This window comes from Salinibacillus aidingensis (assembly GCF_055393355.1).
Window position 1 is genome coordinate 3,272,826 of sequence record NZ_AP043759.1, and the last position, 57,671, is coordinate 3,330,496.

Consider the following 57,671-nt stretch of genomic DNA (forward strand, 5'->3'; position numbering starts at 1 on the left):
TGTGAACCATTCCGCACAACATTTCTGGCATTTGCAGATTCCACCGCAACATCCAGCAGTGCATGCACCCGTTTATTTTTATAGACCTTTTTAATATGCTTACAGCTGGTCAGCATCTCTTCTAAACTATTAGGGGTAACATCCGCGGAACAGCAGGATATTCGGGAAAAATACTTATTCACTTTATTCTTCCCATGTCGGTTTGCAATTTTCTTTACCTCATGACACCCTGCATCATAAGCATCAGGATCAAACTGGATAATGACCGGCAGTTTCTTTGATCGCTTGAGCCGGTTCTCAAAAGCCTGATGCAAAAAGCAAGGCGTATATTTAAAAGGTTTATATAGATGAATTAATTCTTCACGTAAAGGCCGTTCCATTTTATTGGCATACTGACGCACCATTTGAATCATCGAATAGCCAAACACTCTTATCCCTCCTCTTCTTGTTTCATTAATAAACTATGAGAGAATAAGAGATTTGGAGTGCATGATTGTCCCTTAATAGAGAAAGATAGGCAAGAACAAAGGCGGAAGTGCCCGTTTCTCCAACTGCGGCTCCCAGGTCCAAGCGGTTGTAAGCATGCCTTTTCAGACTATAGTGATTTCGCTTCTATTGATTAGTAAGTTGCAAAGATATAATGTAATACTTATAATTAATGTAATACTTATTTTGATTGTAAGAGGTGAGGTTCAATTGGAATTAATAAGTGGGAAAATGACAAGTAAAGGACAAATCACTATACCAAAAGAACTAAGAGACCAGTTGGGTGTAGATGAAGGGGATCAAGTTAAGTTTTTAATTGAAGACGATGAAGTACGAATCAAACCGGTTAAGAAAAAATTATTAAGTCAGGCCATAGGAAAAATAACTTCTGAAGAGGAAATTGATCTTGAAAAAATGAGAAAAGTTGCTCATAAGAAAGCATCTGAACACATTTTGTCAGAGGATATCGAACATGAGTAAATATTTAGTCGATACAAACGTCCTTATAAGATTGCTCGTGAAGGATGACCCGGTTAAATTTAGCACGATTGTAAAACTTGCTGAGAAGGTTGAAAAAAATGAATTAACTTTAGTCATTCCAACTGTGGTAATTGCTGAATGCTGCTGGCTGCTTAAGTCTTTTTATAAGCTGGAAAAACATAAAATAACCGAATATTTGTTAGATATTATTGAATCAGAAAATGTAGAACCAGAGGAAGACCACATTATCAATGCTTTGAAAATATACTCGGTTAAAAATGTTGATTTTGCTGACGCCTTAATTGCTAGTAAATCCACTAATAACCTCGCTATCTTAACCTGGAATCAAAAGGATTTTAAAAAACTTCAATGTGAATATTACACTCCAGATGAATTATTATAAATAGCTACGGTTTATATTTCTAAATAACAAAGCGAGGGTTAATCCCTCGCTTTTCTATTGTCCTGCTACGGCTCCTAGGTCAAGGCGGATATAAGCCAAAGCCATTCCGTGGCCAAAGTCATGCCGCTCCAGGTGTTCGTCTTATCCCGCATGACCTAAAACAGTCGCCTTCGTTTTTCTCTGTCCAGCTGCGGCTCCCAGGCCTAACCGGTCGCCTTCGCTTTTCCTACTCCATATACGGCTGTTTTCGAATGTTGAATAACACTCCTGCTCCATGAATGATAAGTGCGATTAGTGCTCCCGCCACACTTGGCAGAACCCAGCCTGCACCATATTCAAACAGAGGCAGATAGGATAAAAGATTTTTTATGCTTACCATCTTTAAGCCTGCTGCTGCCAGACCATCATAAAGACTGATGAGACCTGCTCCAATAATAGCACCTGAAAATACAATTCGAGGCATGGCTTTTATCGAGTTCATAATGGATAAAATGATTATCACAATAGCTATCGGGTAAATCATTGTCAACACAGGTAATGAAACCGCAATGAGCTGGGTTAATCCCAGATTTGCCATGGTAAAACTGAATAAACAAATAATCGCAATAACCACTTTGTATGGAATCTTTTCAAATCGTTCATTTATAAACTCCCCACAGGCCGAGACAAGCCCAATGGACGTGGTTAAACAAGCAAAGGTAATCACAAGTGCTAAAATGACCATCCCTGTGGGTCCGAAGAAAAGGGACGTAACATTTGTAAGGATCGAACCTCCATTATCCTGGACGCCTGTTGCACTTACACTTGTCGCTCCGATAAAGGCCAAAGAAAGATAAACAAAGGACAGTCCTACTCCTGCGATAAGCCCCGCCTTAACTGTGTAGGACCGTATGTTTGAAACATCAGTAATTCCTTTGTCTTTAATCCGATTAATAACGACCAAGCCAAATACCAGAGCGGCAATGGCATCCATCGTTAGATATCCCTCAAGAAAACCGCTTGAAAAAGCCTTATCTAAATATTTTCCGGTTGCCTCACCCACAGGTCCCGGCGGTGAAGCGAAACCTCGAATCGCAACCAGGACAATTAACAGCAATAATAATGGTGTAATCATTTTCCCGATTCGATCTACAAGCTTAGCCGGATTGAGAGCTAATAAATAGGTTAAGCTGAAAAACACAAAGGTCGATATAAATAAAATAAGCGAGCTGTTTTCAGATAAGAAAGGCAGGACTCCCACTTCATAGGCAACCGTAGCCGTACGCGGAATGCCGAAAAACGGCCCAATAGCCAAATAAATCACAAATGGAAATACAACCTGAAAAAACGGATGAACTCTTTGTGAGAGCCTGTCTAGGTTGCCGGCCATGGAAACGGTAATAATCGCAACAAGCGGAAGGCCAACACCAGTTACAAGAAAGCCTGATATCGCCGGCCACAGGGACTCACCTGCCTGCTGACCCAGTAAAGGAGGAAAAATGATATTTCCCGCACCTAAAAATAAAGCTAACATAAAAAATCCTAAGGCAAATACTTCTCTGGTTGCCAGGGTCTGTTTCATGATGATCCTCCCATGATGAAATTTTGTATGTCGAATACGAACGTTTCATGTCGATTCAAAAGATTACTAACCTAATATACAAAACTTTTAGAAAACTGTAAATGTATTTTTTATAAAATATAGTTATCCGTTGGTCGTTTCTATATCTATTCGATAAATCCCCTTACGATCCCGCAGGCGACAGCAGTTTTTCAGAAAAATCGTGATCATAGCCTCATTATGAATGTCCGTACTTCCCACATATTTTTTGGCACCAAACGTTCGGAGGATTTCTAAAGCACCTTTATGCAGTTCCTTACCAACTCCCTGAGACCTTTTATCAGGAACCACACCAAAATAAAACAGTCTTCCCTCATCCTTGGTTCCCATCTCAATGTGAGGAATCGCAATCCCTAAATAATCATGATCTTTCGTAAAATAATAGCAATGGTCCTTCCAATTTGGGCCTAATTCCTTTTTTACCGAATCCAGCACCTCATCCATATTTTCCTGGAGATCATTTTTATTAGCGGAGCCACTTCTGCACAAACCATATAATCGCTTGTATTCATCCTCACTGATTTTCCCATCAGAAAGACAGGCATACGATATCTCATTATGAATCCTCGGCAATCCTTCAAGGTCTCTTGTGTACTCCACAATTGTAGAAACCTTTTGAAAAGGGTTATTCAGCAGCCATTCCTCATAGGCTTCATCCATCAGCAACGATAGAAAGCCGGCCCGTTCCTCCTTCCACTGCTGTAAAATCTGTGACAATTGCTCTTTGTATTGCGCTTGATCAATATTACCCTTTTGAATTTGATCAACCAGCCAATATTTTTTCTCATTTTTAATCACGTTAAATAGACGCAATGGCTACGCTCCTTTACTTTTTCTCAAAAAGAGTATAACACGCAGGACATAAAGATTCAGAGTTTTTTAACCGTACTCCATGTACATCCCTATGAAATCTTTTTAATAATTTGGGAAACATAACAAGATGATGAAAATGCAGATAACCGTAATAAAGGAGGAACAGCCTCATGCATGGACTCGATTTACATCATATATTTGAGCTTGGTCTCATTCTCATCATGATTGCAGCCGGCATTACAGCGATTGCTAAAAAGTTTGAAAGGCCCTATCCAATTGCACTCGTGATTGTTGGGACCATCATCGGTCTTTTTCATATCCCGATTCTCGAGCCACTTATTGAATTAATTACTGAAGGAGAAATCTTTAATTTTGTCATTCTTACTCTCTTTTTACCTGCATTATTAGGGGAAGCCGCATTGAAGCTGCCTTTTTCCCATTTAGAAGAAAATAAAAATCCTATTTTGGCTTTAGCCTTTGGTGGAACGCTTTTATCCTTTATTGTGATTGGCTTTTTATCTTTATGGCTTATGGACATCTCCATTCCCGCTGCATTTGTGTTTGCAGCTGTTTTAAGTGCGACAGATCCGGTCAGTGTTTTATCTATTTTTAAAAGTGTGGGTGTTCATAAACGGCTGTCTACCGTCATTGAGGGAGAAAGCTTAATAAATGACGGTCTGGCTGTTGTGTTATTTAACATATCCGCCTTTTCCCTGTTAACCTATCTGGATCTTGGCTTTGAAGGGTTAGGTTTAGGTGTCTGGGAATTTGTAAAAGTGGTTTCACTCGGGTTGATTATTGGCGGAGCGCTCGGGTATGGATTTTCCAAAATAACGAAGTACTTCGATGATTATCCGTTAGAAATTATTTTCAGCATTATTCTTTTTTATGGAGCATATTTGCTCGCAGAAACCTTTCATGCATCAGGGGTCATTGCTGTTGTGGTTTCCGCCCTTGTTCTGGGGAATTATGGGACAAAAATTGGCATGAGCCCGACTACCAGATTAAATATTAATAACTTCTGGGACGTCGCGGCACTACTGGCCAACTCCCTTGTTTTTTTAATGGTCGGATTAGAAATCACAAGAATAAATGTAGCAGATAAATGGTGGATGATTTTCCTTGCTATTCTCATTGTCCTCATCGCCAGAAGTGTTGCCGTATATGGCAGTCTCTTGTTCATAAGTAATTTCCCCAACCCCTGGAAGCACATTCTCAATTGGGGCGGTTTACGAGGATCCATATCCATTGCGCTTGTTTTAAGTCTTCCAAGAGATTTTGCCGGCCGTGACGAAATTTTAATTATGGCCTTCAGCGTGGTTCTATTTTCATTAGTGATACAGGGACTAACCATTAAACCGCTCATATCTCTTCTGGGTGTAAAGGAAAAAGAAAAGGGCTATGAGGATTATCGAAAACTCATTGCAAGAGGCCACCGCTATGAAACCGCGATTGATGAAGTCGAGAAGGTAAAAAATAAACTGTTAATCAGTGAAACGGTCGCCAAAGAGCTCGTCGATTACTATGAGCAGAATCTCGAGGAATTACAGGATAAAATCAAGGAGCTTTTTGAAAAATACCCAAACCTGAAAGAACAGCAAAGAAATGTGTTACAGCGCCATTCCCTCTATGCACAGCACGAGGTGATTGACCACTTACTAAGTGAAGGGATCATCACCAGCGAAATTGCCGAGGAGGAGGAAGAGTTGATTACGAATAAACTGGTGGAACTTGAGGAGGAAAATGAATGATGGGTTTCGCGTGTACAAGATAAAAAATATACTCGTGAAGGCCATTTTACCCGCGTGCCTGGGGGTGGGTGGCCTTCATCCATTAAATAAACGAAATTTCCCCATTTGACTTAGCCCAAAAGTATTCTAAAACACACAAAAACCCCAACAGAATGGCCTTTTATAATTTTCCGAATTTTATACAATGAAATATTCTGCGCTATCCTTTAGAATATATATACATGAATTACATAAAAGGGGGAACAACATGCCAATTAATATACCAAAGCAGCTGCCAGCACGTGGTATCCTTGAAGAGGAAAACATTTTCGTCATGGATCTGGAACGAGCTCACACGCAGGACATTCGTCCGCTTAAAATTGTAATTATGAATCTCATGCCGGATAAGGAACGAACTGAAACTCAGCTTCTCCGTTTATTGGGGAACTCACCCTTGCAGGTATCCATCACCTTCCTTCATACAGCTACACATAAATCAAAAAACGTTGAGGCATCGCATCTAAATCAGTTTTATAACACCTTTGATAATATTAAGGACAAAAAATTTGATGGCATGATTATTACAGGCGCACCTATTGAACAACTGCCTTTTGAAGAGGTGGATTACTGGGAAGAGCTGACGGAAATTATGGAATGGTCGAAAACGCATGTTACCTCTGTCTTACACATTTGCTGGGGTGCACAGGCTGCTCTTTATTATCACTATGGAATCGGAAAATTTGAGCTGCCTAAGAAATGTACCGGCGTCTACCGGCATTACGTTCAAAATCCAACTGTAGAACTGGTGCGGGGCTTTGACGAGGAATTTCTGGCTCCTCATTCCAGATATACCAGTACGTCTTTAGAGGAAGTTGAAGCATCAGACGACTTACTCACACTGTCTGTTTCTGAACATAACGAACCTTTTCTCATCTTATCAAAGGATGAAAAGCATGTGATGATTACCGGTCACTTAGAATATGACGCACGCACACTCGGCGATGAATACAAACGGGATACGAAGCGGGGCTTAGAGGCCGATATTCCTGAAAACTACTATCCCGGAGATGACCCAAACCAAAAACCCCTCCATCGCTGGCGATCACACGCCCACCTGCTGTTTACAAACTGGCTCAATTATTATGTCTATCAGGAAACGCCTTTTGAATGGGATTGAAAGGGGTTAACTGGATTTTCCAGGGAGTTGGGTTATGAGGACTCCACGATTCATGGAGCATTGAATTGTTATACAATTTGATGCTCTTCTTTCTTTTATATCCGTTAATTAATTGTATTGAGGACAGATAGTTCAATATATGGACATTATGAACTTTTGTTCCTTAGTCCCACCAAAAAGAACTTAAAAATGTTATGGGTAACAAAGTTAGAGTAGTCGGTAGTCGATCTGGATTACACATTTTGTTAGAGGTAAAAACCAATATGAGTGAAGAGGAATTAATTGAAACTGCCATGACAAATGAAGTTAAAGTCTATCCAACATCAAAATATTGGATTGATGTACGTAATACTGAACACCCTATAATTTTACTTGGTTTTGGGGGATTGAGTGAAGAAGAAATTTATGATGGTATAATTAGACTAAATAAAGCTTAGTTCAATTAATACGAAAGATTTCTTGCTACCCCTTAAGGTACATCTTGAAGTGGCCAATTCATTTTTATACAAAATTAGACGCAAACCATTTTATTCAGGGTTTGTGCCCTGTTGCTGAGATGTTATTGATTTACTTGTAAAGGTAAAGTGATCGTTTACTTTTATTGTTTATCTTCACAATCTATAATGGTGGGTAATACACAGAGGTTTACCTTCACCTTTTATAAATATTTCAAATTCACCACGCTTTGTTTTGACAAGTTTTCTTTCCCATCACAGCTAAAGGTACCTCTTCCAAACCTTCCACTATGAAATCTGCTTTAACATTTTCCCATTGATGGTCTTTTTTCCAAACAGCTTTCATTCCTACATTTTGAGCGGCCTTTATATCTTTATCTGGATGGTCGCCAACATATATACTCTCGGCAGGAGAAACATTTAATTTTTCTAAGGCTTTAAAAAATATTTGTGGTTCAGGCTTTTTCATTCCTTCCCATCCGGATATAAGGATTGTGTGAAAGTATTTCTCAATGCCTAAAGCCTTAATATTATCCAGTTGGAATTGCCCTTTACCATTCGTAATCATTCCAAGAATAATATTACTATTCGTTAATTTATCTAGTGTACTAATGAGATTGGAGAAAGGAACACAACTTTTCTTAAATTGATTGATATAGTCTTGAAGTAAGTCTTCCCACGTCAGACCTGTGATGTCAAATTCATCCACTAATTGTTGGTAAACTTTATCCTTCCAAACTTGACCCCTGTCATCAAGTTCAGTAAATCTTGTTATGTAATTATCCTTTGGAATATGATTTAGCCATTTATTTAGTCGTTGGTATTGCTTTTCAATAAAAAATTTTACTGAGGCATCTCGGTTTAATAAAGTTCCATCTAAGTCAAACACAACAGCTTTTATAATATTTATCCACTCCCCCAAAAGTTCTCTATGATTACTTGTTTATTTAAGTAAATTTACAATGAAAATAAGATGGAATCCAGTAATTGCTTATTAAACTAAACTGCTTCTGTTGAAGAACATTGTCCAGCTTATTTTACCATAAAATTTCAAATCATCCTTTGATCAACATGATGAGGACCATTTTACCGGAATATAGCCTGTATTAGGGTCTTCATTCGTATTATGAAGGACACCCTCCAGCATTTCCTTCTTCATTTGGCCTTCATACCGAATATTCGACAAAATTCGGGTGGTGACAGGCACCAAAAAAGAAAGGGTTTACATTTCGTAATGCTCGTGCTAATATACTTGTATACAAGTTAAACAAGTATTGCACTTGAAAGAGGGTGGATTTATTTGAAAGCGTTCTATCCTGAGCAAAGACTTGGCTCTTCTTCAATGGGGGAGAGAGTTGCCGCTGATCTGAGAATGCGCATTATCTCCAATGATATTGAAAAAGAGACCCTATTATCTGAAAACCAATTATCCAAAGAATATCAGGTTAGCCGATCACCTATTAGGGATGCACTAAAGCTGCTTGAGAAAGAAGATTTAATTGAACTGAAAAAAATGGGTGCTGAAGTCATCGGGATAACCGAGAAGGACATCGAGGAAATCTATGATGTAAGACTGATGATTGAATCCTTTGTCTTTCGCAGAATCCTAAATAAAGACAATCAGCAGCTCATTCTTGAATTGCAGAAGATATTAGAGATGATGAAAATTGCGATTAAATATAAAGATGCCACTGAATTTACCTTTAAGGATATAGAGTTTCACGAAACCATTATCACATCGATTCAGCACAGGCATATCGGCATTCTCTGGGCAAATTTGAAACCGGTTGTAGAATGTCTGGTGTTACTGGATATGAGACATCGTATGCAGGAAAACTACGAGGATTTTGAACGGGTCATTGCCAATCACGAACTGTTCATTCAGGCCATCGAGAAAAAGGATGAACAATTGGTTGAAGAAGCCTTCTACAAGAACTTTAATGATGTTCAGAAGCAGTCAGAAGGGCTATGGCACAACCCGGAATACTTAAAGAGAGCGAGTGACTACCATGAATAAACCACAGTATATGCTTGGCGTAGATATTGGTACCACAAGTACGAAAGCGGTTTTATATCAAAAATCAGGTGAAATAATCGCTGAAGAAAACAATGGCTACGAACTATATACGCCTGATATCAATACGGCGGAACAGGACCCGGAAGAAATTTTTCAGGCCGTTCTGCTCTCCATTGGAAATGTAATGAAAAAGTCCAGGATAAATCCTGAATACCTTTCTTTTATTTCCTTTAGCAGCGCCATGCACAGTTTAATTGCCATTGATGAAAATGATCAGCCGTTAACACAGTGCATCACCTGGGCGGATAACAGAAGCTCCAAATGGGCTAAAAAAATTAAGGAAGACATGAACGGACACGACATTTACCGAAGAACCGGAACACCTATCCACCCCATGTCACCTTTAAGCAAGATTACCTGGATAGAACATGACAAACCAGAGCTCGCGAAAAAGACGAAAAAATATATCGGGATTAAGGAATATGTTTTTTATAAATTGTTCAACGATTACGCCGTTGACTACTCCCTCGCTTCCGCCATGGGGCTGTTTAACCTTAAGAGGCTTTCCTGGGACGAAGAGGCGTTAAAAGTGGCCGGGATTTCAGCGGACAAGCTTTCCCGCCTGGTATCCACAAAGGAAATCTTTACCGGCTGTAATGAATCCTATGCGGAACAGATGGGAATTTTACCAGAAACCCTGTTTATCATCGGTGCCAGTGATGGAGTCCTATCCAATATTGGAGTAAACGCCATTAAGGAAGGGGAAGTGGCGGTTACCATCGGGACAAGTGGTGCGATTCGAACCGTTATTCCAAAGCCTCACACGGATCCAAAAGGACGTACCTTCTGCTATGCACTGACCGAGGATCATTGGGTGATTGGCGGGCCAGTCAATAATGGCGGGATTGTCTTCCGATGGATACGGGATGAATTAGCCGACAGTGAAGTGGAGACAGCCAAACGCTTAGGCATTGATCCTTATGATGTCCTTACTGAAATTGCAGAAAGGGTAAAGCCTGGATCCAACGGGCTGGTTTTCCACCCCTTCCTGTCCGGAGAAAGGGCACCGCTATGGAATTCTAATGTGCGCGGATCCTTTATCGGACTTACCTTAAATCATAAAAAAGAGCACATGGTCCGTGCCGCTTTGGAAGGCGTCATTTACAACCTTTATACCGTGTTCCTGGCCTTAACCGAAGCAATGGACACACCTGTAACAGCCATCAAGGCAACAGGAGGCTTTGCCAAATCCGAATTATGGCGGCAAATGCTTGCGGATGTATTTGATCAGAATGTTGTCATTCCGGAAAGCTATGAATCATCCTGTCTGGGAGCCTGCTTATTAGGTCTCTACGCACTTAATGAAATTGATTCCTTTAATGTCGTTGAGGATTACATTGGTTCTACTCACCAGCACGAGCCAAATCCTGATCACGTTAAAGAATATCGAAAACTGATGCCTACGTTTATCAATATCTCCCGCTCTCTGACCAACGTGTATGAACAGATTGCGGACTATCAATCAGAACTGGATTAGAAACAGACATATAAACAACCAAGATGGGAGAGAGGAAACATGTTTGAAAATATTTTTCCACTAATTATCGTCGCATTAGGAGTAGGGGTTTTATTACTTCTTATCACCAAGCTGCAAATCAATACGTTTATTTCCTTAATTATCACGGCATTTCTTGTTGCTCTGGCTCTGGGAATGCCCCTTGATGAAATTGTGTCATCGATCGAATCGGGGATGGGCGCAACACTCGGCAGTATCGCTTTAATCTTTGGCTTTGGTGCAATCCTGGGCCGATTAGTCGCTGATGCAGGTGGTGCCCAGCGCATTGCGATTACCTTAATTGACAAGTTTGGAGAGAAACGAATTCAGTGGGCAGTTGTAATCGCTTCCTTTATTATTGGTATTGCGCTATTCTTTGAAGTTGGACTCGTTCTATTAATTCCTATTGTTTATCAAATTGCTAAAGAACTTAAAGTATCACCTTTATATCTAGGAATTCCAATGACAGCTGCATTATCGGTGACTCACGGATTTTTACCACCACACCCGGGCCCAACCGTTATTGCACAGCAGTATGAAGCAAATATTGGAATGGTATTAATTTATGGTATTATTATCGCGATTCCTACAGTAATTATCGCAGGACCTTTATTCACAAAACTGGCACAGAAAATTACACCAGACTCCTTTAATAAAACTGGAGACATGACAGCTATTGGAGAATCAAAATCCTTTAAAATTGAAAATACACCTGGCTTTGGTATCAGTGTCTTAACTTCCTTATTCCCAGTTATTTTAATGGCGCTTACAACCATTGTTGATTTAGTACAGGATCTTGGAAACGTTTCAGATAATCTATTGTTTGATATTATTCATCTCATTGGTCAGCCAACAGCAGCATTACTCATTTCCGTACTCTTAGCGATCTATACAATGGGAGTACAGCGAAACATTCCAATGAAGCAAGTCATGACTTCAGCCGAAGAATCCATCCGTGCCATCGGTATGATGCTCCTGATCATTGGTGGTGGCGGTGTACTGAAACAAGTACTCATTGATGGCGGAGTTGGCGATGCCGTAGCTAATCTATTTGCCGACACCCAAATGTCACCATTAGTTCTTGCCTGGCTGATTGCCGCTATCCTGAGAATTGCGCTTGGTTCGGCAACTGTCGCAGCGTTAACAACAGCCGGTCTGGTTATCCCGCTCATGCAGGGAAGCGCTGTGGATCCAGCCTTGATGGTTCTTGCAACTGGTGCCGGAAGCTTAATCGCCTCTCACGTAAACGACGCAGGCTTCTGGATGTTCAAGGAATTCTTCGGTTTAAGTGTAAAAGAAACCTTTGCCACCTGGACATTCTTAGAAACCATCATTTCCGTTGTCGGACTTGTCGGTGTGTTAGTCATTAATATGTTTGTATAAAGAAATTCACAAAGGAATTCACACTAAATTCACATTTAAAAGGGACTTAGGAATTTTTCTAAGTCCCTTTAGCATGGTTTTCCTTTTTCAACTAACACTCCCTTTACTTTAAGTACACAACTTCACAATCAACTAACAAATGTAATATCTTGTGAATCCCAAGTGCCGTGTGACAGACTGACCCCAAATATTTATAATTTAAATATCCATCAATATCGGAACAATCATTGGTTCTTTCTTCGTATGTTGTTTTACATATTTAGCAAGAGACCTTTTTACCCGTTTTTTTATGAGATTCCATGATCCTCTATCTGTATCACGCAGCTCGTTAATGGTTTCTTTTGTAATTCGATTCATTCCCTTTCTAAGCTCTGTGAAGTTTTGATCGACGAATCCACGGGAAATAAATTCGGGATCTGAGAGTAGTTTTTTATCGTGTTTATTTATTGGGATAATCGCCATGAGCATTCCTTCCTCTGAAATTTGTTTACGGTCTCTTAATACAAATTCCATATCTCCTACATCTACTCCATCCACATAAGTGTCACCGCTCGGGATGTTTCTCGTGCTGCGGGCAATGGAATGCTCAATATCGACAACATCCCCATTTTTCAAAATAAAGGTGTTGCCTTTTTCAATCCCTACCGATTCTGCGAGCATTCGGTGATGATGTAGCATTCGGTGTTCACCATGAATGGGTATGAAGTATTTTGGCTTCATCAAGGTTAGCATGAGTCGTAAATCTTCTTGATAGCCATGACCTGAAACGTGCATGCCTGAGCTGCTTCCTGAACCATAAATCACATGGGCTCCAAGTTTATAGAGGTTGTCGACAATACTGGTTACATTCTTTTCATTCCCTGGGATCGGACCGGCGGCAAGGATGACCGTATCCTCGGGTAAGATCTCTACATCGCGAAAGTTACCAGTGGACAGGCGACTAAGGGCTGCCAGGGCCTCTCCTTGGCTCCCAGTGCATAAAATAGTTACCCTTTCTGGAGGCAACTCATCAATATCACGAGCTTCAATTAACATCCATTTTGGAATAACTAAATAGCCGCGGTCCATCGCAACCTTTACAACATTCATCATCGACCGACCTAGTAAAGCTAGTTTTCGATTGGTTTTCTCAGCAGCATCGACAACCTGTTGGATCCGACTAATATTGGAAGCGAACGTGGATACAATGACTTTTCGTTTTGCTTGTGTAAATATCTGTTCTAAATTTTTCCCTACCATTTGTTCAGAAGGTGTATAGCCTGGTCGCTCAGCATTGGTGCTTTCGGACAATAGAAGCAGAACCCCTTTGTTGCCGATGTTAGCCATTTTGTGAATATCTGGTCGTTCATTGTTCGCAGGGGTCAAATCAAATTTGAAGTCCCCCGTATGTACGATCGTTCCTTCTGGCATGTTAAAGACAATCCCTAAACAATCCGGAATGCTATGGTTCACTTTGAAAAAGCTTATCTCCATGTCGCCAATTTGAACTTCTGAATCGGAATGGATTTCAATTAATTCACTTTCTCGTAAAAGCCGATGTTCCTTTAATTTGATTTCAACAAGCCCCAGTGTGAACCGTGTCGCATACACGGGCACATTTATGGTTTTCAAGAAAAAAGGGACTCCTCCAATGTGATCCTCATGCCCGTGTGTAAGTATTAGCGCACGCACTCGGCTCTGATTTTCTATAATGTAAGACATATCCGGTATAATTAAATCAATGCCTAATAACGTCTCATCAGGAAACTTATTCCCACAATCAATCAGTACAATATCGTTGCCATATTCGATGGCGTACATATTTTTCCCAATTTCATTTAATCCACCAAGAGCATAAACGGACAATGAATTCCGATTTGTTCCCATATTAATCCCTCCCAGTTCTAATATGGGTTAGTATGCCCTTGATTTATAGTATTTATCGGAGAATATAGCAAAAATAACTATCTTGAAGAAAGCAAAAAACAAGAGGCTGTCCCTTGTTTTTTGCTTTTAGTTGTATCGAATTTGAATTCTTCTCAAATCATTTACCGCGGGACGAAGACTAACTCCATTAATAGTACTCCCTATATTAGTATCAATCATTTTCGAAGTAGGAGAATGATTACTTACCTTGATATGCTTCTACTAATTTTTCTATATCAAATTTTTTCATTTGGAGAAAGGCTTTTGTTAATCGATCCATCTGTTCGTCCGTCGCATTTGCCATCATTTCTCCCATCACTACTGGCCAGACTTGCCAGGAGACTCCATACTTATCTTTTAACCAACCACATTGTTCAGCTTCTGGATCTGAGGATAGTTTTTCGAAGTAATAATCGATCTCCTCTTGATTTTCACATCGAACTAACAACGAAATAGCTTCATTAAAATTAAAGTCATGTTGATGCGCACTGTCCATTGCGGTGAACCATTGATTCTCAAGCATAAAGTCTGTGTACATCATTGTCCCTTCTTTGTCTGGTTCCATGCCAGCAGGATAACGAGCCATCTCCCCTCGTTTTGAATCGTTGAAAATAGACAGATAAAAGTCACTGGCTTCTTCTGCCTTTCCGCAAACATCTTGAACAAACAACATGGAAGGTACAATAAATGGTCGTTCCTCGCCATCTGGGTTCGTGAGGATTAACTGCCATGTCAACCCGTACTTATCCTGTATCCATCCATAGCGTTTACTAAATGGGTATTCTTGAAGTGGCATTAACGGTGTGCCGCCTTGAGAGAGTTTTTCCCAGAGCTGGTCTAAATTTTCCCTGGCATTCTCGTCTCTTGAAGGATCAAAATTAACAAAAAAAGAAATCGATGGGGTGAATTGAAAATGTGGGCCTCCATTGATGGCCATGAATGAATAACCTGCAATATCAAATGAAACGACATCGCTATTTCCAGATGGGGTGTTACGTACTGTTGTGTTATTGGTGATGTCTGAATTGGGAAATATGGATGTATAAAATTCCGCAGCTTCTTGTGCTTCCTGGTTAAACCATAGATGGGGAACGATTTTTTGATTTATCACGAAATTCCCTCCTTTCTAATTATGATTATACATTAATTAACCTAACACCGTAATCATGGAGGGATTAATCTAAAACTGCAGGAGCTCATACAAATAATTCATCCCATATAAGGGAACCAGTGTATACAGTGTTAACGTAATCGGCTTACACAGAAGAAAATAAAAGATGAATTTCTTCAGCGTCATTTTGGTGAGTCCGGCAATCAGACAGATAAAATCATCAGGAAAGCCGGGAAATACCATGGAAATGGCAAAGAACCGCTCAAACCGTTTTCCCTCATTGACCCATCCAATATATTTTTCATACGTCTCATCCTTAACAAAATAACGGGCAAAGGCTCGACCATATTTTCTGGCAAGCCAGAAGTTTGCCAGTGACCCCAAAAAGATCCCCACAACATTTAAAACAGACCCGAGGCCAATTCCAAATAACATCACACCGACAACCGTTGTCACATTGCCCGGCAGCACGGGAATAACCACCTGAATAAAGGTTAGTGCCAGAAAAAGAAGCGGTGCGACACTGCCAAATCCTGAGATCCAATCCCGCACCCTTTCCGGATTTCCAAAAAAGTCACTTTTAATCACGAAAATTCCAATCCCGATAATGATGGCAAACCCGATCACACTAAATATCTGAACGATAGGCTTCTGATACTTTTTCAAGAAAATCTTTAATCGATTCATATGTATCTCTTTCTAATGGATAGTTTTATCTAATATTTTATGGGACTTATCTATCTGCTGTCCACTCATTGCACAGGTCACCAGCTAAAATGGGTCCGCATACGTCCATAGAGACGATGGAGCATTCCTGCAAAAACAATGATCCATGCGCTAATGGCAATATACACAAAAAATCCGGGGATAACCGTTAAAAAGGAAACTTCAATAGCCTGCGATAATTGAAAGGTACTTGTTGTGTACATAGAAAGCGGGAACACCATCCCCCAGTATTGCGGATCATATTTTAACGGGTCCCGATGATAGAAATGCTTCCAGATCATGAGAATAAACAATAAGGGAATCCACCATGTGCCAGTAATCCAGAAGAACAAGGTAAATCCCTTTAAAAAGGGCGTAATCTCATCAAGCAGGGCCCATTCGTTCGCATGAAGAATAAGAGTTGATCCCGCCAGTGTTGTAATGGCAACTGCCCCCATATTGATCCAATAAGGAGGTGAAAGAGAATCATACCTGAAGTCCACAAACGTAAATCGGTAGAAAATCAGGGTAATAATATTTAAATATAGCATACACCCTAAAAAATACATGCATAACGTAAAAAACAGAAGGATGTCCCGTCCATCTTCAATACTTGGCGAAAGAAGGGTCCCTAAGATGGAAAGGGATTGGGTGGCCACCGTAGCAATCAGCCAGGCCCCATTAATGCCCTTGGCGATGGACGGCTTATTTTTTCGTATAGTTACGGCTGTAAAGAAGTTATACATAATGACGACCCATAAAACAATAGCAAAAATCCATAAGTAGATAGCCACCGAAGAAAGCCCGGCAACTACAACCAGCTGACTTCCAAAGACGTTGGTCCCTGCCACTAAAGTAAAAAACCCCGGACCAAGAGTATGGCTCATCATATCGGCTTTGAATTTTGGAAAATAATAAATCACTCTTAATAATGTAAGGATCCATAAAACCACATAGGCTCCGGTATTAATATAAAGCAAGGTTTTAGAAATCCAGACCATTTCGAGCAAAAAGGAACCGATGGATAGGGCTCCTGTTGCCATAATAAAGGCAAAATAACCGGGAAACAGATTTTCTGCAAGCTTTTTTAAAAACGAAAGCATATAGAAACCACCTAATACACAAATTTCATCATTTGGAATTATATCACATTGCATCACGGAACCCTATTTCTGCCTAAAACAGCATCCATGGAATTTATTTAAAAAACGTAAACGTACGTACTGCCCTTACCGCTCATTTTCCTCAACCCTACCCACCTTATTCGATTGTGGCAGCTCATAACAGGATGACTCCCACTCCTTTTAAAATCTATTAGATTTACTAGTTTTCTGCGCAATTCTATTTTTTCTCTTATACCTGACCCAAGCATGTCCCTTGTATTTTCATATAGTGATGACTAAAGGGGGTGAAACTGTGATCGATGTTCTTCTTTATACCTTAGTTGCAGGTTTGTTTATGTATGAGGTCTATGTCATAAGAATGGCCATGCATCGTCAAAATCAAAAAGTACTGAATACCTTTACCAACGGGACCAGTACTCAGCCTGAGCCCGAAAATGTCAAGGCACGTCCTGCTCCGAAGCCTGTTTTTGCTGTGCAGGAGTCTGCCAGGCGCATAAAGGATTAAATAGAAATAAAGAAAATTAAATCACTCCTTTCTCATTATAGAGTAGGAATCTCCTGGTCCTACTCTATCTATTTCACAGCGATCCTATTTACGCTTCACCTCCTTTTTCTTTTTTACAAGCCAAAGAAAGAAGGTGAGAAATTGATTCAGACCTTGCTATTTATCCTGACATTAGGTGTATTTTTATTAGGAATGTATCTGGTAAGAACTGGTCTTTTCAACATGTCAGCCGATAAACTGAAAACTTGGCTTGCAAAACTGACCGATTCTCCATGGAAGGGACCCCTGCTGGGGACCGTGGTAACAGCCATACTGCAGAGCAGCTCTGCCGTATCCATTATTGTCGTCGGTCTTGTCGCAAGAAATATGCTTACCTTCAGTCAATCGATTGGAATTATCCTCGGTGCAAATATCGGGAACACCGTTACAACAGAGATCATAGCTCTGGACATTAACGCCATGATTATCCCTATGGCAGCAATCGGAGCCATTTTCCTGCTCATAAAAAGAGACACGATAAGGAACACCGGCCTGGCTTTACTCGGATTATCGGCCGTATTTGGTGCCATCTGGAACTTCAAAATGCTTGCAGCTCCAATTACAGAAATGGCATTCATAGATCAGTTATTCCTGTCCCTGGACAACAATCGCCTGTATGCTGTGTTAACCGGAGCCATTCTGACAGCTGTCATTCAATCCAGTACAGCGACAACAGGAATTACGATGGGCTTCATTGCTGCAGGGGTTTTGAATCTTGATACAGCTGTCGCCATTGTATTAGGGGCCAATATTGGAACCTGTATTGACGCATGGCTTGCCTCTATAGCAGGGGGAAGAGAAGCAAGACTTACCGCCTGGTCCCATATCTGGATAAACGTTTTCGGAGTCATCGCGTTCTTCCCATTCATCGGAGTTCTTGCCCATGTGGGTACAATGCTGGCCACACAGCCGGATGTACAGGTCGCCCACATCAGCGCACTCTTTAACGTTTTAAGCTCCCTGATTGCCCTGCCATTTGTTAACCAGCTGGCCAATATGATCACGAAAATCCATGGACGAAAACAGACCGCGGCATAGCTTGCTCAAAAAGTGGGACATCCCCTATATGAGGGGATGTCTCTTTCAACTCTATTTTCTCTCTTTCCATCCTCTTCCTTCGTCTCAGGAAGGAGGTATACGATGATTTCATTTCTGTCATTCCTTCTATTTTCAGGAGGATTGCTGTATGGAGTCTATCTGCTTAGATATGGTCTTCATCCCCTGACGTTTTATTCTTTTAAAACATGGCCTCGAACAAATACACCTTACAAATCTCCTCTTTAGCACAATGATTACACTCCTCGCCATCGCCATCAGTGCAATAACCACTATTTTGACAGTGTTCCTGTTTGTGATGGATTATGACTCTGTAAGATTGGAGTTTCCCTTGAGTGCATTCCCCTTTATCGGGGGCTGGATAGGCTATAATTTGGGAGAGACTTTCAGAATAAGCGATTTGTAATTAAATGGACATTTGAATGAAATGCGACTGCTATGACTATGTTTATTCCAATATGTAATTGATGATATTTTAAAAAGGAGTGCTATGCATGACATGCCGCACTCCTTTCTGTGTGATTGAATCCTTCTGTATGCTGCCGAACTACGATCACCGTCATCATAAAGGCTCTATGAATCATCTTTTCTTACCCTTACCGTTTTTACCCGCCTTCCTATGACCTCCTCCACACTGATTATTTTAAAATTTCGTCCACTCTTGACACATCTTCTCCATTCATCATCAATTCCTCAATTAAAGTACCTGAAGGGGTCTTCTCTAAAAGCATACAAAGTTCACGGGACATTCTGCCTCTCCTTTATCTGAGTTACTATATGCTATTCTATGTCGATAGATTTTGTTTGTGTGTTTGTTGATAGATAGTAGAAATCGATCCTGTCATTGCTTTCTCGTCTATAAGATTCATGATTGATCTGCCTTTAATCTATAACAACTACCTACATGCTGTTATCTTACTTTTAAGTATATATTTGCCATAAATGGGGCTATATTAGGCGATTGAAGAGATTTTTTCTTAAGTCAAAACAATTATTTTCAGAGGTTGAACCCTGATCGCCCCTTTAGAATTCAGGAGGGCCCAAAACCCCATGGTTACGCTATTTTGCTCAGGTATTCACAATTTAAATCTGCAAAAAGTCTTTTGGTTTAAATAAAGGAATCCGTCGAAATAAGTCTATATTTTCCGATATAACAATATATTTTTAACTATATTGGCCATTTACGCACAAATAGCCATATTCATCTATTTTCCGCATTTGTCTTTATGCCTGTTTATTCGTTATCTTTCTAAGGTTGAACATTTACATTATAAGGAGGCAACTATGTCTGAACAACAAAGGAGACAAAAAGGATTACGTTCATTTAGAGAAGCTTTAAAGACTCCTGTTTTTATTATATCACTGGTATTAGCCGTTTTATTTGTTGTAATCGGCATTACATTGCCTGATTTCGGTAAATATATGGATGCAACGTTTAATTGGATGGCAACAAACCTTGGCTGGTCATTTATTTTAGGAGCCAGCGCATTCGTTATCGCTGCTATTGCTTTAATTATCAGTCCGCTTGGTCAAATCAGGCTTGGAGATGATGATGAAGAACCTATGTATTCGACCGGTGCCTGGTTTGCCATGTTATTTAGTGCAGGAATGGGGATTGGACTTCTTTTCTGGGGAGTCTCAGAGCCGATAAACCATTATGACTGGCCCCCATACGGTGAAGGAGGAACAGCTGATGCTGTGCATATGGCATTACAGTATTCCTTTTTCCATTGGGGTATTCACCCATGGGCCATTTACGCCGTGGTAGCCTGTTCTCTTGCCTACTTCAGCTATCGTAAGGGACTGCCAATGATGCTAAGCTCAACCTTAGAACCACTGATTGGACGCGACAAAATAAATGGACCGATTGGAAACACCGTGAACATTATTGGAGTTCTGGCCACATTGCTGGGAATCTCCACTTCACTTGGTTTAGGTGTTATGCAAATTGGTCAGGGGCTTGAGAATCTGTTCGGCATTCCAAATACGACCGGATTATGGCTCATTATTGTGGTCGTAGTTACTGCCCTGGCAATCTTATCAACCACATCGGGCATTGATAAAGGGATTAAATGGTTAAGTCAAATTAACCTGAGTGTCGCCGGATTGCTCATGGTATTTATCCTGATCTTAGGACCAACTGTATTCATTTTAAATGCCATTACTCATTCAACCGGAAGCTACCTGCAGAATTTCCTTCAGATGTCATTTGGAATCGATGCAGCAGGAGAAGGCGCGGAAGGCTGGTATAACAGCTGGACCATTTTCTATTGGGCCTGGTGGATTGCGTGGGCACCATTTGTTGGTTCCTTTATCGCCCGGGTCTCCAGAGGGCGCACGATCCGCAGCTTTTCCATCGGTGTCTTACTCGTTCCAACAGCCGTAAGTATGGTCTGGTTCGGTGTATTCGGCGGTGCGGCTCTATGGGGACAGCATTTTGGAGAATTTAATATCCTGGATGCGGTTAAAATCGACGAAGCCCAAGGATTCTTTGCCTTATTATCAGAGTTTCCTTTCTCAGGCTTGCTGATTGCCATTGCCATGATTTCAGTAGCCGTCTTTTTCGTAACTTCTTCAGACTCTGGAACCTATGTTATTGGAATGCTGACATCAAAAGGAAACCCTCAGCCTCCAATCGGCTTAAGGGTTACATGGGGCGTACTGGAAGGAGCCTTTGCTGCGGTTCTGCTTCTTGCCGGGGGCTTAAGCTCACTGCAGACCGCTTCTGTTCTAGGCGGATTTCCATTTATGATAATCATGTTCTTCATGATCTACGCCCTGGTTAAATCCCTGCTAAAAGAGTCCAAAGAAGGATCACTCCCTGTGGAAAGAAGAAGAATCTTCAATGCTCTTGGGGATCTACAGGACGAGAAGAAAATACAGCAGGATATTATTAATGAAGATGAAATTGATGATGAGGACCGAGTATCATAAATTCCCATAAATATATATGTGAATTATAACGCAGCAACTGTGCGTCAACACATCCATTCCATTATGAACAAAAGCTCTCACTGAGTGTCAGTGGGAGCTTTTATCTCTCTTTTTCATACTAGTGATAACAGCTATTTCAAACGCTTTAGTAGCTGAACAAATTTGAAAGTTAATACTAATATTTATAATTGCAATACGCCTTACAAATACCTGCTTCGTTAATTGAATAACTCACGGGCCAGTAATGGTTCCTGTACTCTTATCTTCTCTTTATAAGGAAGACATTATCGTTGGATTAGCACCGTACCAAGTTTGGTGATCATTATGCACTGTATATGGTCGAATCCAGCTAACACCAAATTGAAACATTTGACATTAGTGTCCCTCCTTCTATGCAAAATAGCTTTGAATGGCTACTAATTAATTAAACAGAAAGAGGAGCTAATCCTGCTTGATTAATTCCTCTTTCTTCTTGAGTCATCAACGACTCTTCTTGTATCCTATTCTCATCTAATACATCTAATAGTCTTTTATTAAATTTATCATCTTTATTAGTTTAATTCGCCATATACGCTTCTGTTCTTTCAAGATGAAGAGCCTCATTTGCTGTAGACCGAACCTCACGCAGCAGCTCAGGGTTGTCCATTAAGGATTCCCCATAGGACGGGATCATTTCTTTTATTTTTGGCTCCCATTCCTCCAGCTGCTCAGGGAAACATTTTTGAATGACCTCAAGCATGACGTGAACAGCCGTGGATGCACCTGGGGAAGCTCCAAGCAATGCAGCAATGGAACCATCTTCGGCACTGACGACCTCGGTACCAAATTGAAGAGTTCCTTTTCCTTTTTCCTCCGTATCCTTGATGACTTGTACACGCTGGCCGGCGACGACCAAATCCCAATCATCAGACTGAGCATCCGGGATAAACTCTCTTAGCTCTTCCATACGTCTTTCTTTCGTTAACAGCACCTGCTGAATCAGGTACTTGGTTAACGGGAAGTTTTTCACACCTGCAGCCAGCATAGTAAATAAATTGTGCGGTTTGATCGACGTGAAGAGATCCAGCAATGAACCCGTTTTCAAAAACTTTGGCGAAAAGCCGGCAAAGGGTCCAAATAAAAGGGATCTCTTGTTGTCTATAAATCTGGTATCCAGGTGCGGAACCGACATGGGAGGTGCCCCAACCTTTGCTTTGCCATAGACTTTGGCATAATGCCTGTCTATCACATCAGGATTGTTACACACCATAAACAGACCGCTTACAGGGAAGCCGCCAATTCCCTTGCCCTCTGGAATGCCGGATTTTTGCAGTAAATGGAGACTTCCTCCTCCACCTCCAACAAAAATGAATTTTGCTGTATGATGCTCCACATTGCCGTTATTGTGGTTTTTTACCTTAAGCTCCCATCGGCCGTCCTGGGTACGCTTTATATCTTTGACACTATGTCCGTAATTCACTTCAACCCCTTGAGTCTCTAAGTGGTTAAATAATTTACGGGTCAGGGCTCCAAAATTCACATCCGTTCCCGAATCCATTTTGGTTGCCGCTATCGGCTCATCGGCTGTACGGTCATCCATAATCACCGGAATCCAATCCTTTAATTTTTCCGGGTCATCAGAAAATTCCATGCCCTCAAATAACGGATTTTTTGACAGCGCTTTAAAACGTTTCTTCAAAAAGGATACATTCTGCTCTCCATGCACCAAACTCATATGTGGGAGGGGCTGAATAAATTCCTGTGGATGCTGAATCCGATTCTGGTTGACAAGATAAGACCAGAACTGTTTGGATACCTGAAACTGTTCATTAATTTTTATGGCTTTCCGAATGTCAATCGATCCATCTGCTTGTTCCGGGGTGTAGTTCAGCTCACAGAGGGCAGAGTGTCCGGTTCCTGCATTGTTCCACTCATTGGAGCTTTCCTCTCCGGACTTGCTGAGCTTCTCAAAAACTTTAATATTCCAATCTGTCTCTAATTCTTTTAACAATGAGCCCAAAGTCGCACTCATAATTCCTGCACCAATTAAGATTACGTCTGTGCTAGTTTGTTGATTACTCATTTTTACCTTCCTTATCACTAAGATTGTAATCATGAAATCGTTATTCTCGTTAGGTATAACTAATTGTTATTCTACCTATAACCATATCATATTTTAGTATAATTATTAATACAATTTTTCTTATTCTCTGATAATTACGGAATCCGAGAACACCCGTTTAATCAGACGATAAGTGTATGTAACAGCACAAATAATGGGTGTTCCAGAATTATTACGTGCAGAAAAGTAAAGCTATGAATCAACCACCCGTTCAGACATGTGAATAAATTCCCGTACCGAAAAAGGCAGATACCGATTTTTACTCCAAATCATCCCCAATCCAAGATGCAGAGGGGATTCCTCCAGAGGAATTGTTCTGATTGCAGGATGAGAGATGTCTTCACAGATCTTCTTCGGCAGCAGGGCAATTCCCAATTTGGAGCTGACCATCTCCAGCATAAATTCCTTTTGTGAGCTTTCACAAACAATGGACGGAGAGAATTGATGCCGGGAGCATTCTTCAATAATATGATCATACAGGGAAAAGTCATTTCGATACAAAATAAAGGATTCGTCCTTAAGGTCACCGAAATACACATTTTCCTGCCTGACTAGAGGATTTTCGTGATGAACGACGAGCATGAGGGGATCCTTGACGATTTCCATTTTCTCAAACTCCTGGTTATTGTCAGGCAGGTTACACACCAGTCCGATATCAAGCGATCCTTCCTTCACTCCCTGTTTAATCGCCTTCGTACCCACCTCTCTTAACGTAAGGTCGATCAAAGGATATAGTTCTTTAAACCGGCTGATTAGCTTGGCAAAAAAGGCAGCCCCGACGATTGGTGGAATGCCAATACGTATTTCTCCCTTTTTTAATTCCATAATATCGGTTAGTTCAGCTGTCAGGTTATTAAAGGATTCCAGCACGTGCTTGGCATTCATGAACACCGCCTTTCCTGCATCCGTTAAGTAAACCTGCCTGGCTGCACGGTAAAACAAAGGCACCCCTAACTCACCCTCTAAATTTTTAATCGCTTTACTGAGGGACGGCTGGGAGACATGCAGGCTGGCAGCGGCTTTGGTAAAACTGGATTGCCTGGCTACCTCAGAAAAGTATTCCAACTGACGAATATCCATGTTCACCCCCCTTCCTATAGCTTATTGGAATAATACGTATTCAAAATATGTATTTTTGTTATAGGCTATCTGTATTATAAGATATAAATAACAGAATAAAAAGAATTGTCCTTCAATTTTGAAATGATAATTTTAAGGAGGCGAAGTGTGTGGGGAACTATGTGACAACCGGGAATTATAAGGTTGCTGAGGAATTGTATGAATTTATAAATCAGGAGGTTCTGCCCGGGACTGGTTTGGATCAGGATACGTTCTGGACAGACGTTGAACGTGTGATTGGTGAATTAATGCCCGAGAACCAGCGGCTGCTGGAGCATCGGGAAAAATTGCAGAAGGAGATTTCCCAGTGGCATAAAGAAAATAAGGGGAATTTTAACTTTGCTCAATACAAAGCATTTTTGGAAGAGATTGGGTACTTGGAGCCTGAAGTGAGTGATTTCAAGGTGACCACGCAAAACGTTGACGATGAAGTCACCATACAGGCAGGTCCGCAGCTGGTCGTGCCGGTGAATAATGCACGTTATGCCTTAAACGCTGCCAATGCCCGCTGGGGAAGCCTGTATGATGCCCTTTATGGATCAGACATCATCAGTGAGGAGGACGGAGCGGAAAAAACCGGCGCCTACAATCCGATTCGGGGGCAAAAGGTCATTGCCTATGCCAGGGAATTTCTCGATCAGGCTGTACCTTTAGCTAATCATTCTCACAAAGAAGCAACTGGCTATAAGATTTCTAATGGCCAATTATCTGTTTCTCTTGAAAATGGCGAAACTGCCAATCTTATGAACCCTGAACAGCTCATTGGCTACACAGGAAAAACAGATGAAGCATCCAGCATTTTGTTAAAAAATAATGATTTGCATATTGAAATTCAGATTGATAAAAACGACTCTATCGGGAGAACGGATCTGGCCGGTGTGAAGGATGTTTATATTGAGTCCGCCATTACAACCATTATGGACTGTGAGGATTCAGTCACAGCCGTAGATGTAGAAGACAAAGTACTCGTGTATAAAAACTGGCTGGGACTTACAAAAGGAGACTTAACATCCACTTTCTCCAAAAACGGAAAAACCATCACCAGATCCCTAAACCCTGACCGTGAGTATACGTCAGTGAATGGAGAAACCGTTACCCTGCACGGTCGCTCACTGATGTTCGTTCGAAACGTCGGGCATTTAATGACAACCAGTGCCGTTCTTAATGAAAAGGGCCAGGAAGTTCCTGAGGGGATTTTAGATTGCATCATTACAAGTCTGATTGCCAAGCACGACCTATTACAGACAGGGTCCTATCGAAACTCTTCTGAAGGCTCGGTCTATATTGTGAAGCCTAAAATGCACGGTTCAAAGGAAGTCGCTTTTTCCAATCAAATGTTTGAAAAAGTGGAAGACATGCTTGGTTTAGAACGAAACACCTTGAAAATCGGGGTTATGGATGAGGAACGCCGCACAACCCTCAACCTGAAGAATTGCATCAAAGAGGTTAAAGACCGAATTGTATTTATTAATACCGGTTTTTTAGATCGAACAGGCGATGAAATTCATACCTCAATGGAAGCAGGGCCAATGGTGCGTAAAAATGACATGAAATCACTAACCTGGCTCCAGAGTTATGAAAAGGCCAATGTCAGTGTTGGTCTGGCATGTGGATTACAGGGGCATGCCCAAATTGGAAAAGGAATGTGGGCCATGCCGGAGCTCATGAAGGATATGATAGAAAAGAAAATCGGCCAGCTTGAAGCAGGTGCCAATACGGCGTGGGTGCCATCCCCAACCGCTGCTACTCTGCATGCCCTTCATTATCATCAGGTTGATGTAAAAGCGGTTCAGGCGCAGCTGATCAATAAGAATGAGGATTACACCGATGACATCCTTACGATACCTATTGCCGAAAAACCCGACTGGACTCAGGACGAAATCCAGGAAGAGCTGAACAACAATGCTCAAGGTATTCTTGGTTATGTCGTTCGCTGGGTCGACCAGGGCATTGGCTGCTCAACGGTTCCGGATATTAATGACATTGGGCTCATGGAGGACCGTGCAACACTACGAATATCAAGTCAGCATATGGCGAACTGGCTCCACCATGGAATTTGTACGGAGGAGCAGGTCGTAGAAACCCTGAAACGAATGTCCAAAATCGTGGATGAGCAAAACGCAGGGGATCCTAACTATCAGCCAATGTACAATAACTTTGATCAGTCCGTTGCATTTCAGGCGGCTAAAGATCTCGTCCTTAAAGGTTATGATCAGCCAAACGGATATACGGAACCGATTTTGCACAAGCGCCGGTTAGAAGTGAAATCAAAAGTGACGGCAAACTAATCATTCTATAAGCTAAAACCATTGAACTCACATTGGGGCTGGGATATAAGTGTTTTCGCTAAAGGTAAATCCGAATAGGTGTAGGAACCACCGCTCCGGAAATATACTTCGCTTTCACCTAAGGGCACAAGTGCGACATCTACTCAAACTCCCTAAAGGTCGTTTTCGTAGTGTCTTCTTTGCCGCGGGCGGCTGGTAAGCCTCCTCCCGCGAAGAACAGGACGTTCAAGTGTCGGCGTTGGTACAGGACGTACCGCTTTTAGCCGACCAGGAGTCTACGTATATTTCCTCCGCTAAAGTGCCCTATATTCGGTTTATTACCAAGAACATTAGTTATGTCCCACCCTCTTTTTTATAATACAGAATTTTTTACTGAAATATTGCGGAGTACCAATCAGGAAAGGTCGCTACCACCTATGTTCTTACCGGCACAACCAATGAGGACATGAACCTGTGCGTCTCATGCCCTCGCTAATTTGATACTTAATGGATTGATCTTCTCCCACATACTTCCTACCTGCAGCAGCAGAGATTCCGAAAGATGATTTCCCATAAATTGCATACCAGCCGGAAGACCTCTCGAATTGAATCCCATAGGTACCGACAAACCGGGGATCCCCGTTAGATTTACAGGCGCGGTAAAAGGTAAACATTCTTTCACAACATGTAAGTTCTGATCGAGCCAGTTTTCACGAAATGCCGGGGTTCGAATCGGTATCGTGGGGCCAAGCATAATATCCACTTCCTTAAAGGCCTCTTGAATACCTTTAACCATCCTTCTCCTGGCTTGCTGGGCTTTGACATATTGCGGCGAATTCGTCAGTGAGCCCGCCAAAAAGAACGATCGGATATCTGCGGAATAGAGCTCTGAGTGGGTCTGCAACCACTCATGATGGAGAGCGGATGCTTCACCTGTTACAGTCAAATAACCGGCAAATGTAGACATAGAAAGCTCCGGAACCTCAATTTCCCTTACTTCAGCCCCTAAATGCTGGAGAGCTTTTATAGCATTTTGAAAAAGCTTTTCCACTTCCGGGTCCAATCCCTCAAGATAATAGGCAGGAACACCGATTGTAATGCCGTTCATTTCTTTGTTCAGATTTTCTGTATAATCAGGAATCTCCACCTTAAGACTTGCAGGATCATTGGGATCATACCCCGCCATATGATTTAGCATGAGCGCTAAATCTGATACGGAGCGCGCCATAGGTCCCGCCGTATCCAATGACCAGGCTGTCGGGAACACTCCATATGTGCTGACTAGCCCATACGTCGGCTTTAACCCGTATACACCACACATCGAAGCGGGCAAACGAATGGAGCCAAATGTATCCGTTCCAGTAGCTACCGTTGCAAGTCCTGCCGCTAAGGATGTTGTCCCGCCACTGCTTGAACCGCCGGGCATGTATTTACGATTCCAGGGATTTCGGGTCGTACCAAAGAACGGATTGGTGCCTGTTGAACCGGCTGCAAGTTCATGCATGTTTTGCTTTCCCAGCATAATTCCGCCTGCTCCCAGCAGTTTATCCACTGCTGTTGCATTTTTTTCAGGGACGGAATGGGCAAAGAGTCCGGATCCTACTGTTGTCCGTATTCCTTTTGTATCATAATTATCTTTTATCCCCATCGGAATTCCGTGAAGAGGTCCCTTATACTCTCCACGCATAATTTCGTCTTCCGCTTCTTTCGCCTGCTGAAGGGCTAAATCGGGAAGCGGGGTAATATAGGTATGGAGATCGGAATCAAACGTTTGGATACGATTTAAAAAATGCGTTGTCAGTTCCACAGGAGAAAGTTGCTTTGATTTGATGAACGAAGCAAGTTCCGATGCTGTCAGGAAGGCTGGATCTGTCATCGTATCACCTCCTTATCTACCACTGTTACAGGTACTTCCATATTTAAGTGCGGAAACACATGCAGAGATGTCTGGGCCTGATTCATCGTCAAAAGCAGGTTTTGGATATAAGGAATGTCAGTCGTATACACGGGCAGCCCCTGTACGTATAATCCCTGTCTGATAAAGGCTTCATCAATCATCCGATATACCTCCTTTGTGCGGGTATAATACCCTATGAAAGGGTAACGCTAATGTGCAAAGCCATAATATGTAATTTTGTTCTAATTCCAGAACAGGTTACATAGATATGTATATGGCTAAGAAAATTCAACGTTAGGATGGGTGATTACATGGATAATAAGTCATCAAGACACCACAATCCAGCTGGTCAAAATCCTAAACAGGAGCAGTTGGATCAGTACCGCAGACAAAACACCGGAAAGCCAATGACAACAAATCAAAAAAGGAAGATATCAAATGATTCAGATATTTTAACAGCCGGTGAACGCGGTCCTTCCTTACATCAAGATTGGCATTATTTTGAAAAAATGACTCATTTCGTGCAGGAAGAGGAACCGGAAAGAACGGTTCATGCAAGAGGTTACAGTGCCTATGGGGAGTTTGAATGCTATCAGTCGATGAGGCACGTGACAAAGGCCGGATTTTTACAGGAACCCGGAAAAAAGACTCCGTTGACAATTCGTTTTTCTACCGTACAAGGACCTAGAGGGTCTTATGATACGGCAAGAGATTTACGTTGTCAGGGCGTTAAGTTTTATACTGAAGAAGGAAATTATGATTTGACAACCATTGATATGCCTGTATTAATTAATCAGGACCCCATGAAATTTCCGGATGCGATGCACGCATACCAATCCAAGCCGGATGATGATATCCCGACAGCTACAGGTGCACATGACTATTTTTGGGATTATGTAGCTAACAATCCAGAATCCCTCCATATGGTGGAATGGATTATGTCCGGCCGGGGTATTTTAAGAAGTTACCGAATGATGGAATCCTGGTCCATTAATACTTATTTATTTGTGAATGAAGAAGGAAGAGCTACCTTCGTCCGGTTTGTGTGGAAACCGGTTCTCGGCGTGCATCCTCTGCTTCAGGATGAGGCCATCAAGCTTGGGGGAATTGACCCGGACTATCACCGGAAGGATTTGCGAGAGGCCATTAGCCGTGGAGATTATCCTGAATATGAATTAGGTGTCCAGCTCGTTCCGATGGAGGATGAATTCAAATACGATTTTGATATTCTCGATCCTTCAAAGTTTTGGCCAGAAGAGTTAATCCCCGTTCATATTGTCGGGAAGATGACTTTAAATAGAAACATTAATAATTACCATACCGAATCAGAACAAGTGGCCTTTAACCCAGCAAATGTCGTTCCGGGCATTGATTTCTCCAATGATCCCGTGCTGCAGGGAAGGTTAATTGCTTATCATGCTGCACAATTACATCGAATTGGAACGAACTTTCAGGAATTACCGATCAATAAACCGATTTGTCCATTTCACAATAATCAGCGACGAGGCCCTATGAGATATCGAATCGATGTGGATGAGGTCAACTATCATAGAAATTCGCTGGCCAACAACACCCCATACACAACGCCCCCAGAAGAAGGCGGTTATACACATTATCCTAAGAAGGTTGACGGAGTCGTTATACGAAACCGAAGCGAATCGTTCAACGACTACTTTTCACAACCGAGGATCTTCTGGAACAGTCTGACGCCTGTGGAGAAACAGCATACCATAGATGCGTTCAGCTATCAGCTCGGTAAAGTAGAAAGCGAATCTGTCCGCCAGCAGAATGTGAATTTACTTGTTAATGTAGATAAGGATCTGGCTTGCACAGTTGCTGATAATATCGGGGTAGAGCGTCCAAGCGGCACCCATGTTCCCGTTTCAACCAGCTATCCTTCTCTCAGCCTGGAAAATACACCAAAATATGCCGCTACCCTAAAAGTTGGCGTCATCATTGGAGACGGGTTCAACGGTCAGGAAGTCACCAATACGCTGAACTTCCTGCAGAACAATCATGTTTACATTGAAGTTATAAGCAACAAACTTGGTAACGTTACAGGCGCCGATGGTACACAAATTAAGGTGAATCAAACCTTTATGACTGCCAGCCCTTATCTATATGACACGATTTATGTTGTCGGTGGTGATATGGGCAATCAGACCAAATTTATGCAGGACGTTACCGATTATGTTCACAACGCCTATAAGCATTACAAACCAATCGGTGTGGCCACCACCGGACAGAACTTTATTCAAACCTCACAAAACAACAACCTGGCAGGTGTCGTATTTGCAGCGAATAATCCTAACTTTGCTGAGGACTATCTGGCAGCTATCGCCCAGCAGCGATTCTGGAATCGAACCTAATATTCCGTGCTTCTGTCAGTAACCCAAAGATCAAGCGTAAATAGAGTACAGGTGATGCATCGAATGGTGTATCACCTGTTTTTTAATGAGAACAGACAATTGCGACAAAAAGGTTCTACACCATGAAATTTTTGAATATCTATATAGAGATAAAATACTGACAGGATGGGGGATTACATGGATAAGGATAAGTCATCAAGAAACCCAAAAAAAGGTTACAATAACAGCAAGGATAAGCAGCTGGAACAATACCGTGAAAAAAACACGGGGCCAGAGGAGAAAATGACCGATGATAACGGTGTAAAGGTTTCTAATGACCAGACGACATTAAGGGCAGGTCGGCGCGGTCCATTATTGTTTGAAGACTATCATTTTTATAAAAAGCAATCCTATTTTAATCGGGAACGTATACCTGAAAAAGTTGTTCATGCCAGAGGATTCGGAGTATATGGGGAATTTGAAACCTACCAGTCCCTGAGACATCTTACGGCGGCCAAATTTCTGCAGGAGCCTGGCTGCAAAACACCTGTATTTGTTCGTTTTTCCAACTTCACAGGTAACAGGGGCTCTAAGGATACAGCTATTGATATTCGAGGGTTTGCAACCAAGTTTTATACACAGGAAGGAAATTATGATATGCTGGCCCTCCAATTTCCGGTTTTCATTTTGGCAGATTCAATGAAATTTATGGATCTGACACATGCAGCGAAACCACATCCTAAAGTTCACATACCACAGGCTTCGATTGCACACGACAGCTTCTGGGATTATGTTGCCAATAATCAGGAATCAGCCCATATGGTCATGTGGTTAATGTCCATGCGGGGGCGGCCAAGAAGCTGGCGTATGATGGCAGGCTGGCCCATCAATACATTCCGATTCGTCAATGAACAAGGAAAGTCAACGTTTGTACGATTTAAATGGACGCCAAAGCTTGGTGTGCATTCCTTACTCCTCGATGAAGCTAACATCATCGGGGGAGTTGATCCGGACTTTCATCGCCGCGATATCACTTTAGCCATTGAGAGCGGACACTTTCCTGAATATGAACTCGGGGTTCAGCTTATTGCCGAAGAAGATGAATTTAAATATGATTTTGATGTTTTAGATGATACAAAACTATGGCCGGAAGAAGTCGTTCCTGTTCAACCGATTGGAAAAATGACATTGAATCGGCTTGTAGATAATTTCTTTGCAGAGGAGGAACAGTCTGCATTTGATCCGGCCAATCTTGTTCCAGGAATAGATTTCACCAATGATCCTGCTCTCCAGGGTCGGGCCTTTGCTTATCGGGACACGGAATTATACCGCCATCACTCTTCTAACTTTGAAAATCTCCCTGTTAACAAACCTATTGCAGAAAAGAACTTTAATCTCCGTAAAGGGCGTATGAAGCACCGGATTGATGTAGACTCCGTTGATTATCATAATAATTCTTTAGCTGGCAATACGCCATCTGAAGCTTCCTTCCAGGAGGGTGGATATGTTAATTATCCTGGCAAGGTAGAGGGACACGTTACAAGAGAACTCCCAAGTGATTCGTTTTATGATTTCTTTTCACAGCCAAGAATTTTTTGGAACAGCCTGTCCCCGATTGAAAAACAGGACTTACTGGAGACCTTTGTTTATCACCTTGGAAGAGTCGAGAGTAAGTCAGTCAGGCAGCAAAATGTTGAAATGTGGGCAAACGTCGATCGGGAAATGGCATGTATTATTGCTGATAAAATTGGAGTTGAACGACCTAAGAATTCACATGTACCAGTAGAAACCAGTTATCCATCCCTTAGTCAGATGAATACCCCATTTTACGCCTATACCCAAAGAGTTGCTGTCTTAATTGGAGATGGCTTTAATGGCGCAGAAGTTACATCAACCTTAAACATGTTGAAACAGAATGGTGTTCTGTTTGAAGTGATTAGCGACAGCCTCGGTACTGTTACAGGAACAGATGGCACAACGCTTCATGTAGAAAAGACATTTATCACGACATATCCTGTTGTATATGATTCCATCTATATTGTTGGCGGGCGGTTTGAAAACCAGGCAAAACTAAACCAGGATATTATGGATTTTGTTAAAGAAGCCTACAAACATTACAAACCGATTGGTGTTGCATCCACCGGTCAGCCTTATATTCGAACATCTAAAAACAACAACCTTGCAGGGATCGTCTTTGCAGAAAACAACCCGAATTTCGGTCATGACTTTATATCTGCCATCGCCCAGCAGCGATTCTGGAATCGGACATAAAAGGAATCTGCCATACATTCCTTTGACGACCATTTCATAAAAGATCTTTTGAATCATAAAAAAAGCTTAGGGGAGCCTATCATCATTTAAACTCCTCTAAGCTTTTTGTGTGTACGTCATTGATTTATAAAACTTTGGATAAAAAGGCCTGGGTTCGTTCGTTTTGCGGATTGTCAAAAAGCTCTTTCGGTGTGCCCTGTTCCACAATAAACCCTTCATCCATAAAGATGACCCGATCGGCAACCTCCTTGGCAAATCCCATCTCATGGGTCACGATGGTCATCGTCATGCCTTCCTCAGCCATATCCTTCATAACCTGCAGCACCTCTCCGACCATTTCCGGGTCCAGGGCCGAGGTAGGCTCATCAAACAGCATGATGTGTGGTTCCATAGCTAAAGCACGAGCCATGGCTACCCTTTGTTTTTGTCCACCCGATAAGTTGTCCGGATATACATCGGCCTTATCTACTAAGCCTACCTTTTCAAGCAGCTGTGTTCCTAATTCTTTGGCTTCGGTTTCGGATTTGCCCTTTAAACGTTTAGGTCCAAGGATCACGTTTTCCATCACCGTCATGTGAGGAAAGAGATTAAATTGCTGGAAAACCATTCCCAGTCTTTGGCGCAATTCATTAATGTTCGTATCAGGAGCGGTCAGATTATCTCCTTCAATATAAATATTCCCATCTGTTGGTTCCTCTAACAGGTTCATACAGCGCAGAAGTGTACTTTTTCCTGAACCAGACGGACCAATGACACAGACGACCTCCTGTTCATGAACATCGATATTGATATCCCTCAGCACCTCTAATTTTCCAAAGGACTTTTTTAAGTTATTGACTTCAATCATCTTCATGCTACGTCCAATCTCCTTTCAAGCCAGCGGGAGAACAGGCTTAACGAATAAATAATCACGAAATAAAGAACTCCTACAGCAAATAAGATTTCAAAGGCATGGAAATTCGCTGCGTAAATGGATTGGCCGGATAATGTCAGCTCAGCTAACCCAATAGCAGAAAGGAGTGAAGTATCTTTAATACTTACGATAAATTGGTTAACAAAGGCGGGAATCATGCGACGTACGGCCTGGGGTAAAATAATGAGACGCATGGTTTGGCTATAAGAAAAGCCAATGGTTCTTCCGGCTTCCATCTGCCCTTTATCGATAGAGTTGATTCCTGCACGGAAAATTTCAACTAAGTAGGCTGCAGCATTTACTGTAATCGCAATGACACCAGCAGCAAACGCGGTCAGACTGATATCAATAACACTTGGTAAGCCGAAGTAAATAAACAGGATCTGAACAAGAAGCGGGGTTCCTCGAATAATATCAACAAACACTATTGAGATTGTACGCAGGATTTTACTCTTGGTAATACTGAATATGCCTAGTACAAGTCCAATAAACATAGCGAGAATCAGGGAAATGACGGTGACCTCTATTGTCACTCCCATTCCTTTTAATAGAGTGGGTAATCCTTCAAGAATAATATTAATGGTTTCCATAGTTTCTGGCATCCCTCTTTCTTTTTAGAAAAGGTGTGACAAGCCGCGCCACACCTTTGGATTGGATAAGTATGTTTACAAATCGTTACTCGGAAAAGTATTGGTTATATAGTTCATCAAACTCGCCGCTGTCTTTTAGCTCCTGAAGGCCCGTATTGATTTTTTCCACAAGTCCTTCACTGCCTTTGGAAATGGCGATTCCGTAATCTTCACTTGGATACTTATCGCCCACTAGCCGAAACTGGGATTCATCGCCATCCTGTTTAATCTTATAGGCAACACTTGGGTAATCATTAATCAGTGCATCTGCATTCCCATTTTCCAACTCCATGTACATGGTCGCATCATCCTGGAGTTTTGTAACCTCACTATTGTATTGTTCAGCCAGCTCGTTTGCCAGCTTTAAGCTGGATGTTCCTTGTTTGGCAACGATCGTTTTTCCTTGCAGGTCCTCTTCGCTTTCAATGGCACTATCCTTTAACGTCACTAAGGATAAACCTGATTCAAAATATGGATCCGAGAAGTTCACCACTTCTAAGCGATCCTCCCTTATACCAATCGCTGACACGGCTGCATCCACCTGGTTGGCCTGAAGCGCCGGGATAATTCCATCAAACTTCATAATCTTCCAATTCACGCTTAAATTTGCTTTCTCGGCAACGGCTTCAACCAATTCCACATCAAAGCCTGTCAGCTCTTCATCAACTTTATATTCAAATGGTGGATAATCCTGTACCACCGCAACCGTGATCTCTTCCTTTGCATTACCTGAATCACCTGAGTCTGCTGAAGCTTCATTATTGGCTTCATCCGATCCACATCCTGCCAGAGCGAATGCAATGATCCCTACTAGAGTCATCATTACAAGCTTTTTAAGGAATGTGTCTTTCTTTTGCTGTTTTTTCATTAAAAATTAGCCTCCTGAAATTTTTTTGAAACGACATCTCTTATTCTATCGATATATTGAATCGTTTCCAAACGAGATTAAAATGGGTTTATCAGGATATAGTTATATATTTTTTGACTATTCCTATTAATTAGAGAAATTTATAGAAATCCTCATAGAGAGTTTAATATACTGTCATATGCTCGAAAAAATCGGGGACTGTCCCTCACTGCTTTAGAGAACTAAAGCGAACCCAACCAAAAAATGACTCCCCATCCAATGCGGGAGTCATTTGCCTAATACAAAAACCATATAACATTTATCCTCTTTGAAATCCCAATCTACAAAGATATCCTTCACATCACGATCAAACAGTTCCTTAAGCCTTCCGTACTTATGAAAGTATTCCTTTTCCAAAGCATCCTTTGTAATTAACAGTTCATCCTTAAAGCCCTTATCCACAAGTGCTTTCTCTATCGGGATGAGGATACCGGCACGCTCAACCAGATAAATGTAAGGAGAAAGTGCATGTATATATATTTTGGCGGGCACCTTCTGAACCAGCTCACTAATCCTTACCACTTCATTTTCCAATTCTGATTGATTGACCGCAGGCTTACTCCCCTCATCTAAAGGCTCACTTAAAACAAACAAAATCACACCCGAATTGTTAGGAAAGTTCCAATCATGGTAATACTCCTCCACTTCACATTTACAGGATACTTTCACAATTCCAATTAATTCTTTTATAATCGTATCTATGATGACGGTTCTTGCCTTTTCCACATAATTCTGCTGGCCTTCACTCAGCAAAACGTCCTCCATGGGGGAAACAAACCCGCGAATATAAATGGCGATATACTTATTGGAAATAATCGTCTGACATGACTTCGGTCCCCTGCCAAAATTTTTCCTTAATAGCTTACTCGTATGACTGCTAATCTCATTTAACGTATCCTGATCCAACCAAACCACCCTTTACGTTGGCATATTATGGTTTAGTATGCCCGATTAAGCTTGAATTCAAAAGTACCAGCCGCTTTTCTTAGCACAAATATCCATTACACCAGACAGAAAAATAAATAGCATTCCTCATACTCGTAGTTCCATATCATATAAATATCCTCAATTCCCCTGCCAATCACTGCTTCAAAGCGCTTACGGTTACGACGGTACACCTTCTTTATTTCCTCCGACTGCTGATGGAGAATATCTGAATATCCCTCCGAAAACAATAATTTTTCAATGGGCAGCAGGGCATCCTGGCACCTGACAGCTATGATCTTATGGCTGAGCTTCTGAACATCGATGTTGGCCGGAGCCTGATGTACATCCTTGCTTATATCCATAATCTGATTCATGAGCTTCTCCTTTAAACCTGGAGCGGTATGACGATTGGTCCAGCCTGATGCGTCATTCTGAAATAAAATGATACCCGTATCCGTCGCGAAATTCCAGTCACTATGATAGGAGCTGAAGGATATTTCAAGAAGGTCGTACATCTCTTTGTTAAATTCCTCATAGATTTTTTCCATAATCGAATATCGAAACTGATAGGCCAATGTCTGGGAATCCTTCTCCATTAACGCCTTCTCAGCTGCAGTAATAAAACCACTCACATGGATAACCATCATATCTGATCGAAAGGTGGCAAAACAATGCTCAGGCCCCTTTCCATACCAGCGCTTTACGATTTTACTGAAAGTACTATTAATCTGTAGGAGGTCTTCCTGGGGTAAACCAACATTATTCATTCACTCATTCCTCCTTCTCGTACTATAGTTCTAAAGCCGCATTACCCTTTTCCCATTCCTACTATGCGGGTGGGAGACTTTTATTTTCTGAATAAACAAAAAATGGCCTAACTTCTTTATCAAAAGAAGTTAGGCCATGGACAGACTTACTATGTAAAATAGGTTCTCCCATTTACCGCTAACAAATGAATTCTATACGTGGTTTGTAATTATACTTGCATAACAATATGTACTAATGACAGTAAGACATTAGTCACTCCAATAATAGCATGATTCCTATCCTGATTCAATATATACTTTTAGCCGTCAATTAAATTTATAATCTGTTCTATGAGTTCCTGTTTATCATAGGAATTCTGCCTGTCTTTCTCCAAAATAAGTACATCCTCAAGTGTTTTTTTAATATAGTTTAAGTCCTGATCAATCACTTTGAAATATTCTTCCTTTACGTTCCCGTTTCTGATTAAGTCTATAAACCCTTTTATCCGCACCACAGGCTCCTTCATTTCCTTTGCCAGTCCCATGGCAATCAGAACGGATAAATCGAACATATTGCTACTGTCATAAACCCCGCGAATAATAAAATGGGTCATTCTTTTGTTGTTATAAATCGTCGGAAGCACCTGAATTTGCGTGTTCACGGTCTCCCCGTTCTGTTTCACAAGCTTCTGGTGAAAAGGCTTCGTCACCAGTCCGCTCCTGGCCTCTTCAATTTTTGACTTCATATGTTCAATGTCAGCGGTCGGAATCATTGTGAAAACATTTATGCCTGCCACGGCCTCTTTACTCAAAGCACCGATTGTTCTTAAAGCTACTAAATTAACATGTTTTATTCTCTCATGATCAATGACCAGAATGCCAAAAGGGGACTGCTCCACGAATCGATGATAATAAGCTTCTCTGTCTGTTTCCTTTTTGCCCGGGTCATCCTGTTCCCTTTTCAGAATGATATACCTCCCAATCAGCAGATCCTCGGAAAATATCGGGATCGATACAATCTTAATCTCCATTGAATCTGTGAAGTCTCTTCTGATTATATCCGTCTGAACGGTCTGAACCGAATCCTTAAAAAAATGATGGATCGGCACGGATTGGTTAGGGATGAGATCATAAAGATTCATCACCTCTAATTCACTGGTCGAGTATCCTGTCAACTCCTCACACCACGGACTTCCATACACAATATCATGGCTTGTATTAATGATAAAAAAAGGATCCTGATCTTCAGAAATGATTGTAAAACTGCTATCCAGCCGGGATTGTATGTATTCATCAAGTAATTCAGCTTCACTTTTTTGCATGATCCGTTTCCTATTAGGCATGTGCCACCCTCCTTTGCCGAAAATAAAAAACGCCAAAATAAGGGCAGAACAAATTCCACCTCTTATTTTGGCGTATATTTTAAGCATGACTTACTTAAAATCATTACCTTATTATTCATTTTATAAAAAAATTACTTTAACCTGCTAAAATCTATTTTCAATAACGAACGCTTTTCATGACATTTCCTCAATTCAGGCCAGGGCCTACATTCCCTCGTCCCGACTCTTATTATACCGATTATGGAAGCGATTTTCAAACCTCATCGCAAGCGCTTGTGCAGGCAAACGAACGTTCTTCCCCCTTTTCTTTTCATTCCTGATTGCCTATTTTTTACTGGACGTATCCAATTTATTCCTCCACGCATACCCTAATGAAAAAGTGGAGGTATGTTTATGTATCGAAATCAATATGACGGTAGTCCCGTCCATTCGTTTGTGTATGATTACAGCTACCCAAATGCAGCTTTTCGCCAGCAGGTCACAACTCAGCAGGTTCTTCAGAGCTCCGTTCTCAGCATAGTCAGTTATATACACAACTTCAGCAGGCAGGCATGAACCGACAGCTCGTGGAATATGCTTTTTACTTTACAGTGAACTATACCCTTAATCAGGCCAATACAAACCAGTCCGCCAGTCAAATCTATCAGCAGCTGCAACGACAGGTACCGTGGTTCTCCTTATTATTTACACAATCAAATATTCCGCAAAATGTGATGAACCGCATATTCACCCGGGTTATTGAGATCACCCTGCAAATCATCAGCGGAGGACAGCCTGGGCAACCGGGACAGCCTGGGCAGGGATGGTCCGGCTGGGAGAGCTTAGGAGGTACCCTGACCTCAGCCCCAAGCGTCTCCTCCTGGCAAAACAACCGCTTGGATGTGTTTGCCCGGGGTACAGATCAGTCCCTTTACCATATCTGGTGGAACGGCTCAACCTGGAGCAACTGGGAAAACCTTGGAGGCACCTTAACCTCAAGCCCAGCAGCCGTCTCCTGGGGACCGAATCGGATTGATGTGTTTGTGCGCGGTACTGACAATTCCCTCTATCATAAATGGTGGAATGGCAGCCGCTGGAGTGACTGGGAGAATCTCGGCGGTACCCTGACCAGTGCACCTGCCGTTTCCTCCCGCAGAAACAATCAGCTTGACGTATTCGTCCGAGGCACAGGCAATCGTCTTTATGAAAGAACATGGAACGGCTCACGCTGGGAGGACTGGGAAGACCTGGGTGGTACCCTAACTTCTGAGCCTGCCGCTGTTTCCTGGGGACCCAACCGAATCGACATCTTTGCCAGAGGTCAAAATAACAACCTGATTCACAGATGGTGGAACGGCAGCACATGGAGCAATTGGGAAAGCCTTGGCGGAACCTTAACCAGTGCCCCAGCCGTCTCCTCCAGACGCCCAAATCGATTGGAGGTCTTTGTTCGTGGCAGCGGGAATCAGCTCTTCCGTCTAGCGTGGAATGGCTCACGCTGGAGATCCTGGCAAAACCTTGGCGGCACCCTGACTTCCGCCCCAGCAGCCGTTTCCTGGGGACCGCCAGAGGTCAAAATCAGAACCTTATTCATCTGTGGCGGGGACAATAGAAAAATAGCTGGAAGCGTCCATTTGTCCTCAGCGGCTCTCGGGCCGAAGTGGACTTCACCAAAATTCCCATTATGGCTAAACGAAACGCAGGTGTCCATTGTCTTGTGAATGACCTGCGTGTTTAATAAATTTTTTATAATTTTCTTGCAATTTCATGATGTATTGGGTACTATATATCTAAATGATATATAACTTTCAGATAGGTGATAAACAATGAAAACTTATAACCATACAACCTACGCCATATTAGGGATTTTAACAACAGACTGCAAATCTGGTTACGCCATCAAACAGTTTATGGATCAAAGTCTGACTCATTTTTGGAAAATCAGCTATGGACAAATCTATCCAACCTTGAAGTTCATTGTCCAGGAGGAATTGGCAGAGGTCCGTACCTCATCCACTCCCGGAAAACCGGACAGAAAGGAGTACTTCCTCACCTCCAAAGGCATGGAAGCTTTAAAAAAATGGCTGGAGGAACCCGTGGAACAGCTGCCTGCTGAACGAAATGAAATGCTGCTCAAACTGTTTTTTGGCCGCTACCAAACGGGTGATCAAACTATCTCTCTTTTAGAAAAGTACAAACAAAAGCTGGAGGAGCGTTACCAGATTTATATATCTATTGAGCAGGGCATTAAGGATCATAACGAGCGAGAGGAGGATGCCATGTACTGGTTGCTTACGTTGGATTATGGAAAACGAATGACCGCCGCGGCGATTGACTGGTGCGATGATACGCTTGAAAATTTTATAACGAAGGAGGGGCAATGATGTCCAAACCAATTCTTACGGGGCGTTATATGACGGAAAATACAGAGGATATGGTTGTATTTATCATTGGAATGAGAGTCAATAAGCGACTTGCCATACATAAGTGGCTGCCGGTCTTTACCGCTATGCCCGGAATGATTCGGGAGCTTTATGAAAACAAGGATGACCTGGGGTTTTTATCAATGGAAAGCTATATCGGACTTCGAACAACATCCATGATCCAATATTGGCGCTCCATGGAAGACCTGCTCGCCTACGCAAAAAATGAGAAGCATCTGACTGCATGGAAAAAATTCAATCAAAAGGTGGGGAGCAATAGCGCAGTAGGAATCTACCACGAAACCTATTCGATAAAAAAAGGGAGCTATGAAGCAATTTATAACAATATGCCTCATTACGGCTTAGGAAAGGTGCTCGAGCCTGTACCGATTACACCTGAGCGGAACTCAGCCAAGAAGAGGCTTAGGGAGTATGAGGTGCGTTGAATTTATTTGTATTAAATATCCTTTCTAAAGTATCCCGGGTACCGAATGAAGGATAAAATTTTACATTATGTTAACCTAGTTGTCCTTCATCACCTAAATGAAAGACAGATTTGAGGGTTCTCTCGTGTGAAGTGTCTTTCATTCATTTATTGAAGGACACTTCCTCCATTAATAGAGGATTAATGTCCTTCAAGAAACCCATGGATGTCCAACACCAAGCACAATAACCAAAACGATTTAAAAACGCTCAGTTTTATACCACGTTCTCTCCTGTCTAAAAGTGGTTCAATTCCAGGCAGATGGAATATATGATTAACAGGAGCCAAAGTTGGGAGTCAATGAGTAAGGATTTTATCTATCTTTGAATGTAAAGGTTAGTTAGTAGCAGTCGAGTTCAAGTATTAAAAATGAATAATTGAGTAAGCTAAAGAAGTAAAACTTAAAATATTGAGGTGAGTTCTTTAATGCAGATAACTGAAAACATTGTACAAGCAGGAAAATACAAAATGTTTTATCGATCAGCAGGTACTGGAGATCAAACCATATTATTATTGCATGGTATACCAACAAATTCTTTTCTATGGGTTCATGTCATCCCACAACTTGCACAAGACTATACTGTGATTGCTCCAGATTTAGTTGGCTATGGGGCTTCTGACCGTTCTACGAATGAAGAATTAACTTTACCAATGCAAGCAAATCATATTGTCACACTTTTAGATGCACTAGGCATTCCATCTGTTCATGTGGTCGGTCATGACTTAGGTGGAGGGATTGCTCAAATATTGGCAGTAAATTACACTGAGAGAATTGAGAGCTTTATGGTGGTTGACGGGGTTGCCTTCAGTAACTGGCCACTTCCAAAAGTAGTAGCACTTCGTTATCCTACAGCGCCTGAATTTGAACCGTCCTTATATTTTATAGAAAAGATGTTAAGGGAAGGGCTTTTCCATCAAGAATTATTGACCCCTGAACTATTAAATGGATTTTCACAGCCGTTTAATCATCCAAACGGCCCTCAAGAATTATTAGAAGCATCCCTTGCATTAAATCATCATCAAACTGAAGATATAGTACCTGATCTACAAAGGTTAAATAAACCAGCTACCTTTTTATATGGCCAATATGACCGTTATCTTCCACCTTATTGGGGGAATCGCTTAAAGGAAACAGTACCAAACTCCACTTTTAATATCTTACCGGAATGCAGTCATTATTCGATGTGTGATAATCCGTTACTCGTTTCACAGGAAATCATGAATCATATAAATAAGATATTAGCTTAATTCTTTTGCTAAAGTCTAGGTTAAAGTTTTAAAAAAGCCGAAATATATCAGGGCCTTTTACTGCAGAGTACAACGATAATATTCAATAATCTTAAACCTAATTCTTCGATGATATTTAAGGAGGATTAGGCTTTTTAAATTTAAAATTACTTTTATCTATTGGTAAACACATTGACATAAGTGGTAAATCCGGGGCAAGACTGGTGAAAAACACGGCAGAAATGGTACATTGTTGTAGCTGTAACAATGACCATTATCATTTCACATCAGAATAAAAGTCATAAACTACCACTTATTTTGATCGCATTTCCTTTGATTTTTAAGCTGCTTTCTTTGTACAATCATGAAAGCAGAATCATCCTGCAGTGATATTTTTGATACACAAATCATAGATTTACCATATGAAATCATCAGGTAAAGTCAGGTGATTAATCATAAAAACCATTAAAAGCTTTCTTTTCGTTGTTTTAGGTTTTCTTTCATTTGGAATCGGTGTCGCCGGCGTCGTCATGCCTGTACTGCCAGGCGGACCCTTTTTCTTATTTGCCGCCTTTTGTTTTGCCAGAAGTTCCAAACGAGTGGAAAACTGGTTTAAGGGCACTTCCTTCTACATGGAATATGTGGTGCGAATCCGGGAAAATAGAGGGATGACGAGAAAAGAAAAAATTCGTATTAACGTTATTGCCGATGCCTTTATTCTATTTTCCGTCGTATATGTGGATATCCTGCTTGTGAGAATCACCATGATTGTCCTTTGTATCATTAAACATTATTACTTTATCAAGGAGATCCCAACCATTACCCCGGAAGAGGCAAAAACCATTCGAGCTGCACTGCGTAAGCGGCAAATGACAAAACATACAGGCTGAATAAGCAAAGGTACCCGGTACTCAGGTAAGACATTTGTCTATTTGAGTGCCGGGTATATTAATCCTACTTAAACTTAACAATCCTGCTTCTCTCTTTAAGAACCACAGCCCATTCATCAACTTCCCCGCTTCAAACCTTAAGTTTCACCACCCAAACTTCAACTTCCACAAACTGACCCTTATTCCAAAAAGCTTTACACTAACCCTACCGCGGAATAATCCAATAGAGGCGCCTTTATAGAAAAGAGGCTGTCGTGCCCGTTCAAGAGGAATTTAGTCACGTGTTAGAGGAGTATGAGCGAATTATTTTTCATTTCATCCATAAGTATGGCATTCGTGATCCTGAGAATGAATTTTATCAGGAGGGTGTCATTGCGTTATGGAAGGCTTACAAAGACTATAATCCTGCGAAAGGAAAGTTTTCCACCTATGCGTACTTTTTAATTCAAAAGACGTTTCTTACCTTAATTCGCAAATCCAATCGCCAGGCTGAGAAGGATCAATATTATATAGAGGTTAAATCCAAGGACTTGCATGAGGTTGCAGAGGAACTGGATACAGGCTTTGACCCGTATCTGTATGAGCAAATAAAACAGGTACTGACCGACAATCAGATGAAATGGTTTCAGCGATTTGTGCTGGAGGATCTATCAATTAAAGAGATTGCCGAAAAGGAAAAGGTCACAATCGATGCAGTGAAAAATTGGGGAAGGTTAGCAAAGCCCAAGGTGAGAGAGCTGCTGCAGAGTGAGAATATTCGATAAGGGAAGGTACCCAGTGCTCAAAAAGGACTATTGTCTGTTTGGAGTATCGGGTACCTTGTTTTTATCCCCCTGCATTCTCTTAAAACAACTCCGTGCACCCGGTAAACCTGGATGAACACAAATTATGCACAGATTCATAAAACGGCATGTACGCCGTGGCGATCTCTCCGCCTCAACTAGATAATAGGTTGAGAAAGGGAGATTCTGGTGAAAAGAAGAGAATTTCGTCGTGTATTTGGTTATTATATGAGGCAGGCCAGAGAAAATCGTGATTTTACGGTTGATCATCTGGCTCATGAGGCAAACGTTGATCGCAGAACGATTCAGAGGATTGAAAGTGGTGAAACAAGTCCTAAGCACGAAACAGTGTTTAACCTGGCGTATGCTTTGCAGATTGATATAAATGAAATTCACCATCAGATTATAAGGGATTCCAAACATTCTCCCCCACTGGAATAGGAGTCTTCTGGAATGTCTACTCGTGAGATCCACCCCCATATCCCTAACTACTAGCAACTCACTCTACACATGTGTTCTCCCTTATCCCCACAAAAGGAGCGTCCCCTATGACGAACATTTTAAATGATTACAGCATCAACCCCTCCACCATGGCCCTATTACCCGCCAGACATTTCGAGTACGATACCCTTGTATTGGAGAAGGACCAAGAGTTTTATGTAAGAAAAACCCCCTTGCAGCTAATCAAGAATGCCTGCCTGGAAGCAAGATCTTCCTATGATGGCCGGCGGGAGTACATCATGTATAAAACCAATTTCCGGCATAAAGTCCCCATCCCTGTAAATCCTTCCCTTCAAATTTACGCCTTCCCCACTCGCTCTCCTCAAGACTTTAATTGTAAGTGGATTTTCTTCCAGCATATTCAGTCGCTTCAACACGCGCCTTCCATAAAATCATCCAATGAGAAATCTATTATTACGTTTAAGAATGGGCAAACGCTTGGGATGGGTGAATCTTATTATTTGCTGGAGAGGCAGGTGCAAAGGACGGGGAGTTGTGTGTTGATAATGCGTGAGGGAATGAATCAACCTGTTGCAACATCATAACCAGTGTTTCATTTTAATTATAAGAAAAGCAATACATGTATCCCTCTTCAAATAAGTTTTAATTAAGTAAGTTATGTATCACGACTATTATCTATAATATTAATGAACATATTTTTTAATTAAATAAATGGAGAATCATAGTCAAAGATTCAATTCTATCATTTATTAATACTTATGATACGGTTCATCTAAATGCATTGGTAATATATATGAACATACTTGAAAATCCATTATTATGTATAATGATAATATGGAATATACTTGGGAGTTGTTATTATATGACAAATGAAGATTCTGCCAACTTCGTATTACATGCAAAAAGTGACCAGTTTTACTGGGAAGGAAATGGTCAACTGTCCATTAAAACATTCCTTAATGGTAAAGCCCATTATAAGACTAACAAAGGTTTCTTTGCTGTTGAAGAGAGTAGATACCTACTCCTCAATGAAGGTGCATACACAATTTCAATTGAAGAACCTAAAGTTGTAGAGTCTTTTTGTCTTTTCTTTAAAGATGGGTTTGCAGAAGAAGTCCTCCATTCCTTAAAAGAAACAAATGAGCGTCTTCTAAGCGATCCGTTTAAGGATACAAGTTCAATTGGTTTTTTTGAAAAAACCTATCATAAAAACAATATTCTTTCTTATCAATTGGAATATTTCATGCAGATATTACCCAGTCTTGATATTGATTCTGTTGGTTATGAGGAACAATTCCATAAGATAATGTGTTCTATTTTAAATGAACACATAAATACATATACAGAAATCGAATCATTACATTCAATTCGTAATTCTACACGTGAAGAATTATATAGAAGGGTAAGTATAGCACACGATTATATTAGATCTTATTTTAAACAACCTATAAAACTAGAAGAAGTTGCTAAAGTTGCTTGTTTATCACCTAACCATTTATTAAGAACTTACTCTCAAATTTACGGTAGAACGCCCCATCAGCATATTTCAGTATTTAGAATACAAAAGGCAAAACAATTACTAGCAGAATTAGACCATAATATGACCGATATAACCTTTGAACTTGGATTTCAAAACCCTGTATCCTTTAGTAAAATGTTTAAGCAACATGTTGGTTTATCTCCTAAAGAATATCGAAAAAAAGTGAGATTGGATAAGAAATTATAAGGGAGATTCTTTATTCTTATTAGGAATAAGAAATTTGAAGGGAGAAATGTTTTATGGATACTACAATGATTAAGAATGTTGGGCAAATTGGAATACCTGTAAAAGATATAAATAGGGCGCTGGATTTTTATAAAGATAAACTAGGACTTTCTCTATTATTTAACACGGATAGTATGGCATTTTTTGAATGCAATGGCCTGCGGCTCATGTTAACACTTCCAGAAAAAGAGGAATTTGCTCATTCAAGTTCGGTCATTTATTTTCAAGTAAATAATATTAAAGATACTTATGAGCGCTTAGTAGGTAAAGAAGTTACTTTTATCGATGAACCACATGTGGTAACGAAAATGGGGCAAACTGAAACATGGATGGTATTTTTTAAAGATACAGAAGATAATACTCATGCATTGATGAGTGAAGTACAAGTTTAAGAAAACCAAAAGGAGACCGTCTAAATCACACGAACTGTCTCCTTCAATTTAAATTAGACTTTTTAATACTTCTTTATCCAGAATTAATTCTACTCTCTGCTTTACCACTATTTGTGGTACGGTTCACCGTACCGGTTTTTAGGGTAAAAAAGACTTCATATTAATACCATAAAATAAGGGTAGCAGTCGATTATGGCCGCTACCCTGTCAAAGGTACATAGTTTATTCTAATTTTTTAGGGTAGTTCGCACTTTTTGCCTAATATACCAAGCAGTTCAGATTTCCCAAATTATTTAGAATGATATTTTTTTCATATTAGATAATATTTTATCAAACCTACTATCCGCCTTAGCTAAACCATTATAATATATCATTAATTTGTCTTTAATTTCATTATCTGTTTCTATACCTACTAAACCATCAATATATTCGAAAATAACACCAGAATAAAATTCAATGTTTTTTACTTCCCTAAAGAATTCAGAGTCTGATTGAGAAGCAAGTAATAATAAATCTTTCGTTTTCCCTTCTAACTTTTTTGCTGCATTTTTGATTTCATCGATTTCTTGGGAAAAAGATTTAGGATTTAATGATTTTATATGGTTATATACTTGATTTATTAGAGGTAAAAGCTCTGTAAATACATAATTTGCATTTTCATACTTTGCCCTATAGTATATCTTTCTTTGATAACTTATTGTCCACATAACGCCAATCAGTGTCAATGAACCACCAATAATTGCACCTACTGCACTTATTACTCCAGAAATAATGGTTTCTCCCCAACTCAGAATGATACCAAAAACCCAAATAAATAAAAAAGTATCGAAAATTAGAATAGAAAATAACAAAATATAAAGAATTAATTTTTGTTTCTTATCATCCATAAAATTATGTCCTTTTCCCATTTTTAGAATCCCTCAAATCCAAATAAAACGAGTGTTTAGGTATTCTTTTATATTTTATAAAGTTTGGTTACGAAGGATATGCGCTGTTTTTTATAAAATTGAAGTCTATGATCCCCACCGTTAAATGTGTGTCTTCCTTTATTTTGTAACTGCATTTGTGACATGTAATTAAAACTATAAATTAATCCTTAAGTATTTTATTTATTTGCTTTGCCGCGTATATTCCCAACGTAAATAATCGTTCTTGTCCTAGATGCTTTGCTACTATACCATTTGAACTAACTTTTTGCTCTACGTGAGCTCCACCTTGTTTATTCGCATACCCTTTTATAACATCCTTTTTAATATAACATGTGATTCAATTTTACCTTCAACTGCATCATCTTCCAATGCTGTTACATCCAATTCATAATTATTTTTCCCACATGAGTCACATGTGAATGTAAGTAAATCTTTTTCAGGAGTTACCCTTAATGCCATCGTTTTATTAGCTCTAGTATTATTGTTAAAATTGCAAAACTTACATTGAATATATTTGGGGTACACGAAATCACTTTCAATAATTATGATAGGCTGTTTTATCCATTCACTTATAGTTAAATCTTTCTTATTTTCATCAAACATGTCATAAGGATCTAGCAATTTATATCCATCTATTTCCTTGAATTCTTTCACACTATTAAATTTTAATTCCTCATCAAAATAAGAAAAGAGGGGTGGGTTATCACAGAATAATATTCTTAACTGAGTTGCCAAAACACTATAGAATTGATTAAAATTTTCTTCTTGAATCAGTTGTAGGGATTTAAGAATTATTTGTCTAGAATCATATAATGTATCTTTCATACCAGTTTTGGATCGTCTAATATTAAAGGATAATAAGTCCATATGTCAGTACCCCCTTATTGTTAAAACCAAATTATAACAACATTCTTCTTTATCTACCTTATTTAGTTGCTGCTCGTCGTAATAACTATGAATATATACCGCCTTGGATATTCCTTTACCTATTATGTAATGATTAACTTTGAAGCGTAACTTTCTCTCTAAACCAGTATTCATCCGCTAAATAATCTTATCTTCCTCTTTTGACATTGAAACTACCTGAAAAATATGTTCTACTATTTCATCAACAGTAAACTTCTCCGTACTTAGAGCAAATTTATCAACTAAATAAGGATTATATCGACGTACCTGTTCAACCGACACATCATGCCATATCGGCAATATAATTATTTTCTTTTCATTAATTTCTCGGTTTAAAAAGCTCTTAAATTCGTATTCAGACCATCCACTCTTAATGAAATTAGACGATAGGAAGACTACAACAAATCTTGAATTTAAAATTTCCATATTCATCATGTCAGTTTGACTTTGTCCTATTTTAAAAACCTTAACGTCCTCAAAAACTTTGAGCCCTTTCTCACTTAGCTTTTCAGACAGCTCAGTAACAAAGACTTCCTTATCCAGACTTGAATGAGATAAAAATACGTCAAATTCTATAATCTCTTTTTCATGTGCGGTATGCTTAACATCTATAGCCAGTTCATTTATCTTTTCTGATACTTCCGATAACCTGTTCATATAATTACCATTCGTGTTTGTTTGAGATTTAATAGCTTTCATCATTTTTTCGTATTCCCGTTGTTTATGGCAAACTAAAAATGTAGTCTTTGGCAGTTAATTTATGTAGTTCCCAAAAGGGAGTTATATAAATAAAAAACCACTTGCCAACCTCTCAAAATAACTTTAAACTCCTCGTTGGACCAACAACGTTCGACAGGAGGTTATTAAGGAGATGTTAGCAGTGGCTGAAATTGATTATATCAGATATGAGGTAAATCAAAAAGGAGAAACATATGCCAGCGTAGGTAGGAAGATGGGGATTGATCCACGTACAGTAAATAAATATGCAAATCAAGAGGAATTTCAAAGGAAGGAAAAACAAAAGCGCAAAGCTCCAGTACTGGACCCTGTTAGGCCTATTATAGACAAGTGGTTAAAAGAAGATTTAAACAAGAAAAAGAAGTACCATAGAACGTCAAAGAAAATGTATCAACAATTAAAGAAATTTCATAGTTTCAAAGGATCCGATCGAACAGTGAGGGATTATGTATCTCGAAGAAAAAAGGAATTAAAAGAAACGATGGAGGATGCCGCATTACCTCTCGAATGGACTTGTCAAGAAAAGTGTGTAAGTTCAGATATATTTAAGAACCCGATCCTTTAATCGGTCATCAACTAATAACTGATTCATTGCTAAAGACCAATTCTGGATATGGCCACCTTCCCATTTGGCCTCTAATTCTTTCACACGTAAAAATAGAACTTTTAAGAGAGCGTTCTCGTTTGGGAATGCTCCTTTTTTTGTGACTTTGCGGAAACTGGAGTGTATACTTTCTACCGCATTGGTGGTGTACATAATTTTGCGTACTGCACTTCCGTAATCAAAGAGCTGCTCAACATGATTAAAGTTTCGAATCCATACATCAACAGCACCAGGATAGGCAGACCATTGCTGTTTAAATGATTCAAAGGCACTTTGACAAGCTTTAAGACTCTGCGCTCCATACACTTTCCTAAGCGATTTTGTAAATGCTTTATAGTCCTTACTTGGTACATATTTTACAGAATTCCGTATTAAATGAACGATGCATCGCTGAACAATAATATCCGGGAAGATTGCTCGTGCTCCTTCTTCCAGGCCGGATACTCCATCTATAGACAGAAAGAAAATATCTTCAACACCTCTTGCCTTGATTTCGTCAAAAATTTGCATCCATTTATGCTTACTTTCCGTCTCATTCAGCCATAGACCTAGGATTTCTTTATTTCCTTCCATGGTGTAGCCTAAGATCGTATAGACAGCATACTTTTTCGTTTCATATTGATTTCTTATGGTTGTAAACATACAGTCTACAAATACAAAGGCATAACAACTTTTTAATGGGCGGCTTTGCCAGTCTTCTAATTCTGGTAATGCATGATCCGTAATATCAGATATCATGTCATGAGATACAGAGAACCCATAAATATCCTCAATGGTTGATGAAATATCCCGTTGAGACATCCCTTTCGCATACATAGAGATCACTTTATCCTCAATCGCTGAAACGTCTTTTTGACGTTTAGGAATGAGTTGAGGTTCGAATGATCCGTCACGATCACGCGGAACTTCTATATCAACCTCTCCAGTGCTTGTTTTGACGGTTTTTCCTCCGTACCCATTTCTTCTATTAACTGTTTCTTTTTCTCCTTTATCATTGGATTCATAACCCAAATGGTGATTCATTTCTCCTTTTAACATCGCTTCAAACATAGGACCAAATATATCCTTTAATGCATTTTGCATATCCTCAACGGATTGAGGCTGATACTGTTCAATAATCTTGTTAGCTAATTCTACGGAGTTAGGATCTCTTTTTGATTTCCCCATTAAAACCACTCCTTTAGCTTTAACTTTATTCTACCAAATAAAAAAACTGTGTGAGTAAGAAACCGTACGCATTTCTTACTTACACAGTTTATATTACACTCCCGATATGGTTCTGCGATATTCCGCTCCAACTTCTGAAGATAAATTAAAAGCAGTAGATAAACTCTAATATAAACCCCACAATGATAATCATTGTGGGGGCAGCCTATTTAATCCCAAGATCATCAAAAACAATATCTAAATATGATCTACCATCAAATAACATACTTCTATTTCCGTTCTCATCATATTTATGCCAATTTAACCTTAAGATATTTTTAGTGACCAAGTTATTGTAGACCCATTGAGAATCTTCATTTCTTGTACTTCTTGACTTCTCTTTCCCAAAGTCTGAACTATCTCTTAATATTATATATGAGTGAACTTCAATCTCTTTTTTGTATTTATTTTGTAGTAATTCTTCCAATTTTACTAATTGGTTTTCTGGTAATGATTTAATTCCTAAATTAACCTTATCGTTTTCTGATAAAGTATCTTCATTAATTATTCCCTTTTGGCCTTTTGGGTCAAAAAATACTATCTGTATTTTATCTTCTTCTTTATCTTCTACCCATAAAACAAAGTCTGGATAATATACTCCTTCATCATTTTCCAAATATATGCCTATTGATTTCAATGATTGTACATTTCTTAATAAATAGAAATCATAATTATCTTTTCCATCAAAATTTGTACTAATATATTGATTAATGTCTCTAAAAAATTTGACCTCTCCTTGATTCAAGAAATCTGGTGATATAGTTAGGCCATGATCATCTTTAAACAATGGTTCATAAATATGGTAACTTGAGTTTATTTCTAGATTATTCTTTATTTGCTTTTTTTGATTATCTAGATCATTTATAAATTCTAATTTTTGCTCATAACTATCAAATGTTTTTGTCACTCTGTATTCATAAATAATATCACCATCTGATTGTTTATCACTAGATTGTTGTTCAATGGATGATTTTAGAGTATAGTTTCTTGAATTAATATTATAATTAATTTTATTCTTTAATTTATTTATTACATCAGTTATCACTGAAAAGGCGATTTTTTCAATTGCTTCGATTGTAAATTTTATATCCTTTTTATTAAACCTTAATTCAGCAACTAATCCTAAAATATCATTTAAGTTACACTTTCTAAACTTATTGTCATTTGGCGAATATAGTTGCAATTCATTATCTTTAGAGGTTTCATCTATTAAATTTTGTATTTCACTTTTATTTATAAAGTCATTATAATTAAGCAAATATTCACGAAAATCGATAACGACATCTTGTTCTTCTCTATCTTTATTATTTCTATAGTCCAATGAAAATTTAACTCTGTTTAATTCATGTATATATTCTATGAATTCGTCATAATAACTATAAGTAATTTTACCGTTATCGATAATCACTTTTTTTGTATCTATGTCCTTCTTGGATAGGTTAAATATAGGAAGTCTATTAGCGTATTTACTAAATTCGACTTTGGTTCCACTTCCTAACTTTACTACTTTTGGATCCACTTCGATAGATATTGTATGAGTATGTTCGATTTCCTTAGAAACATCCTCAATAAAAGTCTCTAAGTAATTTTTTTTAAGAGAAAATACATTAAGAGTCTCTAATTTTCTAACTACATATCTGTCATCGGAATTATCCAATTCTTCTTGATCATGGAATGCTCTTTTCCCGTCATTGTAAATTCCTTTAAGCCGTACTCCTCTACCAAATATTTGTATAATTTTGTTACCCTTTGATGACCCTAGGTTAATTAACCCTATTACCGATACTCTAAAACTGTTCCAACCCTCTGCAAATTTCCTACTACCTATTAATACGGTAATAGGACTTTCTACAAAATCGATATTTTGAAATAAATACTTACTATCAATAATTTGAATGTTTCTTTTTTCAACTTTGGGATGTTCAATGTCATTAAAAAATTGATCTCCATTTCCTACATTTATTATCCCCCAAAATTCACCATCACCATAAGATAGAAGAATTTCATCATCAACACTATTACATCTTGTAAGTCGCAAATTACCTTGAATATCATTATTAAAAACATTTAAATATTTTTTGCGCTCATCATTAGATAAATTAGCAAGATAACTAATAACTTTAGAGATATCAGAAACTTCATCGTTTTTACCTTCATCGCTGACATTATTTACAGTATTACCCATAAAGGCTAATAAAGGTTTGTCAGGGAATTTACTTCCAAATAGGGTTGAAGAATATTGATCAAAATTATTAAAAAGACCTAATTTTTCTTCAAAGACATTAAAAGTTGCGTCAAGGTTATCCTTTTCACCTACTACAACATCAGGATTTATCTCCTGAAATGAGTATGCTTTGCCATATCCATCCTTATAAAACAATTTGTAGTTATAATCATATACTATAGTATTTTCATAGTCTTTCTGAATATCATTATTAAGATTATGATATGTGGCTGAATACTCAAAAAGGAAACTTTCATTTGAGTTCATTTCATTTCTCAATTGTTTAAATTTACCTTCTTTACTAGCACTTAAACCTATATGCCCTTCATCAACTAAAATTAACCTTTTAGTCGTACTATTTTCGGATAAATAAAAGTAGTTTTTGGGTTTCTGTAATAGTGCACCGGTAGTTTCAATTACCAGATCAATTTTATTATTATATTCTTTATTTAATTCATTTATAAAAGGAATTAATTCTCTCTTATGCTGCTCAATTAAATTAACACCGGGCGTTGTCAATATAATCTGAACCTTATCAAACCTCTTTAACTTTGTAAGGTATTGAAGTATATTAATGTGCATTAATATTGTTTTTCCACTTCCAGTTGCCATCCAATATGCAAGCATTTTTTCAAAATGCTTTTTATTATAGTATTCTCTAAAATACTTTTCGGTAAAATACAACGCCATAATTTGATAATACCTTAAAGAAATATCATTTTTAGTTAGACGATTATAATGTTTTACAAGTTGTTTAATTTCTTTGAATATTTTATTACTTAAGCCCAAATCCTTACTATATTCCTCAATTAACCTTTGATTGTCCGGTTGCCTTGTATCTATTCCTACTTCTCCGAAAATATCTTCTTTAATTTGATTATATAACCTTAATTCCATAATAATCCCTCATCAAAATCAGAATTAGTAATTACTTTTGTTTCAATATCCAATTTTCTTTGATCAATATCATAGTTAACTTCGATTTGATCAATATTATCATAATCCGAGATTATCTTTTTTATGTTATTCGTATCATCTTCTCCTAACGCTATTTCCCTAAAAATGATTAATTTATTACTAGTCTTTAATATCGCATATAATTTACCAGATATATTTTTATAACTTAGACTTTCAATTATATAGCCTTTTAAATAACAATAAGTTTCAACAAAATCAATCTTTTTGTCATTGTTACCTTTTCCATGAGTATAAACATTACTAAATGGCTTGGATATATCGAAATTACTTCTTACATAATTTTCTTCAGGACGGAATAAATACTTTTTAGGTATACTTGCTGGCACTTCCACTTCCTTATACAACCGTAGGTTATCTAATATATCTTCATATTGTTCTAATTCATGGTATTTTACAATACCACTCCCGTTCCAACCAACTTTTGAGGAAATCCCCGTACTGTCCCCTGATAAAACACTTTTCATTCTTTTTAATGTTTTATCTTCAAAATATTCACCCATCTCAATTGCAATTGACTTTCGTTTCATTTTAACAGCAGTTGCTGCAGTTGTTGCTGAGCCTGCGAAGAAATCTAGAACAGTATCACCTTCATTGGTTGCTAACTTTATTAATCTATACAAGAGATGTTCAGGCTTTTTACCTCTCGGTAAAGTAACATTGCCTTCGTTAAATAAATCGGCTTTAGGTATATCTGAATGTGCCCATAAATCGGTAATCTTATTAGTTTTTATTACCTTGCCTCCATCAACAAATGCTGATTCTTTTAGCCAAGCAAATAGTTCATTGTTAAAATAATAATTTTGTACTTCTTTTCCAGCATATTTCCCCCTACTAGGGATATACTCAACAGAATACAAATGATCTTTATCCATGTTTGATATCAGGTAATGTTGAAATTCATTTTCCTTCTGCACAAGGAATGTTCTGAATACATTTTCAAAGTTATCAACATATTCTTTTTCTATCTCATCTTTTCGATTTTTAAAGTCTCTTAAAGAAATTGTTTCAAACTTATGGTTTGTATGTTTATATATTTTAACTGGAAGATTATTAGACTTTGCATTGAATTCCTTTACTAACTCTTTTTGACCTTCATCGATAAGAATCTTATTATACCTTTTCATTGTGTCTTTTTCTAATGGTCTGTCGTGACCAACAAAGTTTAAATTTGATTTATTTAAAGAGTAGAACAATACATATTCTTTTGTATTTACAATAGAGCCACCCTGACCTAGCCCTGCACTTCCTGACCTTTCATATGCAATAGAACCTACAAATGCTTCTTCACCAAACATCTCATCCATTAGTAACTTTAGATTAAATGCTTCTTCATCATCGATACTTACAAAGATAGAACCATCTTTGTGCAAGAGGTCTTTTGCTATTGCAAGTCGTGATTCCATAAAGGTTAACCAAGTTGAATGTTTGAAGTCATCTTTGTATAAAAAGTCTCCACCAGTGTTATAAGGAGGATCAATATTTATATATAGTTAAGTAAAATAAATCAATATAAAATAATAACTTTATCTTTGAACACAGTGTTTAAAGTGTAAGAAATAACCACCTTCATTTGTTTTAAAGGCGGTTAAAATAATCAATATTTATATGCTTGTTGAAGCTGAATTTTAAGTTGCTTATTTTCTTCATCCAGCTTTTCAAATTTGTCTTTCCACAATTCATCCTTCTGATATTGCTTGATCTCTTTTTCTAATTCTTTGATTTTACGTTTTTGCGATTCAATTATTACGTCTTTCGCATCCTTTGTTTGTGTCTTTTTAATTGATGATTTTCGATGCTGTTCGATTACTTCTCTGATTTCCTCGTTATTATAAACAAAAGATTTAGATACGCCTGCTTTTTGATAGACACTATAAAAAGTAATTTTTTCATCACATTCAATCATTTTATTAATTGTTTCAATCACCATTTGCTTTTTTTCTTCTGTCTTTTCCTTTGCCATAGAAACAATCTTACTTGTGTTTTTCACTTTTAAGCACCTCGCTTTTCAATTGAGGTAATAATCTTTTCTAATGCTTCAACTAAGTCCTCATTCACTTGGAGAACACGTTCGAAACCATTTATTTTAGCCATTTCAACATTGCTTTTTGCTTCTGAAAGTTGGTACTTAAATAGGTCAATGTTCTTCGGATCAGGTTTAAACATCGCACACGTATAACAGGCGTTTGCGTGGGTACATTTCCCTGATGATATAGGCTTTGCACATCGACCATTTGGAAGTGGGATTTCAGCTTTATCCTCCTCATTCACCTGTATAACAGCTTCTTTTTTGCCTATGTTTTGAATCATTTGATCTTGGTAGTTTAGGAGGTCTTGCATGGCATCTGTCATTGTTTCTTCAAGAATTTCGATATAGTGACGGATAGCTCCCAAAGATTTTTGTCCCAAAAGAATCCTTATAACATTTGGTGACATTCCCAGATTAGCGTATTTAGTTGCTAAAGTACCTCGGAAGTGGTGAGATTTTATTCTTACTAAGTTGCCATTGCTATCACATATATCATGTTTTTTAACCAATTGATTCAAATGATAAGAAAAAGTATCTTTGCTAATTGGTCTAATGGCATCTTGCATGAAAACATACTTTACCTTATCTCCATATTGCTCTTGACTATATTTAATCGCTTTCTGAATTGCCATTGCTATGTCTTTCTTTATTGGGACTCGATTCCAGTCCTGTGTTTTCTCTTGAAGATATTCAAGTAGAAAATCTTTATC

52 protein-coding genes (2 of these 52 cut by a window edge) are annotated in these 57,671 nt (G+C 39.4%); 25 read left to right on the forward strand and 27 right to left on the reverse strand.

All coding sequences use genetic code 11. The features are described 5' to 3' along the window. On the reverse strand, window positions 1–428 hold the 5' end (the start) of the coding sequence (locus ACZ5OK_RS16770; RefSeq protein WP_343838910.1) for a S8 family peptidase. Its footprint begins 904 nt before the window's first position; only the first 428 of its 1,332 coding nucleotides appear in the window; its start codon is at window positions 426–428; its stop codon lies beyond the left edge, outside the window. Window positions 429–672: 244 nt separating this feature from the next. On the opposite strand from ACZ5OK_RS16770, the gene ACZ5OK_RS16775 reads away from it, so the two are divergent. Both ACZ5OK_RS16775 and ACZ5OK_RS16780 read left to right on the forward strand, forming a co-directional pair. Beyond that, a complete protein-coding gene (locus ACZ5OK_RS16775; RefSeq protein ID WP_343838912.1) occupies window positions 673–966 on the forward strand; it encodes an AbrB/MazE/SpoVT family DNA-binding domain-containing protein in 294 nt (97 codons plus the stop codon). Next, a complete protein-coding gene (locus tag ACZ5OK_RS16780; RefSeq protein ID WP_343838914.1) occupies window positions 959–1,369 on the forward strand; it encodes a PIN domain-containing protein in 411 nt (136 codons plus the stop codon). The genes ACZ5OK_RS16775 and ACZ5OK_RS16780 overlap by 8 nt, the downstream gene beginning before the upstream one ends. Before the next feature lie 226 nt (window positions 1,370–1,595). Here ACZ5OK_RS16780 and brnQ read toward each other — a convergent pair whose 3' ends face one another. Next, a complete protein-coding gene (gene brnQ, locus ACZ5OK_RS16785; protein ID WP_343838916.1) occupies window positions 1,596–2,930 on the reverse strand; it encodes a branched-chain amino acid transport system II carrier protein in 1,335 nt (444 codons plus the stop codon). Between the two features lie 123 nt (window positions 2,931–3,053). Beyond that, window positions 3,054–3,782 carry a GNAT family N-acetyltransferase gene (locus ACZ5OK_RS16790; protein ID WP_343838918.1) on the reverse strand — a complete coding sequence of 243 codons (729 nt, stop codon included), beginning with the start codon at window positions 3,780–3,782 and terminating at the stop codon, window positions 3,054–3,056. Window positions 3,783–3,952: 170 nt separating this feature from the next. Between ACZ5OK_RS16790 and ACZ5OK_RS16795 the strand changes: the two genes are divergently transcribed. The 3 genes from ACZ5OK_RS16795 (at window position 3,953) to ACZ5OK_RS16805 (ending at window position 7,126) form a co-directional block, all read left to right on the forward strand. Beyond that, window positions 3,953–5,533 carry a Na+/H+ antiporter gene (locus ACZ5OK_RS16795; RefSeq protein ID WP_343838920.1) on the forward strand — a complete coding sequence of 527 codons (1,581 nt, stop codon included), beginning with the start codon at window positions 3,953–3,955 and terminating at the stop codon, window positions 5,531–5,533. A 247-nt stretch (window positions 5,534–5,780) separates the two neighbouring features. After that, window positions 5,781–6,689, forward strand: coding sequence for a homoserine O-acetyltransferase MetA (gene metA, locus ACZ5OK_RS16800; RefSeq protein ID WP_343838922.1), 909 nt, complete (start codon window positions 5,781–5,783; stop codon window positions 6,687–6,689). Window positions 6,690–6,883: 194 nt separating this feature from the next. Further along, window positions 6,884–7,126, forward strand: a complete 243-nt coding sequence (locus tag ACZ5OK_RS16805) for a hypothetical protein (RefSeq protein ID WP_343838924.1) — start codon at window positions 6,884–6,886, stop codon at window positions 7,124–7,126. 238 nt (window positions 7,127–7,364) lie between these two features. Here the strand turns inward: ACZ5OK_RS16805 and ACZ5OK_RS16810 are convergent, their stop codons facing one another. Beyond that, entirely contained in the window at window positions 7,365–8,048 is a 684-nt protein-coding gene (locus ACZ5OK_RS16810) for an HAD family hydrolase (protein ID WP_343839039.1), read from the reverse strand. Between the two features lie 438 nt (window positions 8,049–8,486). Between ACZ5OK_RS16810 and ACZ5OK_RS16815 the strand changes: the two genes are divergently transcribed. The 3 genes from ACZ5OK_RS16815 to ACZ5OK_RS16825 are packed head-to-tail and all read left to right on the forward strand — an operon-like array spanning window position 8,487 to window position 12,099. Beyond that, window positions 8,487–9,161, forward strand: coding sequence for a GntR family transcriptional regulator (locus ACZ5OK_RS16815; RefSeq protein WP_343839041.1), 675 nt, complete (start codon window positions 8,487–8,489; stop codon window positions 9,159–9,161). Continuing rightward, complete coding sequence (gntK, locus tag ACZ5OK_RS16820; RefSeq protein WP_343838926.1) at window positions 9,154–10,698, forward strand: gluconokinase; 1,545 nt, start codon at window positions 9,154–9,156, stop codon at window positions 10,696–10,698. The genes ACZ5OK_RS16815 and gntK overlap by 8 nt, the downstream gene beginning before the upstream one ends. 39 nt (window positions 10,699–10,737) lie before the next feature. After that, on the forward strand, window positions 10,738–12,099 hold the full coding sequence (locus tag ACZ5OK_RS16825) for a gluconate:H+ symporter (protein WP_343838928.1): 1,362 nt from the start codon (window positions 10,738–10,740) through the stop codon (window positions 12,097–12,099). A 198-nt stretch (window positions 12,100–12,297) separates the two neighbouring features. On the opposite strand, the gene ACZ5OK_RS16830 is transcribed toward ACZ5OK_RS16825, so the two are convergent. The 4 genes from ACZ5OK_RS16830 to ACZ5OK_RS16845 form a co-directional block, all read right to left on the reverse strand. Beyond that, window positions 12,298–13,965: a ribonuclease J gene (locus ACZ5OK_RS16830; protein ID WP_343838930.1), complete on the reverse strand. Its 1,668-nt coding sequence runs from the start codon at window positions 13,963–13,965 to the stop codon at window positions 12,298–12,300. Window positions 13,966–14,203: 238 nt separating this feature from the next. Next, window positions 14,204–15,112 (reverse strand): VOC family protein, encoded by a 909-nt coding sequence (locus ACZ5OK_RS16835; RefSeq protein ID WP_425542198.1) that lies wholly within the window; start codon window positions 15,110–15,112, stop codon window positions 14,204–14,206. Window positions 15,113–15,184: 72 nt separating this feature from the next. Continuing rightward, window positions 15,185–15,802: a TVP38/TMEM64 family protein gene (locus tag ACZ5OK_RS16840; RefSeq protein ID WP_343838934.1), complete on the reverse strand. Its 618-nt coding sequence runs from the start codon at window positions 15,800–15,802 to the stop codon at window positions 15,185–15,187. A 77-nt stretch (window positions 15,803–15,879) separates the two neighbouring features. Continuing rightward, window positions 15,880–16,923 carry a tellurite resistance/C4-dicarboxylate transporter family protein gene (locus tag ACZ5OK_RS16845; protein ID WP_343838936.1) on the reverse strand — a complete coding sequence of 348 codons (1,044 nt, stop codon included), beginning with the start codon at window positions 16,921–16,923 and terminating at the stop codon, window positions 15,880–15,882. Between the two features lie 313 nt (window positions 16,924–17,236). On the opposite strand from ACZ5OK_RS16845, the gene ACZ5OK_RS16850 reads away from it, so the two are divergent. The 3 genes from ACZ5OK_RS16850 (at window position 17,237) to ACZ5OK_RS16860 (ending at window position 21,478) form a co-directional block, all read left to right on the forward strand. After that, window positions 17,237–17,449 (forward strand): hypothetical protein, encoded by a 213-nt coding sequence (locus ACZ5OK_RS16850; protein ID WP_343838938.1) that lies wholly within the window; start codon window positions 17,237–17,239, stop codon window positions 17,447–17,449. A gap of 141 nt (window positions 17,450–17,590) precedes the next feature. After that, window positions 17,591–18,526 carry a Na/Pi symporter gene (locus ACZ5OK_RS16855; protein ID WP_343838940.1) on the forward strand — a complete coding sequence of 312 codons (936 nt, stop codon included), beginning with the start codon at window positions 17,591–17,593 and terminating at the stop codon, window positions 18,524–18,526. A gap of 1,302 nt (window positions 18,527–19,828) precedes the next feature. Further along, window positions 19,829–21,478 (forward strand): BCCT family transporter, encoded by a 1,650-nt coding sequence (locus tag ACZ5OK_RS16860; RefSeq protein ID WP_343838942.1) that lies wholly within the window; start codon window positions 19,829–19,831, stop codon window positions 21,476–21,478. A gap of 556 nt (window positions 21,479–22,034) precedes the next feature. Here ACZ5OK_RS16860 and ACZ5OK_RS16865 read toward each other — a convergent pair. Further along, a complete protein-coding gene (locus tag ACZ5OK_RS16865; RefSeq protein WP_343838944.1) occupies window positions 22,035–23,573 on the reverse strand; it encodes a malate:quinone oxidoreductase in 1,539 nt (512 codons plus the stop codon). Between the two features lie 198 nt (window positions 23,574–23,771). Next, window positions 23,772–24,659 (reverse strand): LysR family transcriptional regulator, encoded by an 888-nt coding sequence (locus tag ACZ5OK_RS16870; protein WP_343838946.1) that lies wholly within the window; start codon window positions 24,657–24,659, stop codon window positions 23,772–23,774. A 149-nt stretch (window positions 24,660–24,808) separates the two neighbouring features. On the opposite strand from ACZ5OK_RS16870, the gene ACZ5OK_RS16875 reads away from it, so the two are divergent. Next, the gene (locus ACZ5OK_RS16875) at window positions 24,809–26,986 is read left to right on the forward strand and encodes a malate synthase G (RefSeq protein WP_343838948.1); all 2,178 of its coding nucleotides are present in this window, start codon (window positions 24,809–24,811) and stop codon (window positions 26,984–26,986) included. A gap of 460 nt (window positions 26,987–27,446) precedes the next feature. Here ACZ5OK_RS16875 and ACZ5OK_RS16880 read toward each other — a convergent pair whose 3' ends face one another. Continuing rightward, window positions 27,447–28,841 carry an amidase gene (locus ACZ5OK_RS16880; RefSeq protein ID WP_343838950.1) on the reverse strand — a complete coding sequence of 465 codons (1,395 nt, stop codon included), beginning with the start codon at window positions 28,839–28,841 and terminating at the stop codon, window positions 27,447–27,449. After that, window positions 28,838–29,023, reverse strand: a complete 186-nt coding sequence (locus tag ACZ5OK_RS16885) for a hypothetical protein (RefSeq protein WP_343838952.1) — start codon at window positions 29,021–29,023, stop codon at window positions 28,838–28,840. The genes ACZ5OK_RS16880 and ACZ5OK_RS16885 overlap by 4 nt, the downstream gene beginning before the upstream one ends. A 150-nt stretch (window positions 29,024–29,173) precedes the next feature. On the opposite strand from ACZ5OK_RS16885, the gene ACZ5OK_RS16890 reads away from it, so the two are divergent. After that, a complete protein-coding gene (locus ACZ5OK_RS16890) occupies window positions 29,174–31,231 on the forward strand; it encodes a catalase (protein WP_343838954.1) in 2,058 nt (685 codons plus the stop codon). A 177-nt stretch (window positions 31,232–31,408) separates the two neighbouring features. Beyond that, window positions 31,409–33,481 carry a catalase gene (locus ACZ5OK_RS16895; protein WP_343838956.1) on the forward strand — a complete coding sequence of 691 codons (2,073 nt, stop codon included), beginning with the start codon at window positions 31,409–31,411 and terminating at the stop codon, window positions 33,479–33,481. A gap of 124 nt (window positions 33,482–33,605) precedes the next feature. On the opposite strand, the gene ACZ5OK_RS16900 is transcribed toward ACZ5OK_RS16895, so the two are convergent. The 6 genes from ACZ5OK_RS16900 to ACZ5OK_RS16925 form a co-directional block, all read right to left on the reverse strand. Beyond that, window positions 33,606–34,328 carry an amino acid ABC transporter ATP-binding protein gene (locus ACZ5OK_RS16900; protein WP_343839043.1) on the reverse strand — a complete coding sequence of 241 codons (723 nt, stop codon included), beginning with the start codon at window positions 34,326–34,328 and terminating at the stop codon, window positions 33,606–33,608. A gap of 2 nt (window positions 34,329–34,330) precedes the next feature. Then, the gene (locus ACZ5OK_RS16905; RefSeq protein WP_464758233.1) at window positions 34,331–34,984 is read right to left on the reverse strand and encodes an amino acid ABC transporter permease; all 654 of its coding nucleotides are present in this window, start codon (window positions 34,982–34,984) and stop codon (window positions 34,331–34,333) included. Between the two features lie 85 nt (window positions 34,985–35,069). Next, window positions 35,070–35,891 (reverse strand): transporter substrate-binding domain-containing protein, encoded by an 822-nt coding sequence (locus ACZ5OK_RS16910; RefSeq protein WP_343838960.1) that lies wholly within the window; start codon window positions 35,889–35,891, stop codon window positions 35,070–35,072. A gap of 267 nt (window positions 35,892–36,158) precedes the next feature. Next, window positions 36,159–36,836: a Na-translocating system protein MpsC family protein gene (locus ACZ5OK_RS16915; RefSeq protein ID WP_343838961.1), complete on the reverse strand. Its 678-nt coding sequence runs from the start codon at window positions 36,834–36,836 to the stop codon at window positions 36,159–36,161. A 95-nt stretch (window positions 36,837–36,931) separates the two neighbouring features. Next, entirely contained in the window at window positions 36,932–37,624 is a 693-nt protein-coding gene (locus ACZ5OK_RS16920) for a Na-translocating system protein MpsC family protein (protein ID WP_343838962.1), read from the reverse strand. A gap of 299 nt (window positions 37,625–37,923) precedes the next feature. Beyond that, complete coding sequence (locus ACZ5OK_RS16925; protein ID WP_343838964.1) at window positions 37,924–38,946, reverse strand: PAS domain S-box protein; 1,023 nt, start codon at window positions 38,944–38,946, stop codon at window positions 37,924–37,926. Between the two features lie 551 nt (window positions 38,947–39,497). Between ACZ5OK_RS16925 and ACZ5OK_RS16930 the strand changes: the two genes are divergently transcribed. The 4 genes from ACZ5OK_RS16930 (at window position 39,498) to ACZ5OK_RS16945 (ending at window position 43,080) form a co-directional block, all read left to right on the forward strand. Then, the gene (locus ACZ5OK_RS16930; protein WP_343838966.1) at window positions 39,498–40,646 is read left to right on the forward strand and encodes a PLL family lectin; all 1,149 of its coding nucleotides are present in this window, start codon (window positions 39,498–39,500) and stop codon (window positions 40,644–40,646) included. Between the two features lie 105 nt (window positions 40,647–40,751). Next, window positions 40,752–41,309, forward strand: coding sequence for a PadR family transcriptional regulator (locus tag ACZ5OK_RS16935; RefSeq protein WP_343838968.1), 558 nt, complete (start codon window positions 40,752–40,754; stop codon window positions 41,307–41,309). Beyond that, complete coding sequence (locus ACZ5OK_RS16940; protein ID WP_343838970.1) at window positions 41,309–41,794, forward strand: DUF4188 domain-containing protein; 486 nt, start codon at window positions 41,309–41,311, stop codon at window positions 41,792–41,794. Before ACZ5OK_RS16935 ends, ACZ5OK_RS16940 begins: the two co-directional genes overlap by 1 nt. Before the next feature lie 464 nt (window positions 41,795–42,258). After that, on the forward strand, window positions 42,259–43,080 hold the full coding sequence (locus ACZ5OK_RS16945; RefSeq protein ID WP_343838972.1) for an alpha/beta fold hydrolase: 822 nt from the start codon (window positions 42,259–42,261) through the stop codon (window positions 43,078–43,080). A gap of 394 nt (window positions 43,081–43,474) precedes the next feature. Here ACZ5OK_RS16945 and ACZ5OK_RS16950 read toward each other — a convergent pair whose 3' ends face one another. After that, complete coding sequence (locus ACZ5OK_RS16950) at window positions 43,475–43,654, reverse strand: hypothetical protein (protein WP_343839047.1); 180 nt, start codon at window positions 43,652–43,654, stop codon at window positions 43,475–43,477. On the opposite strand from ACZ5OK_RS16950, the gene ACZ5OK_RS16955 reads away from it, so the two are divergent. From ACZ5OK_RS16955 to ACZ5OK_RS16980, 6 genes are all read left to right on the forward strand, one after another. Then, complete coding sequence (locus ACZ5OK_RS16955) at window positions 43,590–43,949, forward strand: DUF454 family protein (protein ID WP_343838974.1); 360 nt, start codon at window positions 43,590–43,592, stop codon at window positions 43,947–43,949. The genes ACZ5OK_RS16950 and ACZ5OK_RS16955 overlap by 65 nt on opposite strands. 254 nt (window positions 43,950–44,203) lie before the next feature. Continuing rightward, entirely contained in the window at window positions 44,204–44,713 is a 510-nt protein-coding gene (locus ACZ5OK_RS16960; RefSeq protein WP_343838976.1) for a sigma-70 family RNA polymerase sigma factor, read from the forward strand. A 207-nt stretch (window positions 44,714–44,920) separates the two neighbouring features. Next, window positions 44,921–45,172: a helix-turn-helix domain-containing protein gene (locus ACZ5OK_RS16965; RefSeq protein WP_343838978.1), complete on the forward strand. Its 252-nt coding sequence runs from the start codon at window positions 44,921–44,923 to the stop codon at window positions 45,170–45,172. 107 nt (window positions 45,173–45,279) lie between these two features. After that, window positions 45,280–45,777: a competence protein ComK gene (locus ACZ5OK_RS16970; protein ID WP_343838980.1), complete on the forward strand. Its 498-nt coding sequence runs from the start codon at window positions 45,280–45,282 to the stop codon at window positions 45,775–45,777. A 278-nt stretch (window positions 45,778–46,055) separates the two neighbouring features. Next, window positions 46,056–46,919 carry a helix-turn-helix transcriptional regulator gene (locus ACZ5OK_RS16975; protein WP_343838981.1) on the forward strand — a complete coding sequence of 288 codons (864 nt, stop codon included), beginning with the start codon at window positions 46,056–46,058 and terminating at the stop codon, window positions 46,917–46,919. 53 nt (window positions 46,920–46,972) lie between these two features. Beyond that, entirely contained in the window at window positions 46,973–47,350 is a 378-nt protein-coding gene (locus ACZ5OK_RS16980) for a VOC family protein (RefSeq protein WP_343838983.1), read from the forward strand. A 293-nt stretch (window positions 47,351–47,643) separates the two neighbouring features. Here the strand turns inward: ACZ5OK_RS16980 and ACZ5OK_RS16985 are convergent, their stop codons facing one another. The 3 genes from ACZ5OK_RS16985 to ACZ5OK_RS16995 form a co-directional block, all read right to left on the reverse strand. After that, the gene (locus ACZ5OK_RS16985) at window positions 47,644–48,237 is read right to left on the reverse strand and encodes a hypothetical protein (RefSeq protein WP_343838985.1); all 594 of its coding nucleotides are present in this window, start codon (window positions 48,235–48,237) and stop codon (window positions 47,644–47,646) included. 348 nt (window positions 48,238–48,585) lie between these two features. Beyond that, window positions 48,586–49,146 (reverse strand): hypothetical protein, encoded by a 561-nt coding sequence (locus ACZ5OK_RS16990; protein ID WP_343838987.1) that lies wholly within the window; start codon window positions 49,144–49,146, stop codon window positions 48,586–48,588. Between the two features lie 177 nt (window positions 49,147–49,323). Further along, window positions 49,324–49,887: a toll/interleukin-1 receptor domain-containing protein gene (locus tag ACZ5OK_RS16995; protein ID WP_343838989.1), complete on the reverse strand. Its 564-nt coding sequence runs from the start codon at window positions 49,885–49,887 to the stop codon at window positions 49,324–49,326. Between the two features lie 178 nt (window positions 49,888–50,065). Here ACZ5OK_RS16995 and ACZ5OK_RS17000 point away from each other — a divergent pair, with 178 nt between their 5' ends. Next, a complete protein-coding gene (locus ACZ5OK_RS17000) occupies window positions 50,066–50,488 on the forward strand; it encodes a hypothetical protein (protein WP_464758234.1) in 423 nt (140 codons plus the stop codon). Here ACZ5OK_RS17000 and ACZ5OK_RS17005 read toward each other — a convergent pair. The 5 genes from ACZ5OK_RS17005 to ACZ5OK_RS17025 all read right to left on the reverse strand — a co-directional run. After that, window positions 50,459–51,703: an IS256 family transposase gene (locus tag ACZ5OK_RS17005; RefSeq protein WP_343844000.1), complete on the reverse strand. Its 1,245-nt coding sequence runs from the start codon at window positions 51,701–51,703 to the stop codon at window positions 50,459–50,461. The two genes, ACZ5OK_RS17000 and ACZ5OK_RS17005, sit on opposite strands and share 30 nt — an antisense overlap. A gap of 196 nt (window positions 51,704–51,899) precedes the next feature. Then, window positions 51,900–54,854 (reverse strand): DEAD/DEAH box helicase family protein, encoded by a 2,955-nt coding sequence (locus ACZ5OK_RS17010; protein WP_343844002.1) that lies wholly within the window; start codon window positions 54,852–54,854, stop codon window positions 51,900–51,902. Further along, window positions 54,845–56,419, reverse strand: coding sequence for a site-specific DNA-methyltransferase (locus ACZ5OK_RS17015; RefSeq protein ID WP_343844093.1), 1,575 nt, complete (start codon window positions 56,417–56,419; stop codon window positions 54,845–54,847). The genes ACZ5OK_RS17010 and ACZ5OK_RS17015 overlap by 10 nt, the downstream gene beginning before the upstream one ends. A gap of 110 nt (window positions 56,420–56,529) precedes the next feature. Next, entirely contained in the window at window positions 56,530–56,922 is a 393-nt protein-coding gene (locus tag ACZ5OK_RS17020; RefSeq protein ID WP_343844005.1) for a DUF6262 family protein, read from the reverse strand. Window positions 56,923–56,924: 2 nt separating this feature from the next. After that, on the reverse strand, window positions 56,925–57,671 hold the 3' portion of the coding sequence (locus ACZ5OK_RS17025) for a tyrosine-type recombinase/integrase (protein WP_343844007.1). The gene runs 1,134 nt beyond the window's last position; 747 of the gene's 1,881 nt are visible here — the last part of the coding sequence; the start codon falls outside the window, past its right edge; it ends in the stop codon at window positions 56,925–56,927.

What these genes read in the sequence shown, in the direction of transcription:
- ACZ5OK_RS16990 (WP_343838987.1), bottom strand. Translation starts at nt 49,146, where the DNA reads ATGGACTTATTATCCTTTAATATTAGACGATCCAAAACTGGTATGAAA.
- ACZ5OK_RS16945 (WP_343838972.1), top strand. Translation starts at nt 42,259, where the DNA reads ATGCAGATAACTGAAAACATTGTACAAGCAGGAAAATACAAAATGTTT.
- ACZ5OK_RS16795 (WP_343838920.1), top strand. Translation starts at nt 3,953, where the DNA reads ATGCATGGACTCGATTTACATCATATATTTGAGCTTGGTCTCATTCTC.
- ACZ5OK_RS16900 (WP_343839043.1), bottom strand. Translation starts at nt 34,328, where the DNA reads ATGATTGAAGTCAATAACTTAAAAAAGTCCTTTGGAAAATTAGAGGTG.
- ACZ5OK_RS16895 (WP_343838956.1), top strand. Translation starts at nt 31,409, where the DNA reads ATGGATAAGGATAAGTCATCAAGAAACCCAAAAAAAGGTTACAATAAC.
- ACZ5OK_RS16920 (WP_343838962.1), bottom strand. Translation starts at nt 37,624, where the DNA reads ATGAATAATGTTGGTTTACCCCAGGAAGACCTCCTACAGATTAATAGT.
- ACZ5OK_RS16985 (WP_343838985.1), bottom strand. Translation starts at nt 48,237, where the DNA reads ATGGATGATAAGAAACAAAAATTAATTCTTTATATTTTGTTATTTTCT.
- ACZ5OK_RS16995 (WP_343838989.1), bottom strand. Translation starts at nt 49,887, where the DNA reads ATGATGAAAGCTATTAAATCTCAAACAAACACGAATGGTAATTATATG.
- ACZ5OK_RS16840 (WP_343838934.1), bottom strand. Translation starts at nt 15,802, where the DNA reads ATGAATCGATTAAAGATTTTCTTGAAAAAGTATCAGAAGCCTATCGTT.
- ACZ5OK_RS16815 (WP_343839041.1), top strand. Translation starts at nt 8,487, where the DNA reads ATGGGGGAGAGAGTTGCCGCTGATCTGAGAATGCGCATTATCTCCAAT.
- ACZ5OK_RS16910 (WP_343838960.1), bottom strand. Translation starts at nt 35,891, where the DNA reads ATGAAAAAACAGCAAAAGAAAGACACATTCCTTAAAAAGCTTGTAATG.
- ACZ5OK_RS17010 (WP_343844002.1), bottom strand. Translation starts at nt 54,854, where the DNA reads ATGGAATTAAGGTTATATAATCAAATTAAAGAAGATATTTTCGGAGAA.
- ACZ5OK_RS16935 (WP_343838968.1), top strand. Translation starts at nt 40,752, where the DNA reads ATGAAAACTTATAACCATACAACCTACGCCATATTAGGGATTTTAACA.
- gntK (WP_343838926.1), top strand. Translation starts at nt 9,154, where the DNA reads ATGAATAAACCACAGTATATGCTTGGCGTAGATATTGGTACCACAAGT.
- ACZ5OK_RS16955 (WP_343838974.1), top strand. Translation starts at nt 43,590, where the DNA reads ATGCCTGTACTGCCAGGCGGACCCTTTTTCTTATTTGCCGCCTTTTGT.
- ACZ5OK_RS16865 (WP_343838944.1), bottom strand. Translation starts at nt 23,573, where the DNA reads ATGATTACAATCTTAGTGATAAGGAAGGTAAAAATGAGTAATCAACAA.
- ACZ5OK_RS16845 (WP_343838936.1), bottom strand. Translation starts at nt 16,923, where the DNA reads ATGCTTTCGTTTTTAAAAAAGCTTGCAGAAAATCTGTTTCCCGGTTAT.
- ACZ5OK_RS16885 (WP_343838952.1), bottom strand. Translation starts at nt 29,023, where the DNA reads ATGATTGATGAAGCCTTTATCAGACAGGGATTATACGTACAGGGGCTG.
- brnQ (WP_343838916.1), bottom strand. Translation starts at nt 2,930, where the DNA reads ATGAAACAGACCCTGGCAACCAGAGAAGTATTTGCCTTAGGATTTTTT.
- ACZ5OK_RS16930 (WP_343838966.1), top strand. Translation starts at nt 39,498, where the DNA reads ATGAACCGACAGCTCGTGGAATATGCTTTTTACTTTACAGTGAACTAT.
- ACZ5OK_RS16830 (WP_343838930.1), bottom strand. Translation starts at nt 13,965, where the DNA reads ATGGGAACAAATCGGAATTCATTGTCCGTTTATGCTCTTGGTGGATTA.
- ACZ5OK_RS16975 (WP_343838981.1), top strand. Translation starts at nt 46,056, where the DNA reads ATGACAAATGAAGATTCTGCCAACTTCGTATTACATGCAAAAAGTGAC.
- ACZ5OK_RS16780 (WP_343838914.1), top strand. Translation starts at nt 959, where the DNA reads ATGAGTAAATATTTAGTCGATACAAACGTCCTTATAAGATTGCTCGTG.
- ACZ5OK_RS16980 (WP_343838983.1), top strand. Translation starts at nt 46,973, where the DNA reads ATGGATACTACAATGATTAAGAATGTTGGGCAAATTGGAATACCTGTA.
- ACZ5OK_RS16940 (WP_343838970.1), top strand. Translation starts at nt 41,309, where the DNA reads ATGTCCAAACCAATTCTTACGGGGCGTTATATGACGGAAAATACAGAG.
- ACZ5OK_RS16905 (WP_464758233.1), bottom strand. Translation starts at nt 34,984, where the DNA reads ATGGAAACCATTAATATTATTCTTGAAGGATTACCCACTCTATTAAAA.
- ACZ5OK_RS16925 (WP_343838964.1), bottom strand. Translation starts at nt 38,946, where the DNA reads ATGCCTAATAGGAAACGGATCATGCAAAAAAGTGAAGCTGAATTACTT.
- ACZ5OK_RS16880 (WP_343838950.1), bottom strand. Translation starts at nt 28,841, where the DNA reads ATGACAGATCCAGCCTTCCTGACAGCATCGGAACTTGCTTCGTTCATC.
- ACZ5OK_RS16825 (WP_343838928.1), top strand. Translation starts at nt 10,738, where the DNA reads ATGTTTGAAAATATTTTTCCACTAATTATCGTCGCATTAGGAGTAGGG.
- ACZ5OK_RS16970 (WP_343838980.1), top strand. Translation starts at nt 45,280, where the DNA reads ATGACGAACATTTTAAATGATTACAGCATCAACCCCTCCACCATGGCC.
- ACZ5OK_RS16805 (WP_343838924.1), top strand. Translation starts at nt 6,884, where the DNA reads ATGGGTAACAAAGTTAGAGTAGTCGGTAGTCGATCTGGATTACACATT.
- ACZ5OK_RS16860 (WP_343838942.1), top strand. Translation starts at nt 19,829, where the DNA reads ATGTCTGAACAACAAAGGAGACAAAAAGGATTACGTTCATTTAGAGAA.
- metA (WP_343838922.1), top strand. Translation starts at nt 5,781, where the DNA reads ATGCCAATTAATATACCAAAGCAGCTGCCAGCACGTGGTATCCTTGAA.
- ACZ5OK_RS16890 (WP_343838954.1), top strand. Translation starts at nt 29,174, where the DNA reads ATGGATAATAAGTCATCAAGACACCACAATCCAGCTGGTCAAAATCCT.
- ACZ5OK_RS16870 (WP_343838946.1), bottom strand. Translation starts at nt 24,659, where the DNA reads ATGGATATTCGTCAGTTGGAATACTTTTCTGAGGTAGCCAGGCAATCC.